Annotated in this window: 44 protein-coding genes and 3 pseudogenes; 23 read left to right on the forward strand and 24 right to left on the reverse strand. The window is 39.2% G+C overall.

Annotated elements, in window-relative coordinates:
• Positions 1-166: 166 nt before the first annotated feature.
• From MKL32_RS00860 to MKL32_RS00870, 3 genes and pseudogenes are all read right to left on the reverse strand, one after another.
• A complete protein-coding gene (locus MKL32_RS00860) occupies positions 167-1,168 on the reverse strand; it encodes a putative solute-binding protein (RefSeq protein ID WP_270900072.1) in 1,002 nt (333 codons plus the stop codon).
• 221 nt (positions 1,169-1,389) lie between these two features.
• Positions 1,390-2,397, reverse strand: a pseudogene (locus tag MKL32_RS00865) (putative solute-binding protein).
• 47 nt (positions 2,398-2,444) lie between these two features.
• Positions 2,445-3,449: a putative solute-binding protein gene (locus MKL32_RS00870; RefSeq protein WP_270900073.1), complete on the reverse strand. Its 1,005-nt coding sequence runs from the start codon at positions 3,447-3,449 to the stop codon at positions 2,445-2,447.
• A 211-nt stretch (positions 3,450-3,660) separates the two neighbouring features.
• Here MKL32_RS00870 and MKL32_RS00875 point away from each other — a divergent pair, with 211 nt between their 5' ends.
• Positions 3,661-5,589 carry an ATP-binding cassette domain-containing protein gene (locus tag MKL32_RS00875; protein WP_151834520.1) on the forward strand — a complete coding sequence of 643 codons (1,929 nt, stop codon included), beginning with the start codon at positions 3,661-3,663 and terminating at the stop codon, positions 5,587-5,589.
• Between the two features lie 306 nt (positions 5,590-5,895).
• Complete coding sequence (locus MKL32_RS00880; RefSeq protein ID WP_004950015.1) at positions 5,896-6,453, forward strand: VTT domain-containing protein; 558 nt, start codon at positions 5,896-5,898, stop codon at positions 6,451-6,453.
• A gap of 87 nt (positions 6,454-6,540) precedes the next feature.
• Here the strand turns inward: MKL32_RS00880 and cybC are convergent, their stop codons facing one another.
• The 5 genes from cybC to dnaA all read right to left on the reverse strand — a co-directional run bounded on the left by cybC (position 6,541) and on the right by dnaA (position 13,213).
• Positions 6,541-6,930 (reverse strand): cytochrome b562, encoded by a 390-nt coding sequence (cybC, locus tag MKL32_RS00885; protein WP_151834521.1) that lies wholly within the window; start codon positions 6,928-6,930, stop codon positions 6,541-6,543.
• Between the two features lie 21 nt (positions 6,931-6,951).
• Entirely contained in the window at positions 6,952-9,420 is a 2,469-nt protein-coding gene (gyrB, locus tag MKL32_RS00890; protein WP_004950013.1) for a DNA topoisomerase (ATP-hydrolyzing) subunit B, read from the reverse strand.
• A gap of 49 nt (positions 9,421-9,469) precedes the next feature.
• Positions 9,470-10,552 carry a DNA replication/repair protein RecF gene (gene recF / locus MKL32_RS00895; RefSeq protein WP_004914572.1) on the reverse strand — a complete coding sequence of 361 codons (1,083 nt, stop codon included), beginning with the start codon at positions 10,550-10,552 and terminating at the stop codon, positions 9,470-9,472.
• Positions 10,553-10,579: 27 nt separating this feature from the next.
• A complete protein-coding gene (gene dnaN, locus MKL32_RS00900; protein WP_004914569.1) occupies positions 10,580-11,728 on the reverse strand; it encodes a DNA polymerase III subunit beta in 1,149 nt (382 codons plus the stop codon).
• A gap of 90 nt (positions 11,729-11,818) precedes the next feature.
• The gene (gene dnaA / locus MKL32_RS00905; RefSeq protein WP_004914566.1) at positions 11,819-13,213 is read right to left on the reverse strand and encodes a chromosomal replication initiator protein DnaA; all 1,395 of its coding nucleotides are present in this window, start codon (positions 13,211-13,213) and stop codon (positions 11,819-11,821) included.
• Positions 13,214-13,885: 672 nt separating this feature from the next.
• On the opposite strand from dnaA, the gene rpmH reads away from it, so the two are divergent.
• From rpmH to mnmE, 5 genes are all read left to right on the forward strand, one after another.
• On the forward strand, positions 13,886-14,020 hold the full coding sequence (gene rpmH / locus MKL32_RS00910) for a 50S ribosomal protein L34 (RefSeq protein WP_000831329.1): 135 nt from the start codon (positions 13,886-13,888) through the stop codon (positions 14,018-14,020).
• A gap of 28 nt (positions 14,021-14,048) precedes the next feature.
• The gene (gene rnpA, locus MKL32_RS00915) at positions 14,049-14,444 is read left to right on the forward strand and encodes a ribonuclease P protein component (protein ID WP_004950005.1); all 396 of its coding nucleotides are present in this window, start codon (positions 14,049-14,051) and stop codon (positions 14,442-14,444) included.
• Between the two features lie 9 nt (positions 14,445-14,453).
• Positions 14,454-14,774: a membrane protein insertion efficiency factor YidD gene (gene yidD, locus MKL32_RS00920; protein ID WP_004950001.1), complete on the forward strand. Its 321-nt coding sequence runs from the start codon at positions 14,454-14,456 to the stop codon at positions 14,772-14,774.
• Between the two features lie 5 nt (positions 14,775-14,779).
• On the forward strand, positions 14,780-16,537 hold the full coding sequence (gene yidC, locus MKL32_RS00925; protein ID WP_004914555.1) for a membrane protein insertase YidC: 1,758 nt from the start codon (positions 14,780-14,782) through the stop codon (positions 16,535-16,537).
• Between the two features lie 90 nt (positions 16,538-16,627).
• Positions 16,628-17,983: a tRNA uridine-5-carboxymethylaminomethyl(34) synthesis GTPase MnmE gene (mnmE, locus tag MKL32_RS00930; protein ID WP_039909157.1), complete on the forward strand. Its 1,356-nt coding sequence runs from the start codon at positions 16,628-16,630 to the stop codon at positions 17,981-17,983.
• A gap of 55 nt (positions 17,984-18,038) precedes the next feature.
• Here the strand turns inward: mnmE and MKL32_RS00935 are convergent, their stop codons facing one another.
• On the reverse strand, positions 18,039-19,214 hold the full coding sequence (locus MKL32_RS00935) for a PilT/PilU family type 4a pilus ATPase (protein WP_005403993.1): 1,176 nt from the start codon (positions 19,212-19,214) through the stop codon (positions 18,039-18,041).
• A gap of 380 nt (positions 19,215-19,594) precedes the next feature.
• On the opposite strand from MKL32_RS00935, the gene MKL32_RS00940 reads away from it, so the two are divergent.
• A complete protein-coding gene (locus MKL32_RS00940; RefSeq protein ID WP_005403992.1) occupies positions 19,595-20,293 on the forward strand; it encodes a DsbC family protein in 699 nt (232 codons plus the stop codon).
• A gap of 49 nt (positions 20,294-20,342) precedes the next feature.
• Here the strand turns inward: MKL32_RS00940 and MKL32_RS00945 are convergent, their stop codons facing one another.
• From MKL32_RS00945 to guaD, 3 genes are all read right to left on the reverse strand, one after another.
• The gene (locus MKL32_RS00945; RefSeq protein ID WP_004949988.1) at positions 20,343-20,594 is read right to left on the reverse strand and encodes a GlsB/YeaQ/YmgE family stress response membrane protein; all 252 of its coding nucleotides are present in this window, start codon (positions 20,592-20,594) and stop codon (positions 20,343-20,345) included.
• A gap of 228 nt (positions 20,595-20,822) precedes the next feature.
• On the reverse strand, positions 20,823-21,350 hold the full coding sequence (gene hpt, locus MKL32_RS00950) for a hypoxanthine phosphoribosyltransferase (RefSeq protein ID WP_004914531.1): 528 nt from the start codon (positions 21,348-21,350) through the stop codon (positions 20,823-20,825).
• Positions 21,351-21,566: 216 nt separating this feature from the next.
• Positions 21,567-22,892, reverse strand: a complete 1,326-nt coding sequence (gene guaD, locus MKL32_RS00955; RefSeq protein ID WP_005403991.1) for a guanine deaminase — start codon at positions 22,890-22,892, stop codon at positions 21,567-21,569.
• A gap of 185 nt (positions 22,893-23,077) precedes the next feature.
• Between guaD and MKL32_RS00960 the strand changes: the two genes are divergently transcribed.
• A complete protein-coding gene (locus MKL32_RS00960) occupies positions 23,078-23,551 on the forward strand; it encodes a hypothetical protein (protein WP_039909154.1) in 474 nt (157 codons plus the stop codon).
• Between the two features lie 61 nt (positions 23,552-23,612).
• Here the strand turns inward: MKL32_RS00960 and MKL32_RS00965 are convergent, their stop codons facing one another.
• From MKL32_RS00965 to MKL32_RS00975, 3 genes are all read right to left on the reverse strand, one after another.
• Entirely contained in the window at positions 23,613-24,773 is a 1,161-nt protein-coding gene (locus MKL32_RS00965) for a glutathionylspermidine synthase family protein (RefSeq protein ID WP_005403989.1), read from the reverse strand.
• Between the two features lie 14 nt (positions 24,774-24,787).
• A complete protein-coding gene (locus MKL32_RS00970) occupies positions 24,788-25,162 on the reverse strand; it encodes a hypothetical protein (RefSeq protein WP_017397592.1) in 375 nt (124 codons plus the stop codon).
• Positions 25,163-25,351: 189 nt separating this feature from the next.
• A complete protein-coding gene (locus MKL32_RS00975) occupies positions 25,352-26,308 on the reverse strand; it encodes a TerC family protein (protein ID WP_004914511.1) in 957 nt (318 codons plus the stop codon).
• Between the two features lie 391 nt (positions 26,309-26,699).
• On the opposite strand from MKL32_RS00975, the pseudogene MKL32_RS00980 reads away from it, so the two are divergent.
• Positions 26,700-27,895: pseudogene (locus MKL32_RS00980) on the forward strand (low temperature requirement protein A).
• 60 nt (positions 27,896-27,955) lie between these two features.
• Here MKL32_RS00980 and MKL32_RS00985 read toward each other — a convergent pair.
• Complete coding sequence (locus MKL32_RS00985) at positions 27,956-28,870, reverse strand: LysR family transcriptional regulator (RefSeq protein ID WP_005403986.1); 915 nt, start codon at positions 28,868-28,870, stop codon at positions 27,956-27,958.
• Between the two features lie 106 nt (positions 28,871-28,976).
• On the opposite strand from MKL32_RS00985, the gene MKL32_RS00990 reads away from it, so the two are divergent.
• Genes MKL32_RS00990 through MKL32_RS01005 form a run of 4 tightly spaced genes read left to right on the forward strand, consistent with a single transcriptional unit; the run spans position 28,977 to position 32,799 of the window.
• Complete coding sequence (locus MKL32_RS00990; RefSeq protein WP_005403985.1) at positions 28,977-30,206, forward strand: acyl-CoA dehydrogenase family protein; 1,230 nt, start codon at positions 28,977-28,979, stop codon at positions 30,204-30,206.
• Positions 30,207-30,219: 13 nt separating this feature from the next.
• The gene (locus MKL32_RS00995; RefSeq protein ID WP_112986346.1) at positions 30,220-31,341 is read left to right on the forward strand and encodes a phosphotransferase family protein; all 1,122 of its coding nucleotides are present in this window, start codon (positions 30,220-30,222) and stop codon (positions 31,339-31,341) included.
• Complete coding sequence (locus tag MKL32_RS01000; protein WP_004949960.1) at positions 31,338-32,036, forward strand: histidine phosphatase family protein; 699 nt, start codon at positions 31,338-31,340, stop codon at positions 32,034-32,036. The genes MKL32_RS00995 and MKL32_RS01000 overlap by 4 nt, the downstream gene beginning before the upstream one ends.
• A gap of 19 nt (positions 32,037-32,055) precedes the next feature.
• Positions 32,056-32,799: an SDR family oxidoreductase gene (locus MKL32_RS01005; RefSeq protein ID WP_270900074.1), complete on the forward strand. Its 744-nt coding sequence runs from the start codon at positions 32,056-32,058 to the stop codon at positions 32,797-32,799.
• A gap of 412 nt (positions 32,800-33,211) precedes the next feature.
• Here MKL32_RS01005 and mpl read toward each other — a convergent pair whose 3' ends face one another.
• Entirely contained in the window at positions 33,212-34,573 is a 1,362-nt protein-coding gene (gene mpl / locus MKL32_RS01010; RefSeq protein WP_270900075.1) for a UDP-N-acetylmuramate:L-alanyl-gamma-D-glutamyl-meso-diaminopimelate ligase, read from the reverse strand.
• A gap of 175 nt (positions 34,574-34,748) precedes the next feature.
• Between mpl and MKL32_RS01015 the strand changes: the two genes are divergently transcribed.
• The 4 genes from MKL32_RS01015 to MKL32_RS01030 all read left to right on the forward strand — a co-directional run bounded on the left by MKL32_RS01015 (position 34,749) and on the right by MKL32_RS01030 (position 38,831).
• Positions 34,749-35,150, forward strand: a complete 402-nt coding sequence (locus MKL32_RS01015; RefSeq protein WP_164546289.1) for a DMT family protein — start codon at positions 34,749-34,751, stop codon at positions 35,148-35,150.
• A 136-nt stretch (positions 35,151-35,286) separates the two neighbouring features.
• Positions 35,287-35,799 carry a 5-(carboxyamino)imidazole ribonucleotide mutase gene (gene purE, locus MKL32_RS01020; protein ID WP_004914484.1) on the forward strand — a complete coding sequence of 171 codons (513 nt, stop codon included), beginning with the start codon at positions 35,287-35,289 and terminating at the stop codon, positions 35,797-35,799.
• Positions 35,800-35,810: 11 nt separating this feature from the next.
• Positions 35,811-36,932 (forward strand): 5-(carboxyamino)imidazole ribonucleotide synthase, encoded by a 1,122-nt coding sequence (locus MKL32_RS01025; protein ID WP_042891872.1) that lies wholly within the window; start codon positions 35,811-35,813, stop codon positions 36,930-36,932.
• Positions 36,933-37,538: 606 nt separating this feature from the next.
• A complete protein-coding gene (locus MKL32_RS01030; protein WP_004965266.1) occupies positions 37,539-38,831 on the forward strand; it encodes a lytic murein transglycosylase in 1,293 nt (430 codons plus the stop codon).
• Positions 38,832-38,885: 54 nt separating this feature from the next.
• On the opposite strand, the gene MKL32_RS01035 is transcribed toward MKL32_RS01030, so the two are convergent.
• From MKL32_RS01035 to MKL32_RS01050, 4 genes and pseudogenes are all read right to left on the reverse strand, one after another.
• Entirely contained in the window at positions 38,886-39,257 is a 372-nt protein-coding gene (locus tag MKL32_RS01035) for a hypothetical protein (RefSeq protein ID WP_004914476.1), read from the reverse strand.
• Positions 39,258-39,385: 128 nt separating this feature from the next.
• Complete coding sequence (locus MKL32_RS01040; protein WP_442866711.1) at positions 39,386-40,282, reverse strand: matrixin family metalloprotease; 897 nt, start codon at positions 40,280-40,282, stop codon at positions 39,386-39,388.
• Positions 40,283-40,615: 333 nt separating this feature from the next.
• Positions 40,616-41,530 (reverse strand): annotated as a pseudogene (locus MKL32_RS01045) (matrixin family metalloprotease).
• A 324-nt stretch (positions 41,531-41,854) separates the two neighbouring features.
• On the reverse strand, positions 41,855-42,766 hold the full coding sequence (locus MKL32_RS01050) for a matrixin family metalloprotease (protein ID WP_042891881.1): 912 nt from the start codon (positions 42,764-42,766) through the stop codon (positions 41,855-41,857).
• A 173-nt stretch (positions 42,767-42,939) separates the two neighbouring features.
• Here MKL32_RS01050 and MKL32_RS01055 point away from each other — a divergent pair, with 173 nt between their 5' ends.
• On the forward strand, positions 42,940-43,824 hold the full coding sequence (locus MKL32_RS01055) for an MBL fold metallo-hydrolase (RefSeq protein WP_270900077.1): 885 nt from the start codon (positions 42,940-42,942) through the stop codon (positions 43,822-43,824).
• 46 nt (positions 43,825-43,870) lie between these two features.
• Here MKL32_RS01055 and dnaK read toward each other — a convergent pair whose 3' ends face one another.
• The 3 genes from dnaK to MKL32_RS01070 all read right to left on the reverse strand — a co-directional run bounded on the left by dnaK (position 43,871) and on the right by MKL32_RS01070 (position 47,562).
• Positions 43,871-45,814, reverse strand: a complete 1,944-nt coding sequence (gene dnaK / locus MKL32_RS01060) for a molecular chaperone DnaK (RefSeq protein WP_004914462.1) — start codon at positions 45,812-45,814, stop codon at positions 43,871-43,873.
• Between the two features lie 149 nt (positions 45,815-45,963).
• Positions 45,964-46,509, reverse strand: coding sequence for a nucleotide exchange factor GrpE (grpE, locus tag MKL32_RS01065; RefSeq protein ID WP_004914460.1), 546 nt, complete (start codon positions 46,507-46,509; stop codon positions 45,964-45,966).
• Between the two features lie 159 nt (positions 46,510-46,668).
• Complete coding sequence (locus tag MKL32_RS01070; RefSeq protein WP_004914457.1) at positions 46,669-47,562, reverse strand: LysR family transcriptional regulator; 894 nt, start codon at positions 47,560-47,562, stop codon at positions 46,669-46,671.
• A 108-nt stretch (positions 47,563-47,670) separates the two neighbouring features.
• On the opposite strand from MKL32_RS01070, the gene MKL32_RS01075 reads away from it, so the two are divergent.
• The 4 genes from MKL32_RS01075 (at position 47,671) to MKL32_RS01090 (ending at position 51,258) form a co-directional block, all read left to right on the forward strand.
• Positions 47,671-48,525, forward strand: coding sequence for an MBL fold metallo-hydrolase (locus tag MKL32_RS01075; protein WP_125318433.1), 855 nt, complete (start codon positions 47,671-47,673; stop codon positions 48,523-48,525).
• Between the two features lie 389 nt (positions 48,526-48,914).
• The gene (locus MKL32_RS01080; protein ID WP_004914451.1) at positions 48,915-49,151 is read left to right on the forward strand and encodes a hypothetical protein; all 237 of its coding nucleotides are present in this window, start codon (positions 48,915-48,917) and stop codon (positions 49,149-49,151) included.
• A 357-nt stretch (positions 49,152-49,508) separates the two neighbouring features.
• A complete protein-coding gene (locus MKL32_RS01085; RefSeq protein ID WP_213071296.1) occupies positions 49,509-50,579 on the forward strand; it encodes an alpha/beta hydrolase in 1,071 nt (356 codons plus the stop codon).
• Between the two features lie 130 nt (positions 50,580-50,709).
• Positions 50,710-51,258 (forward strand): peptidylprolyl isomerase, encoded by a 549-nt coding sequence (locus MKL32_RS01090; RefSeq protein ID WP_125318435.1) that lies wholly within the window; start codon positions 50,710-50,712, stop codon positions 51,256-51,258.
• The last annotated feature ends 344 nt before the right edge of the window (positions 51,259-51,602 follow it).

Raw genomic sequence — 51,602 nt, forward strand, 5'->3', positions numbered from 1 at the left:
AGACCAATGATCAAAAACTTCATTGATGACTTTATTCTCGATAAAAATCATCTGCTACCACAGAGAATCTATAAATAATAGTGCGTAAGTCCTATTTTATTAGACATTTTTGTGATAAGTCAAAAGTTGTACGCTAAGGTTCACGATTTGAAATAACGTAAAACTTCTATTCTCCACTCAATGTACATTCAAAGTTTGTACGTTCAACAGTACAACGTGCACGTTTGAGTACGTTCATCATAGTAGCATCGTAAACGCCTTGTTTTGTTAGATTCATACGCCCTTCTCGTAACATTTTTTGATAGCGTACTTTGTCTTCATTCGATAGGTTAATTTTTCGGGCATTCATGCCTGATTCTAAACGTTGCACCATGGCAAAGTTACTTGGAAGTTTATTGATGAACCACTGTCTCGATTGAGTACCAAAATTTGCAGGAAATTTACCTGGACGAATAATCAGATCACCTGTGATATTCACAACAGGGAAATTAAACAAAGCACCATTTGCCAATCCTTTGCTAATTTCTAACGGTTTATAGGCATATGCTGGTGCAGCAATTACATCGACCTGACCACTGTTAAATTTTTTCACAAAATCAGAAATATCGGATGGCACAGCAATCAGATCTAAGCTTTCAACAATTGTTTTTTGTGCCTGATCGTAATGCAAATAAGCGAATTTTTTTCCTTTCGCTTTTTCTATCGTATCAATTCGTTTATCCCGCACAAAAATATAGGCAATACCGACTTCAATGATTCCCGCAACTTCGTATTTTTCTCCATTGACGGTTGCAGTCAGACGGCTTTTATTACGTTTGTCGAGCACATAACTAATTGCTTTTTGCGCAATTGCATTACTCGTTACTGCACCCACAGCATCAATCGAACCAGCGAATTTGTTATATTTACGCGCACGCATTGAGGTCATGTAAACCCCATCACACTTACCAGCATCAAAGTCTTGTTCAGCCTTTTGTTCATCTTGATAAGCAATTAACTCAACGTCACCCTGCCAAGTTTTTGATGCAAGCTTCCACTCTTCAATCAGTTTATAAGACTCCCCAGCCTTTCCTAACAAATCGAATACACAAATTTCTTGTTTTGCCTGCACAGAAGTGGTCATGGCAAAAAGCGTTGCAGCGCTCAGTGCCCAAAGTCCTTTTTTCATCTTGTTTTCCCTTAATTGCTGTTTTTGCATATTTTTCCACCAGCTAAGGACAAATATAGTCAGGTTTTATTTAAAAGCCTAGTCCTTTTGTCTACATATGTCGGGTTTTTCAGATATTTAACTATCCTGATCACACTTTCTAAAGAGTCAATTGACGATGTCTCATAGCAAAGCATTTGATTGAAATTTTGGACTAATCAGAACTAGGATCAGGATATTTACTATTCACCACCTAAGGAGCATTCAAAGTTTGTGCGTTCTACCGTACAACGTGCGCGTTTCAGAACACTCATCATAATCGGATCGTATACACCTTGTTTCGTCAGATAAATACGTTCGTCTCTTAGTATTCGTTGATAGCGAACCTCATTTTCTTTACCTAAGCTCAATTTATATTTCGCGGGTATAGAGTCTTCTAGGCGTTTAACCATCGTAAAGCTTTTCGGTAGCTGCTTAACAAACCATTCCCGTGACTTTAATCCAAAATTAACAGGAAACTGTTCAGGACGAATAATTAAATCTCCTGTGATATTTACAACTGGGAAGGTAAACATGACACCCGACTTTGCAATCCCTTTTTCAATCTCGAGTGGCTTATAGGCGTACGCAGGTGCAGCAATCACATCAACCTGCTTGCTATTGAATTTTTTTACAAAATCAGAGATTTCTGAAGGTACTGAAATCATTTGTAAACTATCTACTACTGCTTTTTGAGCTATATCGTAGTGAAGATAGGCAAACTTTTTTCCTTTGGCTTTTTCGATCGTATTTAAATTTTTATCTTATACAAAAACATAAGCCAAACCAAATTGTAAGATGCCAGCAACTTCGTAGTTTTGATCATCAACTTTTGCCAGTAATCGGTGCTTATTGCGTTTATCTAAAGCAAAACTAATCGCCTTTTGTGCTACATCATTACTGGTCACACCACCAATCGCATCAATCGAACCTGCAAAACGATTGTATTTGCGAGCCCGCATAGAGGTCATATACACACCATCACAGATTCCTGACTCGAAGTCTTTTTGTGCCTTCGCCTCATCCTGATATGGGATCAATTGAATTTCAGCTTGCCAATTTTTAGCCGTGACAGCCCATTCTTGCGTCACTCCAAATGTTTCACCTGCTTTTCCTAATAAATCAAATACACATACTTTTTGTTTTGCTTGAACAGTCGTTGCAAACCCCATCAATGTTAAGATTGATAAAGCAAATAGCCCCTTTTTCATTTTTCCCCCTATAAAAAAATAAAAACACACTTTAAAAAAACAAAAAATTATTCACCACCAAGACTGCATTCAAAGTTTGTGCGTTCAACCGTGCAACGTGCACGTTTTAAAACACTCATCATGGTTGAATCATAAATATCACGCTTGGTTAAACTGATTTGTGCTTCACGTAGAATTTGTTGATAACGGGTTTTATCTTCCTGACTTAAATTAATTTTGTATTTTGCAGGTAAATCTGCTTCCATGCGTTGTATCAAAGTGAAATTACTTTTTAAGCGTCCAAGAAACCAATCTCGTGAGTTTTGTCCAAAATTACTCGAAAATTTTTCAGGACGAATAATCAGATCCATTGTCATATTTACAGCTGGAAAGGTAATGATTGCTCCATCCTCTCCAAGCCCCTTATATAGCTCTAGAGGCTTATATGCGTAGGCTGGTGCTGCCATGATGTCAGCTTGACCACTATTAAATTTCTTGGCGATATCCGAAATATCTGACAATACAGCTTGCCCACCTAGACTTCGAACAACAATTTTTTGTGCTTCGTCATATCCTAGCACCGCAAATTTTTTCCCTTTAATTTTCTCAATGGTGTTGATCTTTTTATCTCGGACGAAGATATATGCCAAACCAATTTCTGATATACCTGCAACTTCATAGCTCTGATTTCCGTCCCTACTTACCAAACGGCGCTGATTACGTTTATCTAAGGCAAAGCTGATTGCTTTTTGGGCTATTGCGTAGGTTGGAACTGCACCAATTGCATCAACAGACCCAGCAAATTTATTGTAAGTTCGCGCGCGCATAGAAGTCATATACACGCCATCACATTTCCCTTGTTGAAAATCCTTTTCAGCCTGAGCTTCATTTTGGTAACTGATCAGATCAATATCACCACGCCAAACTTTTGCAGCTAACGCCCACTCTTCAATCATTTTGTAAGCCTCTCCTGACTTACCTAATAGATCAAATACACAAACTTTTGCCGCATTTGATGATGTATTTACCCCAAAAATTAACATTGCCCCCAATGCCAAAATTCCCTTATTCATCCTGAATTCCTGTCGTATAGTTTTGGTCTTGTTACTTATTTTTTCATCTAAACTAAATAATAATCTGATTTTAAACACAGAAGTAGAGTTTTTACTCTATTCTTATCATCTAAACGCATTTGATTTCAGCTTTGCATAAATTCATATAAAAATTTGCAATCGCTTCGGATCACCTTAAAATGCGGCTATCTATTCGCTATTTTGCATACTCATGATCCAATTTGACCAAGTTTCTTTACGCCGTGGTGGGCGCGTTCTCTTCCAAAAAGCATCTATGCAACTTCATCCAGGCTGGAAAATTGGTCTCACGGGCGTAAATGGCGCAGGAAAATCTACGTTATTTGCAGCACTTTTAGGTGATTTAGTCGCTGATGAGGGAAATCTAAGTCGTCCGTCTGTTTGGACAGTGGCTCATATGGCACAAGAAATTAAAGCCTTAGATATTCCTGCCATCGACTTCGTACTTTCAGGTGACGAAGAGTATTGGACGATTCAAGAAAAACTCGCGCATCCTGATCATTTAAGTAATGAGGATTTGGCACAGCTTCATGGTCGTTTTGATGAAATTCATGGTTATGCTGCCCCTGCTAAAGCAGCACAACTGATGGCTGGACTAGGCTTTTTAGATCATCAAATTCGATTAAATGTAGCCAGCTTTTCAGGTGGATGGCGCATGCGACTTAATCTTGCTAGAACACTGATGAGTCGTTCAGATTTATTATTATTAGATGAACCAACCAACCATTTAGATTTAGATGCAATTTTATGGCTTGAGGACTGGCTTAAAGCTTATGAGGGTACTCTGGTTTTAATCTCACATGATCGTGATTTCTTGGATGCAGTCACTGATCATATTCTGCATATCGAAAACCAAGAATTAACCTTGTATACAGGAAATTACTCAACATTTGAGACCACACGAAGCGAACGTTTAGCACAACAACAACAAGCTTTTGAGAAGCAACAAGAAACACGTGCTCATTTACAGAAATTTATTGATCGTTTCAAAGCAAAAGCCACCAAAGCTCGCCAAGCCCAAAGTCGGATTAAACAATTAGAACGTATGCAGCAATTAGCACCTGCACATGTGGATACACCTTTCACCTTTAGCTTCCGTGAACCTACCAAAATGAGTTCACCATTACTCAGTCTTGATGGTGCAACGATCGGTTACGGCGACAAAGTCATCGCTGAAAAAATTCGTTTGCAGATTACGCCAAGCTCTCGAATAGGCTTACTCGGAATGAATGGCGCAGGTAAATCCACTCTAATCAAAACCTTGGTTGGTGACTTGCCACTATTAGCTGGTGAGCGTAAAGCTTCTGAACTTCTTAATATCGGTTATTTTGCTCAGCATCAAATGGATGCTTTAGACGCGCATGCAAGCCCAATGCTTCAACTGGCACGTATCGCAGATAAACAAATCAGTGAAGCGTCTTTACGCTCTTTCTTGGGTGGCTTTGGCTTCAGTGGTGAACGCATGGACACACCATGTGAGAGCTTCTCTGGTGGAGAACGTGCCCGTCTGGCTTTAGCCTTAATTGTTTGGCAACGTCCTAATGTACTGATTCTAGATGAACCGACTAACCATTTAGATTTAGATATGCGCCACGCTTTGACCATGGCATTGCAAGATTTTGAGGGTGCGGTGGTCTTGGTTTCGCATGAACGTCAATTGATTGCAAGTGTGTGCGATGATTTGTTACTTGTTCATGCAGGAAAATGCACAGAGTTTGAAGGTGATCTTCAGGACTATGCAAAATGGTTACGTGAAGCGCGCCAACAACAAATAAATGCACAGAGTGCTTCACAACAAGAGAGTAATTCATCTCAATTTGCTACTCCTAAAGTAGATAAAGAAGCTCAACGTAAAGAAGCTGCTCGCCGTCGTGAACTGACTCGACCTATCCGAAAAGACATGGAAAAAGTCGAATCACAGATTGGTAAAATTCAACCACGACTCATTGAGATCGAAGAACTTCTAGGCGACACGACGCTTTATGAAGCAAATCGCAAAAATGATCTCATGAAGCTCATGAATGAACAAAATGAACTCAAAGACAAATTGGAAAGTTTTGAAGAGCAATTACTAGAATTCATGATGAGTTTAGAGGAACTTGAAGGCTCATTTGAAAACTAAGCAACATCCCCTAACCACACCAAATGTGTGGTTAGGTTTTTTCAATTTAATCAATACAAGAAAAATAGAAACTCAAACTCAATTACATTGATAATCCATATTTAAATATCATGTCTTTTTCTATCTAATCAGTTAAATTAAAAAATGGAAATTTCCTCAAAAATTGAGCTTTGTGTTTAGGCTCGATATACTCAGCTCCCATCATTCTAAAGTTGTGACTTTCGATTGACGTTTAAAACGTCTACTTTCTTAATATTTTTTGTACTTCAATTTGGTAAGTACCTGATTTGGACTCATACAAACTGAATGAATTCTTTAGATTTTATTTTTAATTTTGAACATTTTCTTCCAATCTTGATCCAAGAATATGGCGTTTGGATCTACGCTATTCTTTTTTTAATTATATTTGCAGAAACCGCTTTTGTTTTTATGTTCTTCCTCCCTGGTGATAGTTTATTACTCACTGTTGGTGCACTCTGCTCAGTCATTGAAATGATGCATCTTGGCTATATGATTAGTTTATTGTTTGTAGCCGCAACATTGGGCTATATGGTGAATTATCATATTGGTCGTCATTTTGGTGATCGTATTTTTAAAATGGATTCACGCTTTATCAAACAAGAATATTTAAGAAAGACTAATACATTCTTCCTAACTCATGGTGGTAAAACGATTCTTCTCGCACGTTTTATTCCTTTTGCGCGCTCTTTTGCCCCTTTAGCAGCGGGCTCTGGCAACATGAATTATATGCGTTTCGTAGTCTATAACGTTTTAGGCGCATTGTTATGGATCAGTGTTTTAGTCACCGCTGGATATTTATTTGGTCATGCCTTAATTCAGGTGAATGATTTAGTTGACCAATAGTAAAGGTTCCACGTGGAACAAAAAAGAGCTTAAAACCAGTTTAGTTTTAAGCTCTTTTTTATAATGATCTTAAAGTTAATCTAAGTATCATTTAAATTGTTGGTGATACTCATTGCGCAATTTAACCAACTCTAGTGCCTGTACTTTGGCTTGTTCGAGCTGCCCCTTTTCAACCAAAGCATTGACTGAATCAATTTGAGCTAACAATAGATCTAAGCCATGTTGATATGCTTTAAGCTGTTCTTCATCTTTAGACACACCTTCAAGCTTATGCGGTGAAGAAGCCTTTGAAGCAACAGCTGCTTTGCGCATAAGCATCAATTGTTTCTTCGCTTCTGCTAAATCCTGAGTTTGAGCAAAAGCCGTCATACTTTTAGCCAATACTCGCATATCTGTTTCAAGTTGATGAGCAGATACACCTTGATTGAACATCAACACACTTGCAAATAAAGTAGCTAAGCAAAATCCTTTTTTCATTGAAAATATCCTTTTTAGCGCTTAAGCATCAATATCTGCATTCAAGGCATTCTCTTCAATAAATGCACGACGTGGTTCAACATCATCACCCATTAAACAAGAGAACATACGATCAGCTTCAATGGCATCATCAATCGTCACTTGGAGCATATGACGGTTTTCAGGATCCATCGTGGTTTCCCAAAGCTGCTCAGCATTCATCTCACCCAAACCTTTATAGCGTTGGATCATCATGCCGCGACGAGAATCTTGCAAAATATGCTGCCATACTTGATGGAAACTATTCACCTGAATACGACGATCACCCTTCTGCAAATAAGCGCCCGTTTCTAGCAACGTAAACCAGCTCTTCGCATTCTTCAGTAAGCGTGCATATTCAGCAGAGTTTAACAATCCTGCGTCAAGCAAATATGAATGTGGCAAGTTATGTACATACACGGTGACACGTGGCCAATAATGAGCTGATTTCTCGCCGTGAGAGTTCTCACGTTCAAATGATTCTAAAGAAATCTCTGGACGTAAACTTGGTTGGAGTTTCTCAATTGCAGCACGTAATTGTTCTGCCCAAGACTCCACATAATCACGCTCATGATTGTGATCCGCCTTAAAAGCTTCTAGTTCAAGCAGACCATCTAACAAACTCGCAGGATAACGTAGTGTTAAACGCTGCAAGCTTTTTTGCGACACTTGATAATCTGCGATAACTTTAGCCAAAGCTTCACCTGTAATCGCAGGCGAATCTGCACTTATATGCAAAGCAAGTTCATCAATCGCATTCGAAATAAGGTAGGTTTCTAATGCATCATTATCTTTGATGTATTGCTCCTGCTTGCCTTTCTTTAATTTATACAAAGGTGGCTGAGCAATATAAATATGACCACGCTCTACCAATTCTGGCATTTGACGGAAGAAGAAAGTCAACAACAAGGTCCGAATGTGTGAACCATCAACGTCCGCATCGGTCATGATAATGATTTTGTGATAACGTAATTTATCAGGGTTGTATTCTTCACGACCAATACCACAGCCTAAAGCTGTGATCAGCGTTCCGACTTCCTGACTTGAAATCATCTTGTCAAAACGTGCTCGTTCAACGTTTAGGATTTTACCTTTCAACGGCAAAATAGCCTGCATCTTACGGTTACGACCTTGCTTGGCACTACCGCCCGCAGAGTCACCCTCGACTAGATACAGTTCAGACAATGCTGGGTCTTTTTCCTGACAGTCGGCTAATTTCCCTGGCAAACCTGCAATATCTAAAGCGCTCTTACGACGTGTCATTTCACGCGCTCGACGAGCTGCATCACGAGCACGAGCCGCATCAATAATTTTGCCCGCGATTGATTTTGCTGCTTGAGGGTTTTCAAGCAAATAAGCTGAAAACTCTTTATTCATTGCTTGTTCAACAGCAGGTTTAACCTCACTCGAAACTAACTTCTCTTTGGTTTGAGAAGAGAATTTTGGATCAGGAACCTTTACTGAAATAATTGCAGTCAAGCCTTCACGAGCATCATCACCTGAAACAGCCACTTTCTCTTTTTTGAGTAAGTTTTCATTTTCCATGTAGCTGTTTAAACCACGGGTCAAAGCCGCACGGAAACCTGCTAAATGAGTACCACCATCTTTCTGTGGAATATTGTTGGTAAAGCAACGAACATTCTCTTGATAGCTATCATTCCACTGCAATGCCACCTCTACACCAATGCCATTATCAGCATCAGTCGTGAAGTGAAAAATTTCATTGAGATGTGTTTTGCCTTCGTTAATGTATTTAACGAATTCTGATAAACCACCTTCGTAATCATAAACATTTTCGAGATTAACGCGTTCATCACGCAATACGATACGCACACCCGCATTCAAGAAAGAAAGCTCTCTTAAACGACGTGCAAGGATATCCACACTAAAAATGGTCTGACTAAAAGTAAGCTCACTTGGCCAGAAACGAACAGTTGTTCCTGTTTTATCTGTCTCACCCACAACCTTCAATGGATATTGCGGATCGCCATGGCAATATTCTTGCTCATGAATTTGACCTGCACGTTGAATGGTCAAATGCAATTTTTTAGACAGGGCATTTACAACTGAAACACCAACACCGTGTAGACCACCAGAAACTTTATAACTGTTGTCATCAAATTTACCACCTGCATGCAGGATCGTAAGAATCACTTCTGCCGCAGATACACCTTCTTCAGGGTGAATATCTGTCGGAATACCACGACCATTATCAGATACGCTAACAGATTCATCTTCATGAATCGTCACTAGAATTTCATCACAGTGACCTGCTAGTGCTTCATCAATCGCGTTATCCACCACCTCAAACACCATATGGTGCAAACCTGTACCATCATCGGTATCCCCAATGTACATACCAGGACGTTTACGAACCGCGTCTAATCCACGTAATACTTTAATGCTAGAGGAATCATAAGCCTTTTCATTTGTTTGTTCTGTTTGAGAGACTGATTGAGACTCTGAACTCATGGTTACTCCCTAGTTAATATCGAATCTATCCAAAAATGAGGAAATAAAATTATGGTGCAGCAAGACTGACTTGACCGTGTACAACATGGAACAATTGAAAGGAAATCGACAAATCATGTAAGTGTTTTAATACCGACGCATGGTCTAAGGTGGTCAGAAAAACCTGACTTCCTAACTGACTCAGTCGCTCAATTAAACGTTGTTGTGCAGCTACATCTAACTCTGCTGTCAGATCATCTAATAATACCACAGTTTCCTTATTACTCGCATGTAGCATTGCAATTTGTGACAGTTTTAATGCCATGATTAACAACTTTTTTTGCCCTCGAGACAACACATCATCAGCGTTACCTTGTGGGGTTTTTAGACGTAAATCAGCACGATGCGGACCGTATTCAGTATATCGACGCTCAAGGTCTTTTTGATGCTGTTGAATAAGGTCTTGAAACAACCCTTGCTCAGTATGAAATCCTGAATAGTATTCGAGTTCAATATCAATATCTGGCAAAAGCTGCTGTAAATCCTCACGAAAATATTGATTCCATTGCTCAACGATACTGATCCGTTGTGAATGTAAAATTTCACCATATTCACTGAGCATTTTGTTCCACGGCTCAAGTTCAGACAAACTGAGATTTCGACGTGTTTTTAATAAACTGTTTCGTTGTTTCAGAGCACGTGAATAATACTGCCAAGCAAAATAAAACTCAGGTTCCACGTGGAACATCAACCAATCCAAGAGCTGACGACGAGGTTTAGCACCATGATCGATAATATCAGTACTTTGCGGATCAATATGCTGCAAAGGGAGCAACTTTGCTAACTGCCCTTGCGTTGCAATCGTATCGCCATTGACCTTAATTAATTGCTCACCAGAAATGAGTTTTTTCATGCCCACACGTTCGGTTGCGGACTGAGCAAATACGATCGCATCATTACACTGATGCTGAATATAATGTTTTGGAATATGCGTGCGAAAAGAGCGTCCAGTTGCTAACAAATGAATAGACTCTAGAATTGATGTTTTTCCTGAACCATTTGCACCATAGAAAATATTAAACGGCTGCAACTCAGTGAGTGCAACCGTCTTCAAATTTCGTACACGTTCTATATTTAAACGCGTGATTTGCATGATTTAAACCTAATACAACAATGCAAATTAAACTCGCATAGGCATAACAACATAAGTTTGATCAGGATGTGCAGGATCTTGTACCAATACCGACTGATTCGCCTCTGTCATGCTCATTCGCACATCATCACCATCAAGAACACTCAACACATCAAGGATATATTGAGCATTAAAAGACATTTCAAGAGGTGCATCTTGATATTGGATGACCAAATCTTCACTCGCCTCGTCCTGTTCAGGGTTATTGGCGCGTAATTGCAATGTATCTTGGCTAAAATTCAAGAAAACACCACGTAATTTCTCATTACTTAAAATTGCAACGCGTTGTAGCGATTGCTTAAACACATCATGTGCAATCAACACATGTTTGTCACCACCACGAGGAATCACACGGCGATAGTCAGGGAATTTACCATCAATCAACTTAGTCGTAAAACGAACTGTAATATCACCCTGTTCCTTATCTCGACTTGGTGTATTGATAGTTACATTCAACAACTCACGACCGATTAATAAAGTGAGTTGTTCATCTTCAATACTGAGCAAACGTTGTAACTCCCCTACTGCCTTGCGAGGAACGATCGCTTGAATTGAAGATGTCGCTGTTGATGAAGCTAACACCTCACACAATGCTAAACGATGACCATCAGTTGTCACTGTACGCAACTGATTTTGATCAATTTCTAGTAATGTTCCTGTTAAATAAAAGCGAACATCCTGAACTGCCATAGCAAATGCAGTCTTTTCAAATAAACGTTTGAGTTCACGCTGAGTGACTTGAACTTGCGTCCCTAAACTATTCTCAGTAGAAAGTAGTGGATAGTCTTCAGCTGGAAGAGTACCCAATACAAAACGACTGTTACCTGATTTCAAGATACAACGTTGATCTTCTGTGATTTGTAAATCGATCAAAGCCGCACTAGGAAGTGACTTACAAATTTCGACTAATTTACGCGCAGGAACCGTCGTTTCACCTGCTTCTATACAAGCACCATCAGCTAAGGTCGTACTGGCTACCAACTCAACTTCCAAATCAGAACCTGTGATCGTCAAGGCCTGCTGTGTGGTTTGAATTTTAACGTTTGAAAGAATATTCAACGTATGACGGCGCTCCACCGCACCCACAACGTGTGACAAAACATTGAGTAAACTTTCTTTAGCGATTTTCAAACGCACGATTTTATTCCTCTTACAACGGAAGCCGATAAAAATGTTAGCAGTGTACTATGCTGCACTTAAAACGAGTTTGCAACTCTGAAAATGAGTTTAACTTTGTAACAGACGAAGTAGATTTTTATAATCTTCATTAAAAATCGGATCTTCTTCGCGAAGACTTACAACCTTTTCACAAGCATGCATCACCGTACTGTGATCTCGACCACCAAAGGCCATTCCAATCTCAGGGAAACTATCCCCTGTCAATTCACGTGCTAGACCCATTGCTAACTGACGAGGGCGAGCATAAATACGGGTACGCTTCGGCCCAACCAATTCTTTTAAGGGAATACGGAAATACTCACTCACGACACGTTGAATATTCTCGACACTAATCGTTCTCGCTCGAATCGCTAACACATCTTTCAATGATTCGCGTACCACATCAAGATCAATAGAGGTACCTTTAAAGCGAGAAATAGCGACAACCTTATTCAACGCACCTTCAAGTTCACGAACGTTTGCCACTACTTGTTGAGCGATAAATAAAGCACAATTTCGAGGTAAATCAACACCACTATTTTCAGCTTTTTTAAGCAAAATCTCGATACGAGTTTCAATATCTGGTGGTTCTACACCCACCGATAAACCCCATGAAAAACGAGAAACCAAACGAGGATCCAATTCAGTTAATTCTTTTGGATAACGATCTGAAGTTAAAATAATTTGCTTGGATTCATCTAACAGAGCGTTAAACGTATAGAAGAACTCAACAAGACTTGCCTCTTTACCTGCAAGTAAATGAATATCATCGACCAATAACAAATCTAGAGAACGACAGTTTTTCTTAAATTCTTCAACCTTGCCTTTTTGCAAAGAGCTTACAAAGTCTTGTACAAAACTTTCAGAAGTCATGTACATGACACGTGCATTCGGTTTTGCTTGTAACAGCGCATTTCCGACAGCTTGCATCAAATGCGTTTTACCCAAACCTGTAGGGCCATAGAGAAACAATGGATTATGTTGCGATGCACCAAGCTGCGTTAAAACTTTTCGACAAGTTTCAGCTGCCATCTGGTTTGAACGACCTTCGACAAATAAAGAAAAAGTGAATAAAGGGTTTAATTGTCTTTTTTTAGGAATTTTAGAAACTGGGGGATTCGCTTGAACCAACTCAGCTTCTTTTTTTACTTTCATTGGGGAAGGCACTGCTGTGCTCAAAGCAGCTGTCGTTGTTGCAGGCTGTTCACTCGAAGATAAAATCGTTCCAGGTCTTGAATCTACCAATATCTCTACTTGACGCACTCGCCCTTCAGACAGTTGTTCAGCCAATATAGAAATCAACTCGAGATGATTATCTTGAATATAACGAGTCCAATAAGGGTTGGGTGCATATAAACGCATCACTCCATCCACTTCTTCTGCAACTAACGGGCGAATCCACATCGCAAAGACGTTATCAGATAGCTCTTGTCGCAAGCGAGTTAAGCAGTCTGTCCAGAGCATGTGCATCCCCTATATATCCATTTTTTAAATTTAAAAAGTAAAAAAGCCTACACCCCACCTTTCGAAGGGGTCGCCATTCTAACCAAGTTATCCACATCTGTCAGGCAAATTTATGGGACTTTTGCCGAAAAAGAAAGCGTTTGTTTATAAATTTAAATTTAAAAGCACTTGTGAATAACTTTTAGCACAAGCTGTGGATATTTTTAACACCAAAGTTATCCACAAAGCATAAAACCATTAAAAACACACTTATCCACACCGTAATCTAATGATTAAAAATGAAAATAGTATGATTTCCACAAAAAACATCAACCCTAATAGTAATAAATTTAAATTTTAAAATTTGAATTTACTTATAAGTGAGATTCCAAATGTGGATAACTAAAAAGTTTTAAATTTAAATTCAAAATACCGGAACTAAATTTAAAATCAAAAATGAATTGTTGATAACCTTGTTGGTATGGTGTGAATATAAGGTATTTCATATAAAATTTAAATAGATAGCTTGTGAATAATTATTTTTCTTAATTTCATATATTTAGTTGAGAACAATCAACTTGCTGTAAAACAAAGCAAACAATATGTAAAGTTTTTGCATTTTGATTGACAGAATAAAGATTGCGCAATAAAATCGCGGACCTTTATAGAAAGATCATTTTTGGGAGTTTCGATATGAAACGTACTTTCCAACCATCTGAATTAAAGCGTAAACGCGTTCATGGTTTCCGTGCTCGTATGGCAACTAAAGCTGGTCGTCAGGTTTTAGCTCGTCGTCGTGCGAAAGGTCGTCACAGCTTAACTGTTTAATTACTGTTAAGCCGACCAGACTTGGGTGATGGCACTTTACAGTTTTGGCACTGAATCTCGTATTCGTTGTGCTGCAGATTATAAAAGTGTATTTGATGGTGCGCTTTTTAAAGTGCACCAGCCCCATTTCCTTTTTTTAGCAAAATTAACCGAACAGCCGAATAGCCGTTTGGGTATTGTCGTTGCTAAAAAAAAGGTGCGTCGTGCACATGAGCGAAATCGAATAAAACGTCTTGCTCGGGAGAGCTTTCGTTTACATCAAGCACAGTTTGATGCAGACATTGATATTGTGGTAATGCCTAAAGTGGGTATAGAAGCAATTGCGAATAAAGAATTACATCAGCAATTAGATTTTGCTTGGCAAAAATTACAACGTTTAGCAAAAAAGCATTCTAAAGTCGTTGTGACCTCCCTCCAAAATTAGAGATCTCCAATGGTACGTCTACTGCATTGGTTGATAAGATGTTATCAAATCGCAATCAGTCCATTATTGGGGCCTCGGTGCCGTTATATTCCAACTTGTTCACAATATGCGCTTGAAGCTTTACAAACGCATGGTGCGGCAAAAGGTGTATGGCTTTCTACCAAGCGGATTTGTCGTTGCCATCCATGGGGTGGATCAGGCTATGACCCAGTACCACCCAAAGCACTTCGTTTTATTTCGTTTCATCAAATAGATTCTCAAATGCATCACGTTGCTGTACCCTTTCGTGATCGTTTACTCAAGCAAAATCTCTCTAACCATTTGGGATAATAGATATGCAACAATGGGCCAGATTTGCAATTCTTGGAGCCATGTTTGTTACCGCATATTTGCTAATTTTGGCTTGGCAAAAAGATTATGGTCATGCACAACCTGCTCCGCAGCAACAAGCAGCAGCAGTCACCACGCATGAAGTATCTGCAGATTTGCCAAATGCTCAAAATGCAACAGCGGCTTCAGACTTGCCACAAGCAAATGTGACTGCATCACAAACCACAGAAAAGCCATCTGTGAATCAGCAACTGATTTCTGTTAAAACGGATCTTTATCATCTTTGGATTAACCCAAAAGGTGGAGATATTGTCCGTGTTGAACTACTAAGCCATGATGAAAGCAAAGACAGCGAAAAGCCGTTTGTTATGCTTGAAAGTGATGCGAAACGTACTTACGTCGCTCAATCCGGTTTAATAGGTTTGAATGGTCCTGACAGTAGCCGTAGTGGTCGTCCGACTTATGATGTTGAAAAAACAACATATACTTTGGCTGATGCAAAAAGCATAACGACGCAGGATGGAAAAAAACAACAGGTCTTAACAGTACCTTTGGTTTTCAAAACACCTGAAGGCGTAGAGATCATCAAATCATTTACCTTCACGCAAGGTGATTATCCGATTACAGTCAAGCACCAAGTCATCAACCGTAGCCAGCAAAACTGGCAAGGTCAAATGTTTGGTCAGCTGAAACGTGATAATTCTGATGATCCAGGGAAGTCTTCTCAAGGTATCTTCACTTTGGGAACTTATCTTGGGGGTGCATGGGGCACGCCAGAGGAGCATTATAACAAGTTGAAATTTGAGAATTTCAATGATGAAAAACTGAATGTCGAAGCCAAAGGCGGCTGGGTGGCCATTGTTCAGCATTATTTCGTCAGTGCCTGGATTCCTGGGAATTTAAAACTTACCCAAGCTGATGGCCAACCTTATACTGCCAAGCTGGAATCACGCCAGTCTACTGATGGTATGAATATCATCGGCTTCACCTCTCCAGTGATCAATGTACCTGCGGGTACCTCAATGGAAGTGGATGCGAAACTGTATTCAGGCCCTAAAATTCAGTCTGAACTTAAGGATTTGGCCGATGGTTTAAACCAGACGGTTGATTATGGCTGGTTATGGCCAATCGCCAAGTTATTGTTCCTGGGCTTGCAATTCTTCCATAACCTTGTGGGCAACTGGGGATGGTCAATTATCTTATTGACGATCTTGGTGAAGTTGATTTTATGGCCACTTTCTTCGAAAAGTTATCGTTCGATGGCGAAAATGCGTGTGATTGCACCAGAAATGCAACGTATGAAAGAAGAATTTGGTGAAGACCGTATGCGTTTCTCACAAGAAATGATGGCCTTATATAAGCGTGAACAAGTCAATCCATTGTCTGGTTGCTTGCCGTTATTGCTACAAATGCCGATTTTCTTAGCCTTGTACTGGGTGTTGATGGAATCTGTTGAATTGCGTCATGCACCGTGGTTAGGTTGGATTCAGGATTTATCTGCGATGGATCCATGGTTTATTCTGCCGTTGATCATGGGTGTCACCATGTATGTTCAGCAGATGCTTAACCCACAACCAACTGATCCAATGCAAGCAAAAGTATTCCGTATCATGCCGATCATGTTCACGGTATTTATGTTGTTCTTCCCAGCAGGTCTCGTGCTTTACTGGATTGTGAACAACAGTATTACTATTTTGCAGCAATCGTTCATCAATAAAAGCGTTGAGAAAGATCGTCTGAACAAGTCAGAGTCAGCGTCTTAATCTCGAACTTTTACTGAATAAATCCGCTTAAGATGGTAATCTTAAGCGGATTTTTCTTTGGCTGTTTTTTGGATCTTTTAGATGAACACTATGCAACATCAAACCACTATTGCGGCGATAGCTACTCCCTTAGGTCGTGGCGGTGTTGGCGTAATTCGTTTGTCAGGACCAAAAGCGTATGCGATCGCTGAACAACTTACAGCGAAAGGTTTACCAGCAGCTCGTATGGCTGGATTTCGTCAGTTCTATGATGCTGATGGTACGGTCATGGACGAAGGAATTGTCTTATGTTTTCCAAATCCACATTCCTTTACAGGTGAAGATGTGGTGGAAATACAGGGACATGGTGGTCCTGTCATTCAAAATGCATTACTTGCCCGATTACTTGACTTAGGTGCTGTAGCAGCCAAAGCAGGTGAATTTTCAATGCGTGCCTTTGAAAATGGCAAAATGGATTTAGTACAAGCTGAAGCGATTGCAGATTTAATTGATGCAAGCTCTCAAGCGGCTGCACGTTCAGCAGTTCGTTCACTACAAGGTGCGTTTTCCACCAAAATCAACTCCGTACTAGAAAAATTAATTCATTTACGCTTGCATGTCGAAGCTGCAATTGATTTTCCAGAAGAAGAAATTGATTTCCTTGCGGATGGGAAGATTCTAGCGTTGTTGGATGATGTACAAAATTCAGTTAAGGCAGTACAGCAATCTGCGCGTCAAGGTCAGTTGTTACGCGAAGGATTACAAGTTGTGATTGCAGGCAAACCAAATGCCGGTAAATCGAGCCTCTTGAATGCACTCGCAGGACATGAGCGTGCGATCGTCACCGATATTGCTGGTACGACACGTGATGTGTTGCATGAAAAAATTAGTTTAAATGGGTTACCGATCACATTGACGGATACAGCAGGTTTGCGTGAAACAGGAGATATTGTTGAACGTGAAGGGATCCGCCGAGCAATCAAAGAAATTGAACAAGCTGATCTATTGTTACTGGTTTATGATTTGAACCAAAACGATGATCCATTGTTGTTGGCTCAAGAATATTTTGCTGAACATTTAGAGCCGAAACGTTTACTTTTAATAGGAAACAAATGTGATTTGACAGGACAAGCAGCCGAATTAAGCGATTATCAGGGCTTCCGTCATATTCGTGTTTCAGCAAAACAAGATATGGGTGTTCAGGCATTGATAGATGCGATTACAGCGCATGCTGGCTTCCAACCAGAAGAAGATACCTTTATTGCGAGAACTCGTCATTTAGATGCAATGAAGCGTACTCAGCGCTATTTAGCAGAGGCGCGTGAGCAACTCGTTGTGTTTAATGCAGGAGAATTGGTTGCTGAATCATTAAGACTTGCTCAAAATGCCTTGGGCGAGATCACAGGTGATTTTAGTGCAGATGATTTGTTAGGTAAGATTTTCGGTTCATTTTGTATTGGTAAATAATAAAAAAGCCTAGTTAATTTACAGGTAACTAGGCTTTATTCTTGTGTCAAAATTATTAAGCTTCTTCTTGCTCTTCAACTTCCTCTTCTTTGACCATGTTCAGTGAAGTGGTTGAAACGGGCATCCCATCTTGGCGTGAACTTTTTAATTTAATTTGCAAGCGTAATTCATTGACAGAGTCGGCGTTACGCAATGCTTCATCGTAACTAATTGCACCTTCGTTATACAGATCAAACAAAGCCTGATCAAAGGTCTGCATACCTAACTCACGAGATTTGGTCATGATCTCTTTGAGCACATGGAATTGCCCTTTCAAAATATTGTCTGCGATCAATGGCGTATTGAGGAGGATTTCAATGGCAGCTCGACGTCCTTGACCATCTTGAGTTCGTACGAGACGTTGAGAAATAATCGCTTTCATATTGGATGAGAGATCCATCAACAGTTGATTGCGACGTTCCTCTGGGAAAAAGTTAATAATACGATCCAGTGCCTGATTGGCATTGTTGGCGTGCAGTGTTCCCAAACATAGATGCCCTGTTTCAGCAAAAGCAATCGCATATTCCATCGTTTCAGTATCACGTATTTCACCAATTAAAATCACATCTGGTGCTTGGCGTAGCGTATTTTTCAACGCGTGATGCCATGTATGACAATCAACTCCAACCTCACGGTGCGTGATCATGGATTTTTTGTGTTTATGGACGTATTCAACAGGATCTTCAACGGTAATGATATGTCCAGCAGAGTTCTCATTTCGATGATCAATCATGGCTGCTAAAGAGGTTGATTTCCCTGATCCTGTTCCGCCAACCACCAGTACCAAACCACGTTTTTCCATAATCACATTTTTTAGTGATTCTGGGAGTTTAAGTTTTTGAAAGGTTGGAATTTCAGACGTAATGGTTCGAATCACCATGCCTATTTGTAATTGTTGTTTAAATACATTGACCCGAAACCGTGAAACATTCGGGACATTAATGGCAAAGTTACATTCCCAATCATTTTCGAAGTCTAAACGTTGTTTGTCATTCATTAAACTATAAGCAAACAACTTGGTTTTTTCTGCCGTAAGGGCTTGTTGTCCTAAAGGGCGCATCAAACCCTGTAGCTTAATGCTAGGTGGGAAATCTGCGGTAATAAATAAATCAGATCCCCCATACTCAACTACTTTAGTGAGCATATGAAACATAAAGGTTTTGGCTTCTTCTAATAATTCAGTGGTATACATGGGTCAACCTAACGTAAAAACGAGACTTATGAGTGTTGTTTGTTGGAAAATGGTTCATCAAAAGAAAACATCTCCTTGTTTCTTTTAAATGAAGGACAACACGGTTTTTTGAATCATCAGATTATTTCAAAAAGCGACCAAACGTTCTACTTTTAATGTATTTTTTGTTTTTTATATCAATGTGATGTGATAATTTTTGTCGCTTTTTTACTTAGTGTGTTTGTAAAAGTGTGATCCATTTCAAATCGAATTTAGCACTTTGATGTTCCACGTGAAACATTGCTGTATTTAGTTCAAGTTTGGTTGTATCTCGGTAAGCTCAGCTAGCCCTTAAACATGATATGCGTACAATACGGAAAACCTTTTATTCGAGTTGCACTATGCTAAAAAAAATTGGAATGCTGGCTGTGTTGGGAGGAGTGTCTACCCTAGCAATGGCGAATGTTGAGACATTGAAAAGCAATTTAAGTAAACAGTATCCAAATATGGAGATCACAAATATCCAAAAAACAGAAATGTCAGGCTTGTATAGTGCCAATCTTGATAATCAAATTATTTACTTGGATGAAAATGCACAACATATGTTCATAGGATCTATGATTCGCCTACAAGATCAGAAAAATCTGACCAAGGATTTAGTGCTCAAACAAAACTCTATTGATTGGAAACAACTTCCTTTTCAGGATGCAATTAAAACGGTAAAAGGTAGTGGTAAACGTCAGTTGGCTATTTTTTCAGATCCGAATTGCCCGTACTGCAAACAGCTAGAAGCAGAACTTGATAAACTCAATGATGTGACCATCTATACATTTATTTATCCATTAAAAGCACAATCACTCACTGTATCTAAGCAGGTCTGGTGTGAGCAAAATCAAACTGTAGCGTGGAAAAACTTGTTGCAAAAAAATGTTCAGCCGAAAGCAAAAACATGTGAAAACCCAATTGAGAGAAACCTGAGCTTAGGGCGTAAATTGGGTGTGAATGGTACACCAACGTTAATCTTTTCAAATGGTTTAAAAATGGTGGGGGGGCGAAGTGCCGCTGATATTCAAATGATTTGGAAAGAACTAGGTTTATAACATCAGATGCTCCCAATTCAAGTTAATGATTTGGGAGCTATCAGACTGATTAGGTCTTTTTCATAATTAAATTATAAATAAACAGAATAATCACTGCCCCTATCACAGAAGCAATAAATCCTGCTGCTGAATTTTCGCCATAAAGCCCCAATAGTCGACCACCATAAGTCGCGAGTAAAGAACCTGCTATACCAAGCGCAGTCGTCACTATAAAGCCTGCTTTATCATTTCCTGGATGCAAAGCGCGAGCAATCAAACCCGCAAAGAAACCAACGACGATTGCTACAATAAGAGACCACATTGTATTTTCTCCTTGTTTTAACATTAGTATTTTGTCTTATCCTGCTAGATTTCACCTTGAAATGTCTGTAGTCAATTGCCCACTTGTGTCGTATTTTTGTGCAAAATTGAACAGTGTTTGATGAAAGCTCAAGTATAAAAAAAGGTACGCAAGCGTACCTTATCAATATTTAATCTGCTTTTAGTTATGACAGCATCGTTATTAAAAAATGCTAAGTACCTATGCCAATTAAAGACCAATTTCTCCAATGAATGGGAGATGACGATACTTCTGGTCGTAATCTAGGCCGTAGCCGACAATAAAACGATCTTCGACTTCAAAGCCTAAGAATTTCACTTCTAAATCAATTTCACGGCGTGATGGTTTGCTCACCAGAGTACATAGTTCGATTGAATTTGGATTACGTGTTTTGAGCATTTCAACAACTTTGCTCAAGGTATTCCCAGAGTCAATAATATCTTCGACAACGAGGACATCTTTGCCGTTAATCTCACCATCGAGATCTTTTAATATTTTGACATCACGCGTGGAAACCGTACCACCGCCATAACTTGAAACCGTCATAAAGTCGAGTTCATGTGGCTTTTCAATTGCACGGCATAAATCTGCCATGAAAATGACTGAACCACGCAATAAGCCAATCAATACCAGTTCTTTATCACTTTGAGCATAGTGTGCGTTGATTTTGTCACCAAGTTGTTTCACTTTGGCTTGGATCTCTTCACTGGAAATCATTACGCGCATTGCAACAGTCATCGATAGATTCCTAAAACTTTAAAAATGGGAAAATAAAAAAGGTGTTGACCTGCAACACCTCGAAATCTTGAGTTAATACGAGAATTTTAAAACAAAATGAATTTTCATGCATCTTTTGATGCTGATGAAAATGTATCATTTTGAGAGGAATGACTGTCTCGTCGAAGTAAAACAGCACATCCGATCGCCAATAAGAGAAGTCCTAAGCTTTTTGAATTAAATGCTTTGGTTTTGCTGATAGGCCTTTTGTCCATAGATATAAGTCGCCTCAATATTGCGGTCATCGCCCATGGTAAATAGTGCAAACAAACTATCTTCGATGGATTTAGCACGTGATTGACGCAACTGTTGTAATGCCGTTGCTTTAAGATCAAGTACTACAAAATCCGCTTCTTTACCTACATTAAAGTTACCCAGCTTATCATCTAAATCTAGCGCTTTTGCGCCACCTAGAGTGGCGTGGTACAACGATTCATATGCGGATAATTTATCACCTTGTAGTTGTTGTACCTTGTAGGCTTCATTGACTGTTTGCAATAGGCTAAACGAAGTTCCTGCACCAATATCTGTACCGAGTCCAACTTTGACTTGCTGATCCCATGTTTTCTTTAAGGGAAATAAGCCACTGCCTAAGAACAAGTTTGATGTTGGGCAAAAAGCAATTGCTGAGTTTGTATCATGCATACATTTCCACTCTGTATCCTCTAAATGTACACAGTGTGCGAAAACGGAGCGCTGACCTGTTAAACCATAGTGGTGATAAACATCAAGATAACCATTTTGATGAGGAAATAAATCTTTCACCCATGCAATTTCATCTTTATTTTCACTTAAATGTGTGTGCACATACACATCAGGGAACTCTGCTTTAAGTTGCCCTGCTCGTTCAAGTTGTTCTGGTGTCGAGGTTGGTGCAAAACGTGGGGTAATCGCATAAAGTGCGCGACCTTGACCATGCCACTTCTGTATTAATGCTTTAGAATCAACATAAGCGCTTTCTGCGCTATCACATAGCGCTTCAGGTGCATGACGATCCATCATTACTTTGCCTGCGATTAAACGCATTTGGTGCTGTTCTGCGGCTTCAAATAAGGCATCAACAGACTCTGGATGTACGGTACAAAAAACTAAAGCTGTGGTCGTACCATTTTTGAGTAGTTCATTAACAAAAAATTTGGCAATTTCTTGTGCATAGGCTTTGTCTTTAAACTGGATTTCTGTTGGAAATGTATAGGTATTTAACCAACTTAATAATTGTTCGCCATAAGCACCCACCATTTCAGTCTGTGGGAAGTGAATGTGCGTATCAATCATTCCAGGGATGATCAGTTGTTCTGGGTAATGTTGAATCTCAACATCTGTAGGAAGATGATCTTGAGCAGCTTCCCAAGGGCCAAACCAGCGAATTTTGCCCTGTTCAGTGATCAGAACACCATCCTCAATATAACGAACCTGCTCTGCGATCTCTGACGCGTGTGAAACTATATTTTGAATATCTAAGAAGCGACCACGAACAACCGTGATGGGAGTAGCCAAAGTCATAACAACCTACAATTTTACTTTTTTCGGTTGATTGTACCTGATTTTGATCATTTTACTGGATTGTTCTCATATTTTGACGGAGTAAAATGGATAGAAGTGAACTAATCATCTGAATCAATTCACTTTACTTTTAAGCTCAAATGAGTAAATTGTCAGCAATAATTATACTTTTTGGAAAAATAAGCATGTATTTTTGGAATACCAAAGCACTTGCACATGAACTTGCCGAAGATACTTTGAGCAAACAGCATTATAAAAATTATTATTTAGCTGCGGCTTTGGTCGTGAGTGTGGTGTATTACTATGGGATGTATTCTCCTTATTATGATGTACGTGTGATTAGCCTAGAAGCCATTTTAACTTTATTTATTATGCTGATTGGTATTCAACGAACTTATCAAGCCAATGGTGCTGATGAGGGAATCAATTTTTTGAATCGGATCACCGCCCTCTCCTTTCCGATCTTGATTCAAACCACAGTTGCTGGTGTGGTTTTTGGAGTTGTTCTTTTGCTGATCTATCAATATTTTGGATTGGCTCAGACTGCATTTGCAATATGGTATGAATGGTGTGTGTCAGCCTTTACAATTTTTCTGCAAATTTTATTTTTTACACGTTTAGTGTCTTATATGAAACGTGTGGCAGCACATACGATTTAAACTTGATACGGTCAGGATGTATCTCATTAAATCCTGACCGATTGATGATTGTTATCTAGATTTACTCTATAAAATAATGCGCTGCGAAATGTGCATCATTGCCAATAATGTCATAACAGTCTTCACGAATCGACATGCCTGCACATTGATGTCCGACCATCCATAACCCCAGTGTCGGTAACTGACCAGAAAATAACGGCGTGTCGACCCACTTCTGAATCACATAACCATATTTGTCATAATCATCAAAATAAAAACTACCTGAAGCAGCGCCCTGATCCTGACCATCTTGCAAGACACGGATATTTGCCCCTTCTCTCGCCAAGATTGGTTTTTTTACCCATTTTCCACTGAAGTTTTGTTCAGGGTCATAGGCATAGGTTTCAACCAACAGTGGGTGATTTGGATACCGCTTCCATAGCTCAACTAAAATCGCTTTATTGGAGAGCAACATTTTCCAACAAGGTTCAATCCAGTTCGTTTCTGGCTGAAGATACTGGGCAAATGATTCTTCCCAAATCCATTCCCACGGATATAACTTAAATAGATTTTGAATCGGTCGATTGTTTAGATCTACAAAACTCTGACCATTCCAACCAATATTTTCCATCGACAGTTCAGAGACCTGTAAATGAGCTTGAAAGGCAGTATCCATTAAGTATTCTAAATTGCCCCAATCTTCTCTCCCTGCTTCCTGACAAGCTGCAAAGTGGAGATGGCTTCCCCGAGGCAAAATAGTTTTCCAACGCTTAATCAGGTCTTCGTGAATGCTGTTGAATTGATCTCGATTTGCAATGCCTGAGACTTGTTCGATCCATAGCCATTGCGCTACAGAGGCTTCCAATAAACCCGTGGGTGTATCCGCATTGTATTCCAGCATTTTGATCTGCAATCCATCATAGGCGAAATCAAAACGTCCATAGAGCATCGGATTATTCCGACGCCATGAATGCTCAATATGTGGAATAGCAGCCTGTGGAATCTGGAAATAATTGGGATAATCACCACGTTGAATTAAATCCCCTACTACAGCTAAACACATTTGATGAAGTTCGTTTGCTGCATCTTCCAACTGTTCGATTTGTTTTAGCGTGAACTCGTAGGCGACACCTTCCGACCAATAAATAGAACCGTCCAATGAAGGTAGATTAAAATAATCGAACCCAATCTTTTGGTGTTCAAGCTGCCAATCGGTACGTGGGGAAAATAATTTTCTTTTCATATTGTTGTTCTAATTTAACCACCGAAAGACATGCCACCACGTCCAAATCCGCCACGGATTGGAGAAGATAATGAAGAACTTTTCAGCGTAGTTGAAACAGTGGGTTGTCCCACACTAAGATTGCTTCTAGGTCGTAAAGTATGACCTCTAAACGAGACCTCACGATTATTTTGGTAGTATTGTGGTCCTAGATAACGGTTTGATCCATAACTACCTGCATAATAACCACTACTCGCGTTGTTATTCTCTTCTTCACAAGTGTCAGTATTCCAGTCCGCTGCGCAGTCATATTGGTTGTTGTAAACATCTTGAACCAATGGACCATCATTATGGCTACATGCAGTTAATAATAGCGGGACGACAACGAGATTGATTTTTTTAGAACGCATAATCTGCCACTCATTTAATTCAGTTGTAAGCGCCTTCATGGCGAACCAACTTTGTTTATTATGTTTCTAATCAGAAAGATAAAAGCGTAAAGCCGACATATCATATTGATCTGTTTTTTTAATGTACAGTCTAATTTTTAGTTTTTAAATCTCAAGACATCTGAAGCTCAGATGTCTTGAGTGATTCGCTTAGGATTGTAGCTGTTTTTTGTTATGACGCAGAGAAAGGTAAGCTGTAATGCTTAAGACGAGGACGATGAAGCCTAATGAAATCCAAATCGGCATGTGGAACACGTCGAGCATCAGCATTTTTGCACCAATAAACAGTAAGATAATCCCTAAACCGTATGGCAAGTAATGCAATTTAGTTGCCGCACCAGCCAACAAGAAGAACATCGCGCGTAAGCCTAAAATCGCCATTAAGTTTGCAGTCAAGACGATAAATGGATCACTTGTTACCGCAAAAATCGCTGGAATTGAGTCGACCGCAAAGATAACGTCAGAACCTTCAACCAAAATCAGAACTAAAAATAATGGTGTCGCCCACAACAAACCATCACGGCGAACAAAGAATTTTTCACCCTCAAGCTGTGGCGTGATACGCATATGTTTGCGTAACCATTTTAAGGTTTTGATATCTTCGATATTGGTTTCTTCGTCTTGTCCTTTTAGGAATTTGAAACCTGTATAGACCAAGAATGCACCGAAGATGTAAAGAACCCATGAAAACTCTTGAACGAACCATGCACCGATAAAAATAAAGATGGTTCTTAATACGATGGCACCTAATACGCCGTAGAGTAGGATTTTACGTTGCAGTGCAGAAGGAATTGCAAATGCAGAGAAAATCATTAACCAAACAAAAACGTTGTCAATCGCTAAAGATTTTTCTAACAAATAACCTGCAAAGTATTCCATGGTTTTTTGGTTGGCTATACCTACCCCAACAGTTTGTTGTAAATAGAACCACAAACCACCACCAAACATTACCGCAACTGAAACCCAAGCAATACTCCAATAAGCCGCTTGCTTAATTGGAACATCCTGATTTTGCTTTTGTTTAAAGCCCAAAAAATCGATCAGTAGCATCACGATGACGATGCCAAAGAAGATGGCATATAGCCATATATTACCGATAGTGTCCATCACAACTCCCTATCTGGCAAATGGGCATAAAAAAACCTTGACCAGTTGCCAGATGAATAAAAAACATCTGTTTCAACATGATCAAGGTCTTGCCTACATCACAATGTACTGTGATGCTCAGAGTCCGACTTTTTGCAAAGTGTAATGACGAAACTCTGACACCGAAGGCATGATATGCACTTGGGCTTGGAGGAGGCTACTCCCCTTGTCAAACTAATTCTGTATGGACGGTAACATCCAAATATGTACATAGGATTACATAATTTGTGTGTTTGTGCAATTTTTGAATGAATAAATTTTCAACAATATTTTATCATGCTCGTTGTTGCCCTTTCATTCTGAAGGATTTTCTTTGCAATGATGAACAAAATACAGCGTAGAGAAAAAACATATGAGTGCTGAAAAACTTCACCACACAACATTAAAGGCATTTGCCCCACGAGATCCCCAAGAATCACATCGTGCCGCTACCCCTTTGGAGTTGTTATTTGATTTGGTTTTTGTTGTTGCGATTGCAACTGCAGGTCAACAACTGCATCACGCTATGGTCGAAGGTCATTTGTGGCATGCTTTACCGACCTACTTTATGGTGTTTTTTTGCACTTTGGTGGGCATGGATGAACTTTTCTTGGTTTGCTTCAGCCTATGACAATGACGATACGCTGTATCGTTGTTTGACCTTTGTACAAATGGCTGGTTCTTTAGTCATGGCGGCAGGTATTCCTGCGGTATTTCAGCAGCATAATTTTGACATGATCATTATCGGTTATGTGATTATGCGGTTGGCTTTGGTGACCCAGTGGATTCGTGTCGCTAAACATGATCCTTTGCGAAAAGTAACCGCCTATCGATATGCCATCGGCATTGTATTAGTTCAATTAGGTTGGTTGATTACTAATTTTAGTTCGATTCATCTTAGTCCGTTGCTCTTTCTAGTCTTGGTGATATGTGAACTAGCAGTACCTTCTATGCCGAAAAACATGCGATCACACCTTGGCACCCACATCATATTGTGGAGCGTTATGGCTTGTTAACGATTATCGTATTAGGTGAGTCGATTATTGGATGTTTTGCTGCCACTCAAGATGCATTTTCGAATCAGGTATTGAATCTTGAAGAGATTTTTCTGATTGTAGGTGGGCTATTGATGATGTTTGCGATGTGGTGGGTTTATTTTGATCGCAGTCATCACCACCATCAACGCCGTGGTGTACAACCATTTTTATGGGGTTATGGGCACTTTCTCATTTTTATTAGTATTGCTGTGTTAGGGGCTGCATTAGCCGCTGCGGTCGATGTTTCAACGAAACATGCCGAAATTTCAGCTCAAATGATGGGTTTGATTATTGCCGCAAGTTTGGTTGTTTATAGCACCTGCGTATGGCTATTTTATGAAGCGTTTTATTTAAAGGGATGGAGACGTTAGATTTATCCAATCACGGTTTTTATTCTATTGTGTATGCCATTTATCTTTAATCAGATTGGACACATTGTGTTTGCGATGGCGATTGTCTACATCCTTCGTCTTATGTTGTCTAAAGCTTTTTGATGAATTGTGATGATGAGCAAAGCATCACAACGCATTAAGCTTCATTTCCATTTGAACTACCACCAAGTTTGGCGTTTTAATACGCTAACTTGGTAGGCTCAAAAAATTTTCAAAATTTCATTTCGAAGAAACTGATGGCGAGGATTCTGTCTGACGTGTTCGTGCCAATACATCCCCATTTTAATTTTAGGCAGCTCGATGGGTAACTGATGTATTTTTAAATCTTGCGCATAATGCAGATGTTTTAAAATACTGTGAGGAATGGTGAGAATCGCCTTGGGATACTGAGCCAAGACTTGTAAGGCAGTGGAATAGTGCTGACAGCGCATAAAAATTTGTCGAGAAAGTTGCTGTCGATTGAGATAAATATCTTCAAGTAATAATCCTGTTCGCCGAGAGGACACTCCGATATGTGGTGAGGATAAATAGAGCGATAAATCCATCTCTGTTTGAAGTGTACACGCCACAAAATGATCTTCAATCAAGTTTTCAAACTGTAAATTTTCTTGATAGGGTTGTACTAGATCAATCACAAAATCAATTTGTTGTGCTGAAAGATCAGCCAGCATATTTTTTCGATCAAGTTTGGAACTCAAAAACTGAATATCGAGATTGAGTTGACTAAAATGATGCACTAATTGAGGAAAAATAATCGGTTCAATTTCATCATGAATTGCGATTTTCACGCTTTTCAGCATGCTAGGATCAAAGTCGTGTTGTGGAATCGCAATATTTTGAATCGTTGATAACGCCGTTTGAATCGGTTGATAAATTTGTTCGGCAAAAGGTGTGGGAAGCATTTTTTGTCCACTACGCACAAATAATTCATCTTTAAGTTGCAGACGCAAACGTTGTAAAGCATGACTGACCGCAGATTGACTAATACAAAGAAGTTGAGCGGCCTTAGAAATGCTTTTTTGCTCAAAAATCGCAATAAAAAGTGGATACAGATTGATATCAATACGAAGGAAGTTACCCACTTCCAATGGATTTGTATTATGAATCTGATTCATAGTTTTGCATAAAATAAAATCATTTCATTCATAATAAGTTTTCGCTTAAGGTGATGTAAAGCAGCGAATTCAGTTTCGCCACATATTTACCTTGAGGGAAATGATGATGTTTGCATTATCTGAACGTGCACAGGATTTTATTGCTCGCACACAGGGGTTTATCCAACAAGAAATAGAACCAATAGAAAAAGCATTTTGGGATGAAACACATCGTTTAAATGTCGATGGTGATTGGACCAAATGGCAATGGCCAGCACAACTTGAACAACTCAAAGCGAAAGCCAAAGCAGCAGGCTTATGGAATATGTTCTTGCCTGATAGTGAACTGGGTGCAGGTTTATCGGTACAGGAATATGCACATATTGCTGAATTGACGGGGCGTAGTTTACTGGCTCCGACAGTATTCAACTGTAATGCGCCTGATAGTGGCAATATGGAGCTGCTATGGCGTTATGGCAGTCAGGAACAAAAACAACAATGGCTGCAACCACTACTGAATGGTGAGATTCGGTCTGTATTCTGCATGACTGAACCTGCGGTCGCGTCAAGCGATGCGACTAATATGCAAGCCACGGCAGTGATTGATGGTGATGAAATTGTTCTGAATGGGCGTAAATGGTGGTCATCTGGCTTGGGTGATCCGAATGCAAAAATCATTATTTTTATGGCTTATACGCCAGACCCCAACAAAGATCGTCATCATCAACACTCAATGGTATTGGTACCGATCGACACGCAAGGCGTAACGATTGAACGGATGTTGCCTGTGTTTGGTGATTACGATGCACCGCATGGACATGGACAGGTCAGTTTTGACAATGTGCGTGTACCTGTGAGCAACTTTATTGGTGGTGCGGGTCAAGGATTTGAAATTGCTCAAGGGCGCTTAGGACCTGGTCGTATTCATCACTGTATGCGTTGTATCGGTGCAGCGGAAAAAGCGTTAGAACTCATGATTGATCGTGGCATGTCACGCAAGGCATTTGGTAAAGAAATTCTTAAACTTGGCGGCAATTTAGAACGTGTCGCGGAAGCCCGTGTGCAGATCGATCAAGCTCGCTTATTAACGCTGTATGCTGCTTATAAGATGGATACCTTAGGTAATATGGCAGCACTCACCGAAATTTCTGCAATCAAAGTCGTTGCACCGACTGTATTGCAAAACGTCGTTGATATGGCGATCCAAATTCACGGTGGTGAAGGTGTGTCACGCGATACTCCGCTGACAGCATTTTTCAATCAAGCACGCAGTTTACGTTTAGCTGATGGACCTGATGAAGTGCATAAGGGCATGATTGCTAAATTAGAATTGAAAAAACGTGGCTATGGTCGTTAATAAGGATAAAAAAATGACAATGATTGATATCGGCGGTCAGGTTCGTCACGGTGAAGAATTGGATATTTCCGCTGTTGAAAAGTGGTTAAAGGATCAAGGTGTTCAACTGCAAGGTCAAGCACAAGTCACTCAATACTCAGGTGGCGCTTCGAATTGGACCTATCGTTTGCAATACGACAATCAAGATTTAATCCTACGACGTCCACCGAAAGGCACTAAAGCCAAATCAGCGCATGATATGGCTCGTGAATACAATGTGCAGAAGCATCTTGCACCGTTCTACCCAGTCCTACCTGAAATGGTTGCATTGTGTCAGGAAGAGAACGTAATAGGTTGTGATTTCTATGTCATGAAGCGGATTGAAGGCATCATTCCGCGAGCTAATTTACCCAAAGAATTACAATTGAATCAGTCACAAGTTCAACAGTTGTGTCTGAATGTTTTGGATAAATTAATTGAATTGCATCAAGTGCCATATCAAGGTACAGAACTGGAAAAACTGGGCAAAGGCGAAGGCTATTGCCGCCGTCAAGTTGAAGGTTGGGATGCACGTTATAGTAAAGCGCTTACGCCAAATGTACCTGATTTTAGCTTTGTGCGGGAATGGCTACAGCAACATATTCCAGCGGATTCTAAAACTTGTGTCATTCATAATGATTGGCGTTTTGATAATGTCATTTTAGATCCACAACAACCAACTACAGTGATCGGAGTACTGGACTGGGAAATGGCGACTATTGGTGATCCGCTGATGGATTTAGGCAGTGCTCTCGCCTACTGGATTCAAGAAGATGACGATGCTTTGATGAAGTCTAGTCGTCGTCAACCGACCAATCTACTAGGCATGCTGACACGTCAACAGGTGGTGGACTACTACTTGGAAAAAACTGGTTTGCAACCTGCCAATTGGGCATTTTATGAAGTATTTGGTTTGTTCCGTTTGGCGGTGATTGCTCAACAGATTTATTATCGTTATTACCATCAGCAAACCGATAATCCAGCCTTTAAGGATTTCTGGATCATGATTCATGCCTTACATATTCGGGCACTTAAATTAATTGCACAAAACAATGCTGAAGCACAGCAGTTAATTCCTGAATATGGAGCGAAATTACAGGATATTTTAAAACGATGACCACTATCTATTTGGTACGACATGGGCAGGCATCATTTGGCGCTGCGAGTTATGATCAGCTTTCAGCCAAAGGTGAACAACAGGCGCAGGTGGTGGGTGATTTTTTTAAACATACCTTGAAAGAACATCCTTTGGTGCTTGCAGGATCAATGCAGCGGCATCAGCAAACAGCACAATTGGCCTTGGCTCAAAGTTTTGATGATGCACCAATTCATACAGAGTCGGCTTGGAATGAGTTTGATCATCAACAAGTATTTGCCAAATATGATGAACGTTTTAATCAACCTGAGTTATTGAAGCAGGATGTTGAGTTAATTGCCAATCCACGTGCTTATCTTGCCAAAATTTTTGATGGCGCGATTGAACGCTGGATAGGAGAGCAATATGACCATGAATATCATGAGACATGGTTAGGCTTTCAAACACGTGTAGAAGGTGCTTTACATGGTTTATGTCAGCACATTGATGCCACACAACCACGTCAGGCTGTAGTGTTTAGTTCAGGTGGTGTGATTTCTGTGGCGGTTGGCAAGGTTCTAGGTTTGAATGCTAAACAGATTTTTGCGCTGAATTGGTCGATTGCCAATGCCAGTATCACCACATTGCGTTGGACAGATGGTCGTTTGCAATTACTCAGTTTCAATGAGCATCATTATTTGAAAGCGCGTGATGCTGAACTCTTAACATGGATATAAATAAGAATAGGTGAAGGAAATGACAAAGACGATTTTAATTACAGGTGCAAGTTCAGGTTTAGGCGCTGGGATGGCACGTGAATTTGCAGCCAAAGGATACAATTTGGCATTGTGCGCACGCCGTTTAGATCGTTTGGAATCCTTACAACAAGAATTGCAAAGCCAGTTTGCAATTCAGGTCAAAATCAAAAGTCTTGATGTGACTCATTACGATGATGTTTTTACGGTTTTTAAAGCTTTTCAGCAGGAATTTGGGACAATTGACCGGATTATTGTCAATGCAGGTGTAGGTGATGGTCGTCGTATTGGTAAAGGGCATTTTGAAGTAAATCGTGCCACAGCGGAAACCAACTTTATTTCAGCATTGGCACAGTGCGAAGCAGCAGTTGACATCTTCAGAGCGCAAAATAAGGGTCATTTGGTGGTGATCTCCTCAATGAGTGCAATGCGCGGTTTACCGAAGCATTTGTCGACCTATGCTGCGAGTAAAGCAGCAGTGGCACATTTAGCGGAAGGCATTCGTGCAGAGTTGTTGGATACGCCAATTAAAGTTTCAACCATTTTCCCCGGCTATATTCGTACTGAAATGAATGAGGGTGCGAAAAAACTACCATTTGAAGTGGATGAAAAGACGGGTTGCAAGGCGTTGGTGAAAGCCATTGAGAAGGAGTCAGTAAAGGCTTATGTTCCGCAGTGGCCGTGGTTGCCAATGGGGATAGCAATGAAGATTTTGCCTTTAAAACTCGTGAATAAATTGAGTTAAAGATTACTGTGGAGTCTTGCCGAGTTCTCATCTTATTTCAGGATAAACTTTCAGTTCGACCTATTTTTGTTTCGGCAAAAGTAGGCAAAACCATTGTCATCCACAAAACCTGACCACTTCTTTCAATAAATGAATTAATTGCAAAAACGGTATCTTTTTTATACCCCGCAGGTTGTGGATGACATTTCCGAGTAGCATGTTTTTTGTCGAACTCAGGTTAAATTAATTTTTTGCTGATATTTACTATAGTGACGGCGGCATGGATGCCGCCTGTTTGGCAGGGGTCACATGGATGTACCCTCTGCTAAACAAAGGATTTTTGCTTACTTTTCATCCCCGAAAAGTGAGATATGCCTATACAAAAGGTATAGGTTTTTTCCTAATAAATGAGGCCGTGCAATACCTGTATTTACTAAGACAAAGCCTTAATTAACTTTTGGTGTAAACCACCAAAACCACCATTGGACATGATCACCACAGCATCGCCCTCGCCTGCTTCATTCACTACACGGGCAATGATGTCATCCAAAGAGCGGCTGACTTCAGCCTTGTTTGAAGATGCTGAGATTACAGGTTGTAAATCCCAGTCTAAACCTTCTGGTTGATACCAAATTACCTCATCCGCTAAACGTACAGAGTGCGCCAAACCATCTTTATGACTGCCCATACGCATAGTGTTAGAACGTGGTTCAATGATTGCCCAAAGTTTACGTTCACCAAGACGTTTACGTGCGCCGTCGAGTGTAGTTTCAATCGCAGTTGGGTGATGGGCAAAGTCATCATAGACTTCGATGCCACGCACAGTACCTAACAGCTCCATACGGCGCTTTACACCACCAAAGTTAGATAATGCTTCACAGGCTTGTTCAAGGCTGACACCGACATGCTGAGCAGCAGCAATCGTTGCCAAAGCATTGGCTACACTGTGTTGTCCTGTCATATTCCATTTTACTTCCCCGATTGCCTTGCCATTTTCAAGGACTTTAAAATGACTACCATCGGCACTGATCAGCTCCGCTGATAAAGCAGCTTGGTCATTAGGTTCAAGACTGGTGCGAACCACAGGCGTCCAACAGCCTTGTTCTAATACTTCATCAATATTGGTTTCAGTAATTGGCGCAATAATACGACCTTCGCTTGGAATGGTACGTACTAAATGATGAAACTGTTTTTGAATCGCAGCAAGATCATCAAAAATGTCAGCATGATCAAATTCAAGATTGTTTAAAATCGCAGTTTTTGGATGATAATGGACGAACTTAGAACGCTTATCGAAGAAAGCAGAATCATATTCATCAGCTTCCACACAGAAATATTTGCCACCACCTAAACGTGCACTTTCGCTAAAACCAAGTGGTACACCACCAATTAAGAAACCTGGATTTAAACCTGCTTGATCGAGTACCCATGCCAACATTGTAGTCGTCGTCGTTTTTCCATGTGTACCCGCGACACCTAGGACATGTTTACCTTGTAGCACATGATCAGCTAAGAATTGTGGGCCAGAAATATAAGGTAAACCTTCATTGAGCATATACTCGATCGCATCAATACCACGTTTCATGGCATTGCCGACGATTACGAGATCGGGATGTGGTTGCAAATGGCTACGATCATAACCTTGCATCAGTTCGATGCCTGCATTTTCGAGTTGAGTCGACATCGGTGGATAAACATTGGCATCTGAACCTGTGACTTTATGTCCTAAATCTCGTGCTAATAGAGCCAAAGACCCCATAAATGTGCCACAAATACCCAAAATATGCAGATGCATAACTCGCCTACTCCACTGCTTTGCATACAGCACGGAACACGTGTGTATGATTGTCGTTATCAATAAAATTCAATCGCAACGATAGCAAGGCTTGCAGTGAAAAGATAGTCAAAATTCGTTGTTGTTCTTCACTTAAAATTTAAGCGAGAAGTGTTAAGATTTCATCGTTTTTAAGATGTATCTATCTCCCTGTTGTCTTTATTTTCCGAATCAGAAGGACGCTATTTTGAGCCCGACGCTTTTAGCCCTGTGTTTATTGATTATTTCAAACTGTTTTATGACCTTGGCATGGTATGGACATCTCAAAATCTTACACGATGCTCCGCTTTGGCAAGCGATTCTATTTAGCTGGTGTATCGCTCTACTCGAATACAGTTTTATGATCCCCGCAACGAAATTATTAAATCAATATGGCTGGAGCTTGGGGGAAATGAAAATTACCCAAGAAGTCGTGACACTATTGGTTTTTGTTCCGTTCATGATTTTTTTATTTAAACAGCCATTTAAATTAGATTATGTCTGGGCAATGTTGTGTTTGCTTGGGTGCGTCTACTTTGTTTTTCGTAATCAGAGCTAGTTTTTCTATGCGATGCTTAATCGTTTCTGTAGTTGGGGATGCCTGAAAAAAACGCTATAATATCCCCCAATTTATTCCTTTGTGCTTGGCGCAAGTCGAGACACTCTCCTCTTTTTATCTTGTTTTGGAAAAGCCAATGAATGCGGTCGCAACAGATAACCAACCTTTAGTCGGGATTATCATGGGTTCTCAATCGGATTGGGCAACACTTGAACATACCGCAAACATGCTCAAACAGTTGGGTGTGCCTTTTGAAGCTGAAGTGGTTTCTGCGCACCGCACACCAGATCGTTTATTTGAATATGCTGAAACAGCACGTGATCGTGGTATCCAAGTGATTATCGCGGGAGCTGGTGGTGCTGCACATTTACCAGGAATGTGCGCAGCAAAAACTGATTTGCCAGTGCTTGGCGTGCCAGTAAAATCTTCGATTTTAAACGGTGTTGATTCGTTGTTATCGATTGTGCAGATGCCTGCAGGTATCGCGGTAGGCACATTGGCAATTGGCCAAGCTGGTGCGACCAATGCAGCAATTATGGCAGCTCAAATTCTAGGTTTAACACGTCCAGAGATCGCAAAAAATGTTGCAGATTTCCGTACTGCACAAACTGAAAAAGTATCGAGTAATAACATTCCTGGTCAAGTATAACGAGGTTGATCATGAATAAAACCATCGGTATTTTTGGTGGCGGACAGCTTGGACGCATGATGGCGCAAGCCGCTTTACCACTCAATATTCAATGTAGCTTTTTCGAAGCAGAAACAGATTGCCCTGCGGCTATTCTAGGTCCTGTATTTTCAAGTAAAGATCCACAAGCGCTTCAAGCTTTCATCGCAAGTGCTGAAGTATTCAGTCTTGAGTTTGAAAATACGCCTGTAGCTGATGTGGATGTTCTGACTCAGACCAAAACATTACACCCTCCTCGTCTTGCTTTAGCGACGGCTCAGAACCGTTTAGCTGAAAAAGGCTTGTTTGATGAGTTAGCTATTCCTGTTGCGCCCTATCGAGCAGTGGATAGCTTGCAAAGTTTAAAGCAAGCTGTTGCTGAATTAGGCTTACCGATCGTATTAAAAACCGTAACAGGTGGCTACGATGGTAAAGGTCAGTTCGTATTGCGTTCAGAAGATCAAATTGATACAGCTTGGGCAGAACTTGGGCCTGCAAAAAGTCTAATCGCTGAAAGTTTTGTGAAATTCAGTCGAGAAGTATCGATTATTGCAGTACGTGGACAAGATGGCGATGTCAAAACGTGGGCATTGGCAGAAAATCATCATCACAATGGTATCTTGTCACACTCGATTGTTCCTGCGCCAAACAGTACAGATTTACAGCCTGTTGCACAAGATTACATTACCCGTTTATTGAACCATTTGAATTATGTGGGTGTGCTTACGCTTGAGTTATTCGTAACTGAGCAAGGGCTTTATGCCAATGAAATGGCATGTCGTGTACACAACTCAGGACATTGGTCGATTGAAGGTGCGATTTGTTCGCAATTTGAGAATCATATTCGTGCAGTTGCAGGCTTACCACTTGGTGCAACGGATGTTGTTCGTCCAACTGTGATGGTAAATATCATCGGGCAACATCCTAAATCTGAGGACGTTTTAGCGCTGAAAGGTGCTCATTTACATCTTTATAATAAGTCTGAGCGTGCTGGTCGTAAGTTAGGACATATCACTTTGATGCCGAATAATTCTGATGAATTAACAGATTTATGCCGTCAATTGGCTCAAATTTTACCTGTGCCTTTAGCTTTGACGACTGATATGAATATCTAAGTTATCCACAATGCAACGAAAAGCGATCCTCGGATCGCTTTTTTATTGGCTTAATGTTTTTGAATTTAAAAATGTATAAGGAATTTGGTTGTGGATAACTCTTGCTGGTGTTTTGAATTTAAACAAGGTGTCCTTAATTTGAATTTAAAACTGGGTTTTGGTTGTTAGGTTACTTTTAAATTCAAAAGTATGGGGTGAGATTTAAATTTAAACTTGATGATTTAAGTTGTTTTGAATTTAAATTTTAGTGGTGTGTATCAATGACTATATGCTGATTTTAAAGAGAAAATTGGCTTAATTCATCTTCTTGATAGTTTTAGGATGATTGCTAAGGAAATAAATTTAAATTGAGTAGTTTTTTTGAATTTAAAACAAGTTGTATGACTTGGATTGTGTTTTGAATTCAAAAAAGATGTGCTGATTTGAATTTAAAAAAAGATAGGTCAAAGTTTTTAAATTTAAAAATCGCAAGTTTTATGAATTTAAAATATTCATTTAAATTTAAAAGACAAGAAATGAATTCAAAGTTACGATTCCAAACGATACATGCTGTTGCTGCATGCTATCTTGAATACGAAATTTAAATTCAAAAATTCTGGTTAAGACATGAAACATTCTTTGCGTTTTTTTCTAGGCACTGCCTTATTCACTTTATTCAATCAAGCTCATGCGGAACTGGTGATTAATGGTGCTACCATTTCAGCTACCACTGTAACGCCAACTAGCAACGTTTATTCTCCAAGTTCAAATTTTCAGGGATGTTTGGCAAATTTACGTTCTCAAGCCATCGCATCTGGTGTTTCTGCTTCGACCTATGATCGTTATACGCAAAATCTAACGCCAGATTATTCAGTGATTGATAAATTAAATTATCAACCTGAATTTTCGACACCGATTTGGGATTATTTATCTGGTTTGGTTGATAACGAGCGTGTGCAAGCAGGTCAACAGAAACTTACACAGCATCAAGACGTACTACGCCGAGTAGAACAAGCCTATGGTGTTCCAGCAGAGGCAGTCGTTGCTGTTTGGGGGGTTGAGAGTAACTATGGTGATATTTCAGGTAAATATCCTTTATTACAGGCTTTAGGCACTTTGAGCTGTGAAGGACGTCGCCAAGGTTATTTCCGTGGTGAGTTTTTTGCAACAATGCGTATTTTACAGCGTGGAGATTTAACCCAAGACCAACTTTATGGTTCATGGGCTGGAGCATTTGGACATACGCAATTTATGCCATCAACCTATGAAAGCTTAGCTGTAGATTTTGATGGAGATGGTCGCCGTGATTTGGTTTCTAGTACAACCGATGCGTTAGCCTCTACAGCAAATTTCTTGAAAAGAGCAGGTTGGCAAACAGGAATGCCATGGGGATTTGAAGTCAAAATTCCTGATGGAATGTCGATTTCAGGTGAAAGTCGCCGTAATAAAAAATCACTTAATCACTGGATTGCACAAGGTCTTACACGTGCCGATGGTACCGCTTTAATTCAAGGAAATCTCTCTGGTAGTACATTGGCGGGTTTAATGGCACCAGCAGGTTCAAATGGCCCAGTATTTTTGGTCTTCAAAAATTTTGATGCGATTTATAGTTATAACGCTGCGGAAAGTTATGGATTAGCGATTGCTCATTTATCTGACCGATTACGTGGAGGTACGCCATTTTTAACTTCATGGCCGACGGATGATGCGGGTACTTCACGCGCGGAACGCCGCGAAATTCAACAATTTTTACTACAGCGTGGCTATGATATTGGTGCAGTAGATGGGCTAATAGGTGATAAGAGTCGTCAAGCTATTCGACAAGAACAAACACGACTTGGCTTAAATCCAACTGGACGCGCAGGGCAGCAGATATTACGAGCTTTCCGTCAAGAACAAGCAAAACAAATGATGCAATAAATCATTTATCAATAATTTAAAAATAAAAAGGTCTACTCAAAGTAGACCTTTTTCTTAGGGTTCAACGTCTAATTTGACCGCTTCTAAGATATCAAAAATAACCGCAGTCACATCTTGGCTCAAATCTCGATCATTAAAGATTTCATAAGCGGTAATAGTGACATCTGTATCGCTTGGTAATTGTTTTTGTTCTTCTTCAATCAGATGTTCGATAGGTAATAGCGTTTGTTTTACTTCTAGATGAAGAATCTCATCATACGTCACATTTTCATCTTCAAGTTCAACGATTTGTTCATTGAAATATGGAATCAAAATCGAGTGGAGATAAGGGCTAATATCTTGAATATTCAAGATCTCAATATCACGAGTTTGTTCAATCGTACTGATGTGGTCGTTCACTTCAATGAGGATATGATAATAACTCATGTTGATCTCCGTTAAGACTAAGATGATGTTTTATCAACACAATAACACGAATAAATCCAAAGAATCGACCTATTCTTGTTACCTGAATAGAAATGTAGATTTCATGTGATTTTATAGAGGGATCATCATTAATTTGTATGATTTAACAGTGCGAGATCAGTTGCTGTTAGTTGGAAGTTTTTGGGATCTTGCTCCTTAATTCGTGGATACATCAATGATTTAGGATTATGTGTGTGTTTCAATCCCAAAGCATGTCCAAATTCGTGGGCTAGGGTTAAGCGTAAATCATCAATCGAAGAAAACTCATAAATAAAGATCTGTTTTCCTTTAAATTGCCCTTTATGAACGAGTTGAGGTGCAAAGTTTTGATTAAATCGATCAACGGACTGAGTTAGCTGTTCATGAAGTTGTTTTAATTCATCTGTTTTAACCTGAATTTGTTGATGGTTACGATCATGATCATTGATCAGGAATTTTAGGGCGTCTCTTTGCTGATTGAGTAGTTTTGTGCGCTCTTGAAGTAAGTTTAAATTTTTTGTATTTGATTTATTGAGATATTTATTCTGAGCGCTTGCGTAAGCATTGAGTTGGGCCTGATATTTAATTTTTTGTAATTCTAATTGGGTGTGTAATTGTTGAGAGTCTTGCTTCAGTTTTAGCAGTTTTTGATTCTCATCTAACCAGAGCTGCTTTTCCTGTTCTAAATTTTTGAGATTTTCAGTTCGTTTCATACTACGAACTTGACGCTGATCAAAGACCAAATTTACAGTAAATGTTGCTTTGGGATCATAAACAAAATAGCGTTTTCCCGTACCTTGTTCCCAAATAGCGGCGGCTTCTTGACTAATTTCAATCATTTTTTGCTTACTAATGTTTAAGCGAGGATCAAGGTCTGCAATACGATAGTGTAGAGGCGAATCATCATCTTCCGCCTCATCCAGATGTTGAGACACAGGGTGAGCATGAGTATGGATTGAGGTAAATGCTGAAATGATGATAAACAACAGCCAAGACAACGGATGCATATACAGGAGATAAACTGGAAAAAGGACGTATTTTATTCAGTTAAAATGATCAGTCAATTTTCTTAAAAAACAATTTTTACTATTTTTTCTTAATAATGGAGTTCTAAATAAAATAGGGAATTAGCTTTAAAATTGCCATTTTTTGTGTTTTTTATGTACGAAATTTGAATAATAAAAATAATTACAGCATGTTAGATTTAATAATAAACTTTGAATATTATGTGAAATTAACCTCAATATTTACTTTCCCATTCATCTAATAAAAAAGTTTGTTTGTCTAATAAATATACCGAATGGTTAAATTGATCGGTGCAAATCAAGTTCTTAATATGATTAATTAACGGCACGAACCAACTCTTGTTGATCTGCATGTGCTAGTGCAAATCGTTCCATATTTTGTTTTTGAATGACAGGATACATTAATGACGTTGGATCATCAGTATGATCTAAACCTAAGGCATGACCGAACTCATGCGCAAGAGTCATACGTAAGTCATCTTTGGAAGAGAACTCATACACAGAGATTTGTTTTCCATTAAATTGACCTTTGTGGAAAAGGCGTGGTTGGAACGTTTGGTTAAACTGATTTGCTGAAAGTGCCAATTGTTGATTGTTTTGGTTTAACCCTTTGATTTGTTGATTTAGTTGTTGCGTTTTTTGACTGTGTTGTTGGATTGCTTGTTTCAATTCAGCAGATTGTTGCTGTAGTTGTTTTTGACGTTGTGCTAGTTGATCTGCTCATTCTTTAGAGGAAGATCGCATTTGATTGAAGCGTTGTACATCTGCATTGTATTGTTGGAATTGTGCAGTGAGTTGGCTTTGTTTGCTAGCAATTGAGGCAGTTGCACGTTGTATCTCATCTTTAACTTGTTGTATTTGTAGAGAGTCGATTTCCCATTGCTGCTGTTGTTGCTTAAGTTGATTGAGACCTTGTAGGCGATTTGTGGTGAGTTGTTGACGGTCATCGTAAACTAGATTGATTGTAAATTCAGCATTTGGATCATAAATGAAATGCTTTTTACCCGTTTCTTCTTCCCAAATTTTTGCAGCTTGCTGAGTCAGTTCAAGGACTTGTTTGCTACTCAAATTAAAACGAGGATCTATTGGAGCGATACGATAGCGTAGGGGCATGTCAGCAACTTGATGCTGATGCGGAGTTGCATTGTGCGAATTATTTTGAGCATGGCTTAAACTGCTAATATTTAGACTCAAACACGCAACAATAATGGACAAAGCTTCATAACGCATGAGCAACATCCCCCCAAATAAAATTCATTTTTGAGCAAAATTTTGATGTCGTCAAAACGCTATCTAATTAATAATTAATATGAAAAAGTGTGATTTTTTTTCTTAAAATAAAAAAAATAATGAGATTCATAGCACAACGAAATAAAAGAGAGATGGAGTCTATATTGTTGTTTTTTTATTCATAACATTAGATTAATCAATGCTTTAAAATTGATTAATTGACCGAAAGTGCATAACTTAAGCTTCTTTTTAGTTAAAAATCAAATTGTTATTTTTTGTAATTTAATTTTTTAATGAGATGTACTTCACCTTCTATAACTTTCTCTATTGCACGCTTTGAAGTAACTCCAAATCAGCAGGTTTTAAACGGAAATTATTGAGGTCTTGGTCTTGCATTAATGGATACATCAATGCTTGTGGATCATTATGATGGGAGAGCCCCAGTGCATGTCCAAATTCATGAGCAAGGGTGAGCCGTAGGTCATTTTCAGATTGGAATTCATATATCAAAATCTGTTTTCCGTTAAATAGCCCTTTGTGAAAAAGGCGTGGCTGAAAGCGCTGTCGATATAATTTTACAGAACTATCAAGTTGTTGATCTAACGAATTTAAGCTGTCAATTTTTCTATTCAGTTCGACAATGTTCTGATTAAAGTTATCAATCTCAAGCCTGAGTTTTTGTACAAGCTGTTGTAATTCGTATTGTTGCTGTTGGAAATATTGGCGATCATGATCAGTAGCATTTTGTTTAGCCAACAATACTTGATGGTTATAGTTGTCAATTTGTTGATTTAATTCTTGTTTTTTTCGATCTAGGCTTTGTTTATTGAAGGCTAATTGCTGTTCCATTTGATCTAATTCTTGTTTTTTATTGATCCATTCTTGTTGATTCATTTTGAGTTGATTGAGATGAGCGCGTTGTTGTTCACTCTCAAATTGACGCTCATCATAGATCAAGTGAATTGTAAGCTGAGCATTTGGATCATAAACAATATATTGCTGACCTGTTCCATCGTTCCAAATCGTCGCTGCTTGTTCGCTAATTTGTCGTACTTGTTCGATGCTGAGTTTAAAACGTGGGTCAACATCGCCGATACGATAACGTAGGCGGGTATCAAAAGGATGAAGCACTCGATCTGAAAGCGCATTAAATTTGAGTTGTGGATGTTCCCGACTTTGATAATTTAGCCAAAATACAGCAATCAGTATAAATACAACTATCAGAAGGCGAGGCATTTTTGAATATTCTTGTCTAAGCTTACATTGTATCAATGTTGTAGAAGCATATTATCTTCATACATAAAGTAGCACTACTGTAAAAGAGTGGATTAAGAAAATATATCATTGTGTTTAGGCTTTTGCTTTAATAACGCAATACTTGGAATGATAAAAATAATCAAGGAATGCAGATGCGCAACTATTTATTAAAAGTACCTGATCACCAGTGGAATGCGAGTTCACCAGCAAAAAGTAGTTTCCAAAATTTAAAGATTCAATACTTGGGAACAGCAGGATTTATACTTTCAGATCAACATCGAACTATAGTTTTGGATCCTTTTATTAGTCGTCCGAATTTTTGGCAAACATTCACGCAACCTTTGCTCAGTGACCCAACTTTAGTCAACAAATATATTCCAAATGCCGATGACGTGTTAATTGGGCATGCGCATTACGATCATATCTTGGATGCACCAGAGGTATGTAAACAAACAGGTGCACGCCTAATTGGTTCTCAAGCAACCTTAATGTATGGACGATCAGCAGGTTTGTCTGAATCGCAAATGCTTGAAACAAAGGGACGGGAAGTCATTGAATGTGGGCAATGGCAAGTTGTTGGACTGCCGTCGATTCATGGCAAAGCATTGTTTGGTCGGGTGCCATTACCAGGGGATATGACTACACCGCCACCTTATCCACCGAAATTTCATCACCTACGGCATGGTCAAGTGTTTAATTGGTGGATTAATACGGGGTATCTTCGCGTTGTACACATTGATTCAGCTGATTTTATTGAACAAGAATTACAAGGTAGGCAAGCAGATATAGTCTGTTTATGTGCGATTGGACGCAAATATCGCCCGAACTATGTCAAAGATGTCGTGCGCTTGCTGAAACCTAAATACATTATTCCATGTCATTGGGATACGATGCTGACGCCTATTGATCAATTACCTAAATTATTACCTGGTGTGAATATCCCTGAATTTTTAGAAGAAATAAAAGCTTCTGGAGTCGAACCATTATTTATGCCGATTTTAGGTGAACTATATTTCGATCAAAATAATGAATCTTAAAATAAAAAAAACCGCGCTTTCGCGCGGTCTTTTTTAAAGAGACAAATTATTTTTTGTCATCTTTAACTTCTGTGAACTCAGCATCTACAACGCCATCGTCCGCTTTTTGTTGTTGACCAGCATCACCACCTTGGAATGCATTTGGATCAAAACCTTCTGCGCCGCCAGCACCTTGCGCTTGTTCATAAGCACGTTGAGTGATTGGCATCAAGATGTTTTGTAAAGCTTCAGTTTTTGCTTTGATGTCTTCAACATCATTTTCTTTAGTTGCTGCTTCAAGCTCAGAAACCGCAGTAGCGATTGCAGTTTTTTCATCTTCAGTCACTTTGTCACCTAGATCTTTAACTGCTTTGTTTGAGCTAGATACTAAAGCATCTGCTTCGTTACGAGCTTTCGCTAACTCTTCAAATTTGCGGTCTTCTTCAGCATTCGCTTCAGCATCTTTAATCATTGCTTCGATTTCAGCATCAGACAAACCTGAGTTCGCTTTAATCTGGATTGATTGCTCTTTACCAGTGCTCTTATCTTTAGCCGATACTTTTAAGATACCGTCAGCGTTGATGTCGAACGATACTTCAATTTGCGGTACGCCACGTGGAGCAGGTGGGATATCGCCTAATTGGAAGTTACCCAACAATTTGTTTTGTTGAGCCATTTTACGTTCACCTTGGTAAACCGAAATATCTACAGCAGGCTGGTTGTCAGCAGCAGTAGAGAACACTTGTGATTTCTTCGCAGGAATCGTAGTGTTCTTCTCAATGATTGGTGTTAATACACCGCCCATTGTTTCGATACCTAAAGTTAATGGTGTTACGTCTAATAAAAGAACGTCAGTTTTGTCACCAGACAATACTGCACCTTGAATCGCAGCACCGATTGCAACCGCTTCATCAGGGTTGACGTCTTTACGTGGCTCTTTACCAAAGAATTCTTGTACCTTTTGTTGTACAAGTGGCATACGAGACTGACCACCAACTAAAATTACGTCAGAGATGTCTGAAGTCGAAAGACCAGCATCTTTAAGCGCGATTTTGCAAGGCTCGATTGTACGAGCAACTAAATCAGCAACTAAACCTTCAAGTTTTGCACGCGTTACATTGATCACCAAGTGTTTAGGACCAGTTGCATCAGCAGTGATGTATGGAAGGTTGATTTCAGTTGCATTTGATGAAGAAAGCTCGATTTTTGCTTTTTCGGCAGCTTCTTTCAAACGTTGTAACGCCAGTGGATCATTTTTCAAGTTCACACTTTGTTCTTTCTTAAATTCTTCAACCAAGAATTCAATTAACGCGTTATCAAAGTCTTCACCACCAAGGAAAGTATCACCATTTGTTGATAACACTTCGATTTGCTGGTCGCCATCAAGGTCTGCGATTTCAATGATTGATACGTCGAATGTACCACCACCTAAGTCGTAAACTGCAACTTTACGGTCGCCTTCTTTCTTATCCATACCGAACGCAAGCGCCGCAGCCGTTGGTTCGTTAATGATACGTTTAACATCAAGACCTGCAATTTTACCCGCATCTTTAGTTGCTTGACGTTGCGCATCGTTAAAGTAAGCAGGAACGGTAATTACCGCTTCAGTAACGGTTTCACCTAAATAGTCTTCTGCAGTTTTCTTCATCTTTTTCAAGATTTCAGCCGACACTTGTTGTGGTGCCAATTTTTTATCGTTAACTTCAACCCAAGCATCACCATTGTCTGCTTTGATGATTTTATAAGGTACAAGACCGATATCTTTTTGTACCGCTTGGTCTTCATAACGACGACCGATTAAACGCTTAATCGCGAATAATGTATTTTTCGGGTTGGTTACAGCCTGACGCTTAGCACTTTGACCCACTAAGATCTCGCCATCTTTATAAGCGATGATCGATGGAGTTGTACGTGCGCCTTCAGCGTTTTCGATTACTTTTACTTTATCGCCTTCAAGTACAGCAACACATGAGTTGGTAGTACCTAAGTCAATACCAATAATTTTCGCCATTTGGTGTGTTCCTCTAAAATTTTGTTGCAATGTTTTGCTTGTTATTCGATATGAGAGTCAATCGGTTTTTTTCAAGCATTTTTATGAAAAAAAATCAAAAAACTCTCAAATTCCTCCATTTTTGAGCAAAAAACGCTTGCTCACACGCATTATTGACCCACCATCACCATCGCAGGACGAAGTAAACGTCCATTCAGGGTATAGCCTTTCTGCAACACCGTACCAATCTCATTGGCCTTGGCATTTGGATCGATACCTACCGCTTGGTGTAAGTCAGCATTGAAGCCATTTTGGGTATTCGCCTCAACCACGCCAAATTTTTCCAGTGTGGTCAAAAGGGATTTTAGGGTCAATTTCACGCCTTCGAGTACAGGTGTTTGTTCATCACCAGCGGCTTGAATCGCACGTTCAAGATTGTCGACTGAATCCAACAACTCTTTAGCAAATTTCTCAAGAACGGTATCTTTGTGTTTTTCCGATTCACGCTGGATACGTTCAACACTCTTTTGTGCTTCGTACACGGCATTTGCGGTACGGGCTTTTTCAAGTTTCAAGCTTTCTTCGAGTTTGGTGATTTGCGCTTGTAAATCTTCAACGCTAAGCTCGTTTGCTTGCTCTACACCTTCAGCTTGAGTTTGTTCAGTTTGTTGCTCATTTTGAATGTCTTGAGCTTGCTCATTTTGCTCATTAGCCATTGATGATCTCCGTTGAAAAAAGTTCTTAAACATGTACAGTCCTTTTGGCGTGAATGCTCATAGGGTTAAACCCGAACTGCCACATCTTGTTCATTCATAGATAGGGATGAAGTATGGGCAACACGACAAAATTCAAGCGTTCAGGTTGATTTAAATCTTTTAATTTTGCTGATTTAAGTAAAAATTTAAGTTTTCGATGACAAAAGCAATAAATTCTTGTGTGATTTTCGGTAAATGTTGCCTTGATGCATAGACTAACGACAAGGTTAGGTCAGGTGCAGAAAAATCTGTAAATACCTGTTGCAAACGATGTTGTGCTATATCCTGACGCACCAATAGCGTTGGTAACATGGCAATGCCTTCTGCTTTGAGACACATTTGATAGAGCGCAATCACATCATTACTTTTAAACGTAACATTTAATGGATAATTCTGAGGTTGTTGATCTGTATCAAACAAAGTCCAATACTGATTATGCGTATGGTGGGCTATACATTCATGCTGAATCAGTTGGCTTGGGTGTGAAAGGGGAGTGTGATCTTGTAAATAATGTGGATGCGCACAAAAGATAGATTCAATATCACAAACAGGACGAGCAATTAAACCATCAGCAACTTTTTGTGTAATTCTGAGTGCAAGATCAAACTGAGCATCCATCAAATCAACCGTATTTTCAGTTAAATACACATCAAAATGAATGTGTGGATATAATTTTTTAAATTGCTTAATGCATTCATTTACCCCAAGTTGAAACAAAAATAAACCACAAGTAAAACGGATCGTACCACTATGCTGTTCAGGTGCAGCCAAACCTTCAAGCAACTGTTGCTGCTGTAAAATATTCTCACAATAGACCAAGGCTTTTTCACCCGCAGGGGTAAGAGAAACTTTACGTGTATTACGCTGAAATAGACGAGTAGAAAAGGTTTGTTCCAAGTGTTCAAGATAGCGTGACACCATCGCTTTCGAATAGTCTAAATGTTCTGCTGCTTTACTCAAATTGCCTTGTTGAGCAATGCATACAAAAACTTGAATGGCTTTTAAAGTATCCATATAGAATTCTTATTGTTGCAATTTATGCAACATTTTATCTTAATTTAGGGTGTTTATTTGGCAATAATTGCAACTTAAAGTGTTTCTTATCAGATAGGAGACATATTAATGAATATCAAATCATTCACACTTGCACTTACTGCATTAGCGGCAACATCAACAAGCTTTGCGCAGGACTTAAAAATTCAGAACTTCCTAGCAAAGCCTGAACATTTTGGCGTGACTTCAACATTAATCGAAGGTGACAAAGAAGTCTTACTGGTCAATGCGCAATTTTCTAAATCGGAAGCTTTACGTATTGCGGCAGATATTTTAGACAGCGGTAAAACTTTAAAAACAATTTTTGTCAGTTACGGTGACCCTGACTTCTATTTTGGCTTAGATGTATTTAAACAATATTTCCCAAATGTGCAAATCATTGCAACTCCTGAAACGGTAAAACATATTCAAGATACTCAGGCTTTAAAAGTTGCTTATTGGGGACCCAAAATGGTAGCCAATGCACCGAGTCAAATTATTGTGCCGCAAGCGTATACGGCTAAGACCTTAAAATTTGAAAATGAAAATATCGAGATTAAGGGAAAAAATGAGCTGACTTATTTGTGGATTCCAAGTGCTAAAGCAGTTGTAGGCGGTATTCCAGTCTCTTCTGGGATTCATTTATGGATGGCGGATACTCCTACAACAAAAGATCGTAACGAAGTGGTACAGGCATTAGAAAGTATCAAATCATTAAAACCGAATGTAGTCGTTCCTGCACATATGAAAGCGAGTGCAGCAGAAGGATTGGATGCAGTTAACTTTTCTATCGATTATTTGAAGCAATATGAGAAAGCAGCAAAAGTTACGAAAACATCGACTGATTTAATTCAAATGATGCAAAAAGAATATCCAACTTTAAGCGAATCAAGCAGTCTGGAATTAGGTGCTAAAGTGGTAAAAGGTGAAATGCAGTGGCCTTAAATTCGCTGTAAACGAAGAAAGCCGTGATTAATTTTCACGGTTTTTTTATTTTTAATACATCTATTGTTAACTCAAACTTTTTAATTGTAAGTTTTTAGCAGTGTTAATAGCACTTTGTATAAATGATAAATATTGAAGATAAGACTATATTTGTATGATCTGATCCGAATCGTATTGCAGAAAAATAATAAATTATAAATATTTAATCTAATTCAAAGAATTGCAAAATTAAGTGAATGCTCATCTAAACTGGTTTAATAAAAATTGCAAAACAATACGGCTTAAACAACAAACTGCAACCAATCCTCACCACGTTCATCGAAAAAATTGTGAATCATAGGCAACGCAAAGACAACTTTGCTTTTTGTCATAATGAAAGGAAATATACAATGAAAAAGTTAGCCCTAATCTCTATGGTTGTATCTGGTGTTGCATTCACAGCTGTAGGTTGTTCAACACAAGGTGGTCTTGATGCTTCTGGTTCAGCACAAACTAGCGTTAGCCCTTCAGGCGTACAAGGTGGCGTAGGTGTACAAGCGGGTTCATCTGTTGATGTTCAACCTGGTGGTGCTTCAGCAGGTGTTTCTGGTTCTGTTTCAGGCTCAGCAGATGCTTCGGCACAATAATTTCTTCGTTCTTGAGTAAAAGATATGATTAATTGGTGCGATAGATGCCCAATCCAATTGATCAAAATGTACTGCTATACATTGCATCAATTTACTTGTTAAGCACAAATGGATCTTGATCCAGAGGATGAGAGTGAATAGAAAAAATTCTCATCCTTCAATGACACTCATGAAGCATTTTTTGACATAGATTGGCAAAATAATCAGTTTGGATTAAGCAGAATAGTTAATGACTTTTTAAGCTTAGCTCTTTAGCGTACATCATATTTTTGAAATCTTGATCTTGATCTCTGGCTTTATAAAAGCATATAGTCGGAAAGAACAAGAATTATGAACAGCGCGATAAAGGGGACAAACGTGACAGCATTACCTCAGAAAATTCAAACAATTTTAGATAAAGGACTAGGTCCAGCTGCACGTGCATTAGATAAACTTCCCAAAATAGTTCAAGAATCTCTCGCAAAAGTTTTAGGTTATCCTTATCAATATCCTGACTTAGACGCCTTTACCAAGTGCTTAATGGCGGTGCAAATTAAACAAGGGCGTATAGGGTTTATCGGGGAAGATCCAATTGAATCACGCCGCCAGTTTGATGCACAAATGTTGGCTATCCTAAACAAAGCGACACAGATTGAATCGGTAGAAGACATTCGATTACCTTTACAAAGTGGAACAGTCTTCGCTAGACATTATCATCCTGCACCCAATAAAAAACTACCTATGATCTTGTTCTATCATGGTGGTGGTTTTGTGGTTGGTGGATTGGATACTCATGATGAGGTGTGTCGACTCATTGCCAAATATGCCAAAGTACAGGTATTAAGTATCGATTATCCACTTGCACCTGAAGCTTCTCCGCAACTTTTAATCAAATCATGTGAAGATGCATTAGCATGGGTCTATCAGAATCGCCGACAATTAAAGATTTATAAAAATAGAATTGCTGTTGCTGGTGATAGTGCCGGCGGAAATATCAGTACAGTCGTTGCACAACACACAGCTGGTAAATCTTATGCTCCACAAGCTCAATTACTTATATATCCAGTTGTAGACTTCAAAAGTAGACATCCATCATTTTATGCATATGGTGAAGGGTTGGTATTGACGAGTAAGGATGTTGATTATGTTACTCAGTATTATGCGACTCAACACAACATCGCTTTGGATAATCCACTGATCTCTCCAACCTATGGTAATTTGAGAAAGCTAGCACCTGCATATGTTATTACAGCTGGACATGACTTGCTTCATGATGAAGGGGAAATTTACAGCCATAAATTGAGACAAAGTGGAGTCAAAGTTCAATATGTAGATTATCCTGATCAAACACATGGATTTATCAATTTGACACCTATTTCTAGTAAGGCTAGGCGCAATACAATCGAAATAGCCAAGAACTTTAGAAAATTTTGGGATAAACATAGCTGATTCAAAAAATGCCGATGTTTCACGTGGAACATCGGCATCCTTTAATTAACAATTAGAAATAGCAAAATTATAGATAGAAAACTAAAATCGGTACCCATTCTAAATAGACTTTAAATTGAGAACAGTAATCATGAAAAAACTATTCCTCGCAACCAGTTTGGTTTTAGCAAGTAGTCAGCTATTTGCAAATACAATTATTGATATGAAAACCTCAATGGGGAATATTGAAATTGAACTTTTTAATGATAAAGCACCCGTATCAGCAAAAAATTTTGAGAGTTATGTAAAAAGTAACTTTTATGCTGGAACCATTTTTCATCGAGTCATCCCAGGATTTATGATTCAAGGTGGGGGGATGGATGCCAATATGATTGAGAAGGCAACTAAAGCTCCAATTATTAATGAGGCAAATAATGGTCTCAAAAATGCAAGGGGAACTTTAGCAATGGCACGCACGAATGATCCTAATTCTGCCACGAGTCAATTTTTTATTAATGTTGCTGATAATAGCTTCTTGAATCGTTCAGCTATGGATGCAGGTTATGCCGTATTTGGTAAAGTCACCAAAGGAATGAATGTTGTTGATAAAATCGTAAATGTGCCTACAGGTAATTATGGAATGCATCAAAATGTACCAAAGCAACCGATTAAAATTATCAGTGTGCAAATAAAGAAATAACGAATAAATTAAAAGAAAATCTAATTTATTTGTTTAAATTCAATATTTTAATGTGGTTTTCACTGTGTTTTTATGGGTGTTGTGGGTAAAAAAACAACACTCGTCACAATCTTTTTCTAAAAACACTTGCGCACCAAAAAAAACCTCCTATAATGCACACATCCCGACGCAATGAAGCAAATAACTTAGCTTTAAACGGTCAAGTTGATTAACTTTATTGTGTTGAATTTTTCACTGACGAGGTGAAAAAAGATCATTAAGAGAATAGAAGAACAACTTGTGTGGATTTTTACTGGTTGATCGATCGAATATATTTTCATTGATTGAATGGTAGAAATTTCTCG

The organism is Acinetobacter sp. AOR34_HL, assembly GCF_027854795.1.
Classification (GTDB): Bacteria; Pseudomonadota; Gammaproteobacteria; order Pseudomonadales; family Moraxellaceae; genus Acinetobacter; species Acinetobacter junii.

Bases quoted from the DNA above. Each gene is read 5' to 3' on its own strand.
- MKL32_RS00860 (WP_270900072.1), bottom strand. From the start codon at position 1,168: ATGAAAAAAGGACTTTGGGCACTGAGCGCTGCAACGCTTTTTGCCATG.
- MKL32_RS00870 (WP_270900073.1), bottom strand. From the start codon at position 3,449: ATGAATAAGGGAATTTTGGCATTGGGGGCAATGTTAATTTTTGGGGTA.
- MKL32_RS00875 (WP_151834520.1), top strand. From the start codon at position 3,661: ATGATCCAATTTGACCAAGTTTCTTTACGCCGTGGTGGGCGCGTTCTC.
- MKL32_RS00880 (WP_004950015.1), top strand. From the start codon at position 5,896: ATGAATTCTTTAGATTTTATTTTTAATTTTGAACATTTTCTTCCAATC.
- cybC (WP_151834521.1), bottom strand. From the start codon at position 6,930: ATGAAAAAAGGATTTTGCTTAGCTACTTTATTTGCAAGTGTGTTGATG.
- gyrB (WP_004950013.1), bottom strand. From the start codon at position 9,420: ATGAGTTCAGAGTCTCAATCAGTCTCTCAAACAGAACAAACAAATGAA.
- recF (WP_004914572.1), bottom strand. From the start codon at position 10,552: ATGCAAATCACGCGTTTAAATATAGAACGTGTACGAAATTTGAAGACG.
- dnaA (WP_004914566.1), bottom strand. From the start codon at position 13,213: ATGCTCTGGACAGACTGCTTAACTCGCTTGCGACAAGAGCTATCTGAT.
- rpmH (WP_000831329.1), top strand. From the start codon at position 13,886: ATGAAACGTACTTTCCAACCATCTGAATTAAAGCGTAAACGCGTTCAT.
- rnpA (WP_004950005.1), top strand. From the start codon at position 14,049: ATGGCACTTTACAGTTTTGGCACTGAATCTCGTATTCGTTGTGCTGCA.
- yidD (WP_004950001.1), top strand. From the start codon at position 14,454: ATGGTACGTCTACTGCATTGGTTGATAAGATGTTATCAAATCGCAATC.
- yidC (WP_004914555.1), top strand. From the start codon at position 14,780: ATGCAACAATGGGCCAGATTTGCAATTCTTGGAGCCATGTTTGTTACC.
- mnmE (WP_039909157.1), top strand. From the start codon at position 16,628: ATGCAACATCAAACCACTATTGCGGCGATAGCTACTCCCTTAGGTCGT.
- MKL32_RS00935 (WP_005403993.1), bottom strand. From the start codon at position 19,214: ATGTATACCACTGAATTATTAGAAGAAGCCAAAACCTTTATGTTTCAT.
- MKL32_RS00940 (WP_005403992.1), top strand. From the start codon at position 19,595: ATGCTAAAAAAAATTGGAATGCTGGCTGTGTTGGGAGGAGTGTCTACC.
- MKL32_RS00945 (WP_004949988.1), bottom strand. From the start codon at position 20,594: ATGTGGTCTCTTATTGTAGCAATCGTCGTTGGTTTCTTTGCGGGTTTG.
- hpt (WP_004914531.1), bottom strand. From the start codon at position 21,350: ATGACTGTTGCAATGCGCGTAATGATTTCCAGTGAAGAGATCCAAGCC.
- guaD (WP_005403991.1), bottom strand. From the start codon at position 22,892: ATGACTTTGGCTACTCCCATCACGGTTGTTCGTGGTCGCTTCTTAGAT.
- MKL32_RS00960 (WP_039909154.1), top strand. From the start codon at position 23,078: ATGTATTTTTGGAATACCAAAGCACTTGCACATGAACTTGCCGAAGAT.
- MKL32_RS00965 (WP_005403989.1), bottom strand. From the start codon at position 24,773: ATGAAAAGAAAATTATTTTCCCCACGTACCGATTGGCAGCTTGAACAC.
- MKL32_RS00970 (WP_017397592.1), bottom strand. From the start codon at position 25,162: ATGCGTTCTAAAAAAATCAATCTCGTTGTCGTCCCGCTATTATTAACT.
- MKL32_RS00975 (WP_004914511.1), bottom strand. From the start codon at position 26,308: ATGGACACTATCGGTAATATATGGCTATATGCCATCTTCTTTGGCATC.
- MKL32_RS00985 (WP_005403986.1), bottom strand. From the start codon at position 28,870: ATGAATCAGATTCATAATACAAATCCATTGGAAGTGGGTAACTTCCTT.
- MKL32_RS00990 (WP_005403985.1), top strand. From the start codon at position 28,977: ATGTTTGCATTATCTGAACGTGCACAGGATTTTATTGCTCGCACACAG.
- MKL32_RS00995 (WP_112986346.1), top strand. From the start codon at position 30,220: ATGACAATGATTGATATCGGCGGTCAGGTTCGTCACGGTGAAGAATTG.
- MKL32_RS01000 (WP_004949960.1), top strand. From the start codon at position 31,338: ATGACCACTATCTATTTGGTACGACATGGGCAGGCATCATTTGGCGCT.
- MKL32_RS01005 (WP_270900074.1), top strand. From the start codon at position 32,056: ATGACAAAGACGATTTTAATTACAGGTGCAAGTTCAGGTTTAGGCGCT.
- mpl (WP_270900075.1), bottom strand. From the start codon at position 34,573: ATGCATCTGCATATTTTGGGTATTTGTGGCACATTTATGGGGTCTTTG.
- MKL32_RS01015 (WP_164546289.1), top strand. From the start codon at position 34,749: ATGTATCTATCTCCCTGTTGTCTTTATTTTCCGAATCAGAAGGACGCT.
- purE (WP_004914484.1), top strand. From the start codon at position 35,287: ATGAATGCGGTCGCAACAGATAACCAACCTTTAGTCGGGATTATCATG.
- MKL32_RS01025 (WP_042891872.1), top strand. From the start codon at position 35,811: ATGAATAAAACCATCGGTATTTTTGGTGGCGGACAGCTTGGACGCATG.
- MKL32_RS01030 (WP_004965266.1), top strand. From the start codon at position 37,539: ATGAAACATTCTTTGCGTTTTTTTCTAGGCACTGCCTTATTCACTTTA.
- MKL32_RS01035 (WP_004914476.1), bottom strand. From the start codon at position 39,257: ATGAGTTATTATCATATCCTCATTGAAGTGAACGACCACATCAGTACG.
- MKL32_RS01040 (WP_442866711.1), bottom strand. From the start codon at position 40,282: ATGCATCCGTTGTCTTGGCTGTTGTTTATCATCATTTCAGCATTTACC.
- MKL32_RS01050 (WP_042891881.1), bottom strand. From the start codon at position 42,766: ATGCCTCGCCTTCTGATAGTTGTATTTATACTGATTGCTGTATTTTGG.
- MKL32_RS01055 (WP_270900077.1), top strand. From the start codon at position 42,940: ATGCGCAACTATTTATTAAAAGTACCTGATCACCAGTGGAATGCGAGT.
- dnaK (WP_004914462.1), bottom strand. From the start codon at position 45,814: ATGGCGAAAATTATTGGTATTGACTTAGGTACTACCAACTCATGTGTT.
- grpE (WP_004914460.1), bottom strand. From the start codon at position 46,509: ATGGCTAATGAGCAAAATGAGCAAGCTCAAGACATTCAAAATGAGCAA.
- MKL32_RS01070 (WP_004914457.1), bottom strand. From the start codon at position 47,562: ATGGATACTTTAAAAGCCATTCAAGTTTTTGTATGCATTGCTCAACAA.
- MKL32_RS01075 (WP_125318433.1), top strand. From the start codon at position 47,671: ATGAATATCAAATCATTCACACTTGCACTTACTGCATTAGCGGCAACA.
- MKL32_RS01080 (WP_004914451.1), top strand. From the start codon at position 48,915: ATGAAAAAGTTAGCCCTAATCTCTATGGTTGTATCTGGTGTTGCATTC.
- MKL32_RS01090 (WP_125318435.1), top strand. From the start codon at position 50,710: ATGAAAAAACTATTCCTCGCAACCAGTTTGGTTTTAGCAAGTAGTCAG.